Below are 57,083 nucleotides of genomic sequence, written 5' to 3'. Positions count from 1 at the left end.
GCATCGAACCAGGCCTGGCGGTTGGCCAGGTCCACCGCTTGCTCGTTCCAGATCGCCGTGGTGTTGAGCACGGCATCGTTGTAGATATCGCGAATGCCCGGCAGGTCGGCAGGCACAGCATCGCGCAGCAGGTAAGTCATGGCAGGTTCTCGAACAGGGACACGGTGATCGGCTCAGGTTAAATGGTTACCAGGCCGCGCACACCCTCGGCTTCCATATTTTCACCACGCCCGGCCTGGATGATTTCGCCGCGCGACATCACCAGGTACTGGTCGGCAAGTTCGGCGGCAAAGTCGTAGAACTGCTCGACCAGCAGAATCGCCATGTCGCCACGGGCAGCCAGCTTGCCGATCACCGCGCCGATCTCCTTGATCACCGAAGGCTGGATGCCTTCGGTGGGCTCATCGAGGATCAGCAGCCGCGGCTGGCTGGCCAGGGCGCGGCCGATGGCCAGCTGTTGTTGCTGGCCGCCGGAGAGGTCGCCGCCACGGCGCTGTTTCATCTGTAGCAGCACCGGGAACAGCTCGTAGATGAACGTCGGCACGCTTTTGGCCTGGCTGGCGCCGAAGCGCGACAGGCCCATCAGCAGGTTCTCCTCGACGGTCAGGCGCGGGAAGATCTCGCGGCCCTGGGGCACGTAGGCGATGCCGGCGTGCACCCGCTGGTGCGGCTTGAGTGCGGTGATCGCCTGGCCTTCCCAGTGCACGCTGCCTTCGCGGGTGGGCAGCAGGCCCATCAGGCAGCGCAGCAGGGTGGTCTTGCCGACGCCGTTACGCCCGAGCAGGCAGGTGACTTCACCGACCTTGGCCTCGAACGACAGGCCGCGCAGGATGTGGCTGCCGCCGTAGTATTGGTGCAGGGAATCGATTTTCAGCATGTCTGATGTCCTTTTTTGGTCTTATCGCGGAGCCTGTGGGAGCGGGCTTGCCCCGCGATGCTTTCCAGATCACCTTCCGAGATAAACCTCGATCACCCGGTCATCCGCCTGCACCTGTTCCAGCGACCCTTCGGCCAGCACACTGCCCTGGTGCAGCACGGTGACGTGGTCGGCGATGCTGCCGACAAAGCCCATGTCATGCTCGACCACCATCAGCGAATGCTTGCCGGCCAAGCGCTTGAACAGTTCGGCGGTGAATTCGGTTTCGGCATCGGTCATGCCCGCCACCGGTTCATCGAGCAGCAGCAATTGCGGGTCCTGCATCAGCAGCATGCCGATCTCCAGGAACTGCTTCTGGCCGTGGGAGAGCAAACCCGCCTGGCGCTCGGCCGAACCGCTCAGGCGAATGGTCTGCAGGATCTCGTCGATGCGGTCGCGCTGTTCGCCGCTCAGGCGCGCAACCAGGCTGGCCAGCACCGACTTGTCGGCCTTCTGCGCCAGCTCCAGGTTCTCGAACACGCTCAAAGCCTCGAACACTGTCGGCTTCTGGAACTTGCGGCCGATCCCGGCCTGGGCGATCTGCACTTCGCTCATACGGGTCAGGTCCAAGGTGTCACCGAACCAGGCCTTGCCGCTGGTAGGGCGGGTCTTGCCGGTGATCACGTCCATCAGGGTGGTCTTGCCGGCGCCGTTGGGGCCGATGATGCAGCGCAGTTCACCGACGCCGATGTACAGGTTGAGGCTGTTCAGCGCCTTGAAGCCGTCGAAGCTGACGTTGATGTCTTCCAGGGTCAGTACCGTGCCGTGACGTACGTCCAGGCCTTCGCCGCGGCGCTGGCCAAGGCCGATGGCATCGCGGCCGCTGCCGGCGTCGAGGATCGGTTCGAGCATGAATTGCGGGTGCACCGGCGCTAGCGGGATGGCTCTCATTGTTCGCCCCTTTTCTTCAGCAGACCAACCACGCCCCGTGGCAGGTACAGGGTCACCAGGATGAACAGCGCACCGAGGCAGAACAGCCAGTACTCGGGAAAAGCCACGGTGAACCAGCTCTTCATGCCGTTGACCAGCCCGGCGCCCAGCAGCGGCCCGATCAGCGTGCCGCGCCCGCCGAGGGCGACCCACACGGCGGCTTCGATGGAGTTGGTCGGCGACATCTCGCTGGGGTTGATGATGCCCACTTGCGGCACGTACAAGGCCCCGGCCAGGCCGCACAGCACTGCGCTCAAGACCCAGACGAACAGCTTGAAACCGCGTGGGTCGTAGCCGCAGAACATCAGGCGGTTCTCGGCATCGCGCAGGGCGGTCAGGACCCGGCCGAACTTGCTCCGGGCCAGGCGCCAACCCAGGTACAGGCTGGCTACCAACAGGGCGACAGTGAGCAAAAACAGCACCGCACGGGTGCTTTGCGCGGTGATTTCAAAGCCGAGGATGCTACGAAAATGGGTGAAACCGTTGTTGCCGCCAAAGCCGGTCTCGTTGCGAAAGAACAGCAGCATGCCGGCGAAGGTCAGGGCCTGCGTCATGATCGAGAAGTACACGCCCTTGATCCGCGAACGGAAGGCGAAGAAGCCGAACACCAGCGCCAGCAACCCCGGCGCCAGCACCACCAGGCACAGGGCCCAGGCAAAGTGCTGGGTGCCGGCCCAGTACCAGGGCAGTTCGCTCCACGACAGGAAGGTCATGAACGCCGGCAGGCCGTCACCGGCCGCTTCGCGCATCAGGTACATGCCCATGGCATAGCCGCCGAGGGCGAAGAACAGGCCATGGCCCAGCGACAGCAGGCCGGCATAGCCCCAGACCAGGTCCAGGGCCAGGGCGACGATGGCGTAGCAGAGGATCTTGCCGACCAGGGTCAGGGTGTAGGCCGAGACCTGCAGGCTGTGCCCGGCGGGCAGCAGCGACAGCACTGGCAGGGCCAGCAGCACCAGCAGTACCACGGCGCCGATGGCCAGGGTCCAGCGCGGGCCGGCCTTCTGGCTGGCGGTAACAAGCAGAGGCTGGTTCATCAGTCGATTACCCGTCCCTTGAGCGCGAAGAGGCCTTGCGGGCGTTTCTGGATGAACAGGATAATCAGCGCAAGGATGAGGATCTTGCCGAGCACCGCACCGATCTGCGGTTCGAGCAACTTGTTGGCGATGCCCAGGCCAAAGGCCGCCCAGAGACTGCCGGCCAGTTGGCCGACGCCGCCAAGCACCACCACCAGGAACGAGTCGATGATGTAGCTCTGGCCCAGGTCCGGGCCGACGTTGCCGATCTGGCTCAGGGCAACGCCGCCAAGCCCGGCGATACCCGAGCCGAGGCCAAAGGCGAGCATGTCCACACGCCCGGTGGGCACGCCGCAGCAGGCGGCCATGTTGCGGTTCTGAGTGACTGCGCGCACGTTCAGGCCCAGGCGCGTGCGGTTGAGCAGCAGCCAGGTCAGCAGCACCACGAACAGGGCGAAGGCGATGATCACCAGGCGGCTGTAGGGCAGCACCAGGTTGGGCAGCACCTGGATGCCACCGGAGAGCCAGGCCGGGTTGGCCACTTCGACGTTCTGCGCGCCGAACAGCAGGCGGATGGCTTGGATCAGGATCAGGCTGATGCCCCAGGTAGCCAGCAGGGTTTCCAGCGGGCGACCGTACAAGTGGCGGATCACCGTACGCTCCAGGAGCATGCCGACCCCGGCGCTGACGGCGAAGGCCACCGGCAAGGCGATCAGCGGGTAGAACTCGATAGCCCCGGGTGCGTAGCGTTGCACCAGGATCTGCACCACGTAGGTGGCATAGGCACCGAGCATGAGCATCTCACCGTGGGCCATGTTGATCACCCCGAGCAGGCCGAAGGTGATGGCCAGGCCCAGGGCCGCGAGCAACAGGATCGAGCCCAGCGACAGGCCGCTGAAGGCCTGGCCGAGCAGCTCGCCGAACAGCAGCTTGCGCTTGACCTGGGCCAGGCTGGTTTCGGCGGCGGTACGCACGCCAGCGTTGTTTTCGACACCGGGTTGGAGCAGCGCCTCCAGGCGGGTGCGGGCCATGGGGTCGCCGGTTTCGCCGAGCAGGCGCACCGCGGCCAGGCGTACGGCCGGGTCGCTGTCGACCAGTTGCAAGTTGGCCAGCGCCAGGCCGAGGGCGGCATGCACGGCGGCGTCGGACTCTGTGGCAAAGCGCCGGTCGAGGAAGGCGACCTGAGCCGGCTGGGCGCTTTTTTGCAGTTGCTGGGCCGCCGCCAGGCGCACGCTGCTGTCTGCACTGAGCAACTGGTGGCTGGCCAGGGCGTTATCCACCAGCCCGCGCAGGCGGTTGTTCAGGCGCAATTTGCGCCTGTCGCCGGGGGCGATGCGGCCTTGCTGCAGGGAGCTCAGCAATTCAAGGCGGGATGGGTCCGGTTGCGCCGCCCAGTCCTGCAGCAGACGCGCCTGCTCATTGGCCTTGGCGGCGATGAAGTAGTCGGCGTCGGCTGCCTGAGCGGCTAGCGGCAGTAGCAGGAGACTGAGGAAAAGGCACAGGAGAGCCTTGGGCATGACGGTTTCCTTGTGGTGTGCTTTGGGGCCTCATCGCGGGTCAGTTGCCCTTCACCGCATAATCCGGTCGCTTGTCGTTGCCTGGAATGAACGGGCTCCACGGCTGCCCACGCAGCGGTTGCTCGGTTTCCCAGACCACGTTGAACTGGCCGTCATCCTGGATCTCGCCGATCATCACCGGCTTGTGCAGGTGGTGGTTGCTCTTGTCCATGGTCAGGGTGTAACCCGACGGCGCCTTGAAGGTCTGCCCGGCCAGGGCTTCGCGGACTTTGTCGACATCGGTGGACTTGGCCTTTTCCACCGCCTGGGCCCACATGTGGATGCCGACGTAGGTGGCCTCCATTGGGTCGTTGGTCACCGCCTTGTCGGCGCCCGGCAGGTTCTTGGCCTTGGCATAGGCTTTCCAGTCGGCGACGAACTGGCTGTTGACCGGGTTATCCACCGACTCGAAGTAGTTCCACGCGGCCAGGTGCCCCACCAGCGGCTTGGTGTCGATGCCGCGCAGTTCTTCCTCGCCCACCGAGAAGGCCACCACTGGCACGTCGGTGGCTTTCAGGCCCTGGTTGGCCAGCTCCTTGTAGAACGGCACGTTGGAGTCGCCGTTGACCGTGGAGATGACTGCCGTCTTGCCGCCAGCGGAGAACTTCTTGATGTTGGCGACGATGGTCTGGTAATCGCTGTGGCCGAACGGCGTGTAGACCTCTTCGATGTCCTTGTCGGCCACGCCCTTGCTGTGCAAAAAGGCGCGCAGGATCTTGTTGGTGGTGCGCGGGTAGACGTAGTCGGTGCCCAGCAGGAAGTAGCGCTTGGCGGCGCCGCCGTCTTCGCTCATCAGGTACTCCACTGCCGGGATCGCCTGCTGGTTGGGCGCGGCACCGGTGTAGAAAACGTTCGGCGACATCTCTTCGCCCTCATACTGTACCGGGTAGAACAGCAGCCCGTTGAGCTCTTCGAATACCGGCAGTACCGACTTGCGCGACACCGAGGTCCAGCAGCCGAACACCACCGCGACCTTGTCCTGGGTCAGCAGCTGGCGGCCCTTCTCGGCGAACAGCGGCCAGTTCGAGGCCGGGTCGACCACCACCGGCTCCAGCAGCTTGCCGTTGACTCCGCCCTTGGCGTTGATCTGTTCGATGGTCATCAGGGCCATGTCCTTGAGCGAGGTCTCGGAAATCGCCATGGTCCCCGACAGCGAATGCAGGATGCCGACCTTGATGGTCTCGGCGGCCTGGATGCTCCAGCTCAGGCCCATCGCCGCGATGGATGCGCTGAGGGTAAAGGCCTTGATCAGACTGCGACGCTTCATAGTGCTCTCTCCATGGAATCGGATGTTCTGTTGGGCAGATGGCGACTTCGCCCAAGAGCGTTAGCAAGGGCTGTGCCGAGTGGCGCGAGGCTGTCTGGAGCGGGGTTTGCACGGTAATTCAGGGTTGCGGGCAAGCATGTCTGCACCGTGATGGCGCTGTGGCCGGTGCGCGGAAAAGTTCTCTGCACAGCTTTGGTTCGCGCGGGTATCATCGCCGCCTTCAACACCGTTCAGGGACGATGACAGTGAACAGACACGTGCGTGCAGGGATGCTGCTGGCCGGCTTATGGGCTGCAATGGGGCAGGTGCAGGCCAGCGAGCCGTCCTCGCTGTATTTTCGTTGCACCATGACTGCCGCCCAGTACGCCGAGGTCAAGGCCGCGCCGCCGGGCGGGGCGCCCGCCTTCGACGATTGGCAGCAATGGTTCGACAGCCAGGGGATGTATGGTCCGGGCAAGGTCAGGAGCGAAGACCTGCGGCCGCTGGTGGCAGAAAACCTGAGAGAGCTGGTCGGCGTCACTGGCTGGGGCACGTACTCGGAGTACGACGAGAAGGCGGGCGCCTGGCGCTTCGCCCTGTTGCAGTTCAGCGAGAACTACGGCGAGATGATCTCGCTGCTGGCGCCCCTGCGCAGCGTTGCGCCGTACTGCGCCGCCGACTCCGACAGTTTCATGCTGGTCTACTCGTACATCTGGGGCGACGGCGACAACGCCTTCCTGACCCTCAACGGCCGCAGCCAGTTCGCCAAGGCGCCGACCCCAGCGCAACGCGCCGAGGCCGATGCGGTGCTGGCCGAATTGCTCAAGGCAGCAGAAGGCTGAGCCTCTCTGAGCTCGGTTTGATCAATATTCACCCACGGAACAAGGAAAGACCCGATGGAAGCTTCGTCGCTGTACATTCGCTGTAACCTCAACCCCGCTGCCTATCAGGCCGCGATGAGCGCGCCGGTGGCCAACCCGCGGCAGTTCGACGACTGGCAATGCTGGTATGACAGCAAAGACGCGTACGGCCCGGGCGAGCTCCCCGCCGAGGACCTGGACCGTACCGCCTCCTGCAGCCTGGGCGATCTGATCGAAGGCTGGGTTGAGTTTTCTGCGGGCAACAGCAGTCATTACGATGAGCAGGCCGGGGTGTGGACGTTCGCCGTGCTGGAGTTCACCGACAATTATGGCGAGATGCTGCAACTGCTGGCGCCGCTGCGGCAACTGGCGCACTATGCCGAAGTCGACTCGGACAGTTTTCTAGTGATCCTTCCTTACATCTGGGGTGGTGACATCAATGCCTGCCTGAGCCTTGGCCAGGGCCGCAGTGTGTTCATCGACGGCCCGAGCGAGGCGCAACGAGCCGAGGCCGACGCCGCACTGGAACAGCAGTGGGACCGTGCGGCGTCGGCGTACGAACAAGAAGGCTTGAAGTTCGACTGATCAGTTGTCGGCGTTGGCGGTCAGCAGCGCGCGATTACGCCGCACGAACTGGTAGGTCACGGCCAGCAGCACGAACCACAACGGCGTGACGATCAGCGCCTGGCGGGTATCGTGCTCCAGGCTCAGCAGCACCAGGATGAAGGCGAAGAACGCCAGGCACACCCAGCACATCAGGCGCCCGCCAGGCATCTTGTACTTCGAGGCCTGGTGCAGCGCCGCGCGCTGTTTGCGGTAGTTCAGGTACGACAGCAAGATCAGCGACCAGACGAACATGAACAGGATCGCCGACACCGTGGTTACCAGGGTGAAGGCTTCGACCAGGTCCGGAATCACGTACATCAGCAGTGCCCCGGCCAACAGGCAAGTGCAGGAGAACAGCAGACCGCTGGCTGGCACGCTGCGCTTGGACAACTGCTCGAAACGCTTGGGCGCATCACCCTGCTGGGCCAGGCCGAAGAGCATGCGGCTGGTGGAGAACACGCCGCTGTTGGCCGAGGAGGCCGCCGAGGTCAGCACCACGAAGTTGATGATACTGGCCGCTGCCGGCAGGCCGGCGAGCACGAACAGTTCCACGAACGGGCTCTTGCCCGGCACCACGTCACGCCATGGCGTGACCGCCATGATGGTGATCAGCGCGAGCACGTAGAAGACGATGATGCGCACCGGGATCGAGTTGATCGCCCGCGGCAGGTTGCGCTCCGGGTTCTTCGCTTCGGCAGCGGTGGTGCCCACCAGTTCGATGCCGACGAAGGCGAACACGGCAATCTGGAAACCGGCAAAGAAGCCCATCAGGCCATGGGGGAACATGCCTTGGTCGTTCCACAGGTTGGCAAGGTCAGCGGTGCGCCCGGCGGGCGACTGGAAGCCGGCCATGACCATGTACAGGCCGGTACCCACCAGGGCGACGATGGCGACGATCTTGATCATGGCGAACCAGAACTCGATCTCCCCGAACATCTTCACCGTGATCAGGTTCAGCGAAAGCAGCAGGCCGACACAGGCAATTGCCGGCGCCCACTGCGGCAGGTCAGGGAACCAGAACTGCGAATAGGCCGAAATCGCGATGACATCGGCGATGCCGGTGATGATCCAGCAGAACCAGTAGGTCCAGCCGGTGAAGTAGCCGGCCCAGGGCCCGAGCAAGTCGGCGGAGAAATCGATGAACGACTTGTAGTTGAGGTTCGACAGCAGCAGCTCGCCCATGGCGCGCATGACGAAGAACAGCATGAAACCGATGATCATGTAGACGAAGATGATCGACGGGCCGGCCAGGCTGATGGTCTTGCCCGAGCCCATGAACAGCCCGGTACCGATGGCGCCACCGATGGCGATCAGCTGGATATGGCGGTTGGACAGGCTGCGTTGCAGGTGGTCATGGTCATCGGGCGTGGGCTGTTGCGGGGACAGGTTCGCGGTCATAGGCAGGCATTCCGTTGAGGTCAATCTTGTTGTGCGCCGCTAGGCTAACACGCGCCTTCCTGGCGCTAGCGCGACAATACGTCTCAAGGCGCGAGCGGTGTTGACCGTGATCAACGTCGGCGCATCAGGCCAATAAAGAACAGTCCGCCAATGGCGGCGGTGGCGATGCCGATCGGCAAGTCCTCGGGCGAGATCAGCGTGCGCGCGGCAACGTCGACCCAGATCAGGAACAGGCTGCCCAGCAGCAGGCACACCGGCAGCAGCCGGCTGTGCTCGGCACCCACAAGGCGCCGGGCAATGTGCGGCACCATCAGGCCGACAAAGCCGATCGAACCGCTGATCGCCACCAGCACGCCGGTCAACAGCGAGCAGATCAGAAACGCCAGCAAGCGCACCTTGCGCGCATTCAGGCCAAGGGTCACGGCGGTCTGCTCGCCGGCCATCAAGGCGTTCAGCGAGCGGGCCATGCCCAGCAGCAAGGTCAGGCCCAGCAGCACGCTGATGGCCGGGATCGGCAGCAGCTCCCAACGCGCCAGGCCGAGGCCGCCGAGCATCCAGAACATCACTGCCGAGCTTGCCCGGTGATCGCCGAGAAACAGCAGCAGGTTGGCCGCCGCCATCATCACAAAGGCCACCGCCACGCCGCACAGCAGCAGGCGGTCGCTGTCCAGGCGGCCGTGGCGGCTGGCGATGGCCAGCACCAGCAGCATGCTGCACAGCGCGCCGATAAAGGCTGCCAGGGGCAAGGTCAGCACCCCGAGCAACTCGCCGATATGCAGTACTACCAGCACGGCACCCAGGGTCGCTCCGGAGGTGACACCGAGCAGGTGCGGGTCGGCCAGCGGGTTGCGCGTCACCGCCTGCAGCACCGCGCCAATCATCGCCAGACCGCCGCCCACCAGCGCCGCCAGGAGCATGCGTGGCACGCGGATCAGCCAGACGATATGCTCCTGGCCGGTGGTCCACGCCGGTACTTCAGGCGTAATGCCGAACAGCTTGAACAGCAGCACGCGCCAGACCACTTCGACCGGCACCGGCGCCGAGCCGAAGCCCAGGGACACCACGCAGGACACCAGCAGCAGGGCGCACAGGCCGAGCAGCAACAACCGGTGACGGGAGCTTGCCGACCTCATGCGCCGTGCAGGCTCTTGGCGATGGTCTCGATGGCTTCGACGTTCTCAAGGCTGGGGGTGGCCGCCACGTAGGGAATGACCACGAAGCGCTTGTTGCGGATCGCATCCACCGATTGCAGGGCGGGATGCTGTTCGAGGAACGCCTGCTTCTGCGCGGCGCTGACTTCGCCGTAGTCAACGATGACGATGACCTCGGGGTTGCGCTCGACCACGCTCTCCCAGTTGACCCGGGTCCAACTGGCCTCGATGTCATTGAGCACATTGCGCCCGCCGGCTGCGGCGATCAGCGCTTCGGGCATGCCCAGGCGCCCGGAGGTCATGGCCCGGTCTTCGCCGCTGTCGTAGAGGAACACCCGCGGGCGCTGGGCCGGCAACTGCTGCTGGACCACGGCGACGCGGTCTTGCATCTCGCCGATCAACTGCTTGGCACGCGCCTGCACGTCGAAAATCCTGCCCAGGTTGCGCAGGTCGGTGTAGGTGTCCTCCAGGCTGGCTGCCGGGCGCTTCATGACAAAGGCGCAGGATTCGGTCAACTCGTACACCGGGATGCCCAGCGGTGCCAGGCTTTGCGGGGTCAGGTCGCCGCCGACGCGCATGCCGTAGTCCCAGCCGGCGAACAGGAAGTCGACATCGGCATTGAGCAGGGTTTCCACCGACGGATACTTGGCCGCCAGCTCCGGCAGGCCGTCGAGTTGCTTGCGCAGCTGTGGCGTCACTGCCTTCCAGCCGCTGACGCCGCTGTAGCCGACCATGCGCGAACGCAAGCCGAGGGCGAGCATCATCTGGGTCATGTTGATGTCGTGGCTCAGGGCATGCTCCGGGGCCTTGGTGAAGGTCACCTGGCGGTTGCAGCTCTGCACGGTCAATGGGTATTGGGTAGTCTCGGCGAAAGCGCCGGGGCTGGCCAGCAGCAAGGCCAGGCCGAGCAGCAGGGTCGATCGAATCATCGCTGGGTTATCCAGGTAAGGCGTGGGTGGTCAGCCAGAGGGTGGCGGTCGATCAGCGCTTGTACGCCGAACACCTCCTGCAGCAACTCGGTGGTCAGCACCTGTTCAGGCGTGCCGCTGGCGACGATGCGCCCGTGGTCGAGCACGTACAGGCGATCACAGAAGGCCGCGGCCAGGTTCAGGTCATGGATGCTCGCCAGGGTACCGATGCCCAGGCGCCGCACCTGCTGCAGCAGCTCCAGCTGATAACGCGGGTCGAGGTGGTTGGTCGGCTCATCGAGGATCAGTACCTGGGGCTGCTGGACCAGGGCGCGGGCGAGAATCACTCGCTGCTTCTCGCCGCCGGACAGGCTGGCGAAGGTGTGGTCGTCAAAGCCCTGCAGGCCGACTGCCTGCAACGCGTCCTGGACCAACTGGCGATCTTCCTGGCTGTCGCCGTCGAACAGGCCTTTGTGGGGCGTGCGGCCCATGGCGACGACTTCCTCGACATTCAGGCCGAAGGCATCGGGAAACTCTTGCAGCACCACGGCGATGCGCTGGGCGCACCAGCGCGACGACTGCTGCCACAGGTCATGCTCGCCCAGGCGCACCTGGCCGCGTTCCGGCTTGTTGAAACGGTAGGCGCAGCGCAGCAGGCTGGTCTTGCCACTGCCATTGGGGCCGATCAGGCCGACGAATTCGCCGGCGCCGACCTGCAACTCAACGTCGCGCAGTTGGAACTGGTGGTGGCAATGGCCGTGGCCCAGGGGCGACCAATGCAGGTCGCTGATACTCAGGGTGCTCATCAAGGTCCTGCGGGCCTGCGGGCGCTGACGCCGAAAACAGGCCCGTATTGAAAACGGGCGCTCATGTTAGCGGATTTGTCCGGGCCAGCGGTTGTGCATAACGATCCACCAGCCACACCAGCAGCATCGAGCCGCCTACCAGCGGGAACACCGCGCCGAGTACCAGCATGATCGCCGTCGCGGTCTTCCAGCGCGGCAGGTCATGGCGCAGCGGCGGCACACCGAGGCCCCCTGCGGGGCGCCGCTGCCACCACATCACCAGGCCGCTGACCGAGCCGAGCAGAATCATCAGGCAGATCAGCAGGACGATGAGCTGGTTCAGCGCGCCGAACATCTTGCCTTCGTGCAGCATCACTCCGAGCTCGGTGGCGCGGGCAACGTTGCTGTAATCCTGCCAGCGCACGTCGACCAGGACCTGGCCGGTGTACTGGTCGACATGCAAGGTGGCGTCGTTGCGCGGGTCGTCGGCGAACACGGCAATGGTGTACACGCCTTCAGCGCTGGTCGGCAGGGTGATGCTGTAGCCCGGTTCGACGCGGCGGGTGCTGGCCAGTTCTTCGATCTGTTGCAAGCTGACCTGCGGCGCTGCCGGTGCGCTGGAACCCATGCTGTGGCCGGCATGCCCGGCGTGGGCGGCGGATTGCGGCATCGGTGTGTTTTCCATGGCCCAGGGCACGGTCTGGCGGCTGGCGCTGTTGAGTTCGCGGGCCTGCTGGTTGGACTGCGGCACGTCGTTCCACATCGCCGCCGGAAAGCGATTCCACAGGTCGGCGTACTGCTTGCCCCAGAAGCCGGTCCAGGTCATGCCGCTGAGCAGCATCAACAGCAGCAGGGCCGAGCCCCAGAAACCGCAGCAGGGCCGAGCCCCAGAAACCGCAGACTGCATGCAGGTCGCGCCACAGCAGGCGACCCCGGGCGTTCAGGCGTGGCCACAGCACCCCGGCGCTGCGTTTGCCGCGCGGCCACCAGAGGTACAGGCCGGAGACCACCAGCACCACGCCCCAGCCGGCGGCCAGTTCCACCAGGCGGTCACCGCTGGTGCCGATCATCAGTTCGCCGTGCAGGGCGCGGGCGATGGTCTGCAGGTTGTTCTTTGCGTCCTGTTCGCCGAGCAGTTGGCCGCTGTAGGGGTCGACGAACACATTCAGTTCGCGGCCAGCGTTGTGCACCACGAACTGTGCACTGCGATCACTGGCGGCTGCAGGCAGGTACTGGCTGACCTGGCCTTTGGGATAGGCCTGATGCACCTGATGCAGCAGGCTGTCGGCGTTTTGCCGGTGATGCCCGGCCTCCACCACCATCAGGTCGCGGTACAGCAGCGGATCGAGCTGCGGCTTGAACAGGTAGATGATCCCGGTGATCGCCAGCAGGATCATGAACGGCGCGACGAACAACCCGGCGTAAAAGTGCCAGCGCCAGGCCAGGTTGTAGAAGGATACTTGCGGTTTGCTCATGGAGCGCTCCCGTGTTGCCTGGGTAAGGCGCGATCAGTGATCGCGCCCGGGGTGGATCAGAAACTCAGGTCGACCTTGGTCCAGAACGTACGCCCCGGCTCGTTGATCGGCTGCGGGTCAGTGGCCGGGTAGCCAAAGCCGGCGTTACCCGCCAGGTTCAGGTGCTCGGCGTAAGCCTTGTCGAACAGGTTGTCGACCCCGGCACTGAGCTTGAGGTTGTTGCTGACCTTGTAGGCACCATTAAGCGAGAACACACCGAAGCCACCGCTTTTTTCGTAGTCCTTGCCCACTACGTTGCCGGAGTTCTCGGCGATGCGGTTTTGCGCTGCGACCAGGCGCCACAAGGCACCGGCGCTCCACACATCACGGCTGTAGGTCAGGCCCAGGCGGCTTTCCAGCGGTGGCATCTGCGGCAGTGCCTTGCCGTCGCTGCTGTTCTTGCCCCAAGCGTAGGCCAGGGTGGCGTCGGCTTTCCAGTTGCTGGTCAGTTTGTACGCAGCGCCCAGTTCGCCGCCCATGATCCGCGCATCGATGTTCTGCGCCTGGGAGCTTGGCATGCCCATCATCCCCGGCCGGTAGTCGAAGAGGATGTAGTCGCGGATCTGCCCGACATAAGCCGAGGCCCAGGCATCGACGGTATCGGTCTGGTACTGGATGCCGAAGTCGAGCTGTGTGGTTTTCTCCGGCTTGATGCTGTCGAAGGCGTTGACCGAGCCTGCTGGCCCGGACTTGGGCGAGAACAGCTCCCAGTAGTCGGGGAAGCGCTGGGCGTGACCGAGGCCGACGTAGGTGGTGGCGGGGACATCCACCAGGTCATGCTCGTAACGGATAAAACCGCTGGGCAGGGTATCGGCGCGGGTGTTGCCACGGGTGGCGCTGGTGGCCCGGTAATCCTTGGCCGAGGCGCGGTCCAGGCGGGCGCCGGTGATCAGCCGGTCCTGTTCGGCGGCGTACCAGGTCAGTTCGCCGAACACGCCGTAGTTGTGGAAGTCGGCGTCCTTGGTCCAGGCCATGTGCTTGTGCGCATCGACGCCCATACCACCGCGCTGGCGGTGTTCGTTGGTCTGCGCATCGATGCCGCTGATCAATTGCAGATCATCCCAGCGCCAGGTGCCCTTGATGCGTCCGCCGAGGGTGCGGCGGTCGACGTTGCTGACCATCGGCATGCCCATCATGCCCATGCCCGAGGGCGTGCGCAGGCTGTAGTTGTCCATCACGTGGTCAGCGTAGTTGTAGTAGACCTGGGCTTCGAGCTTGTCGAAGACCTCGCCCATGTTGGACTTCTCAAAGCGCAGGCCAAGGCTTTCGCGCTTGAACTGCGAGCCATCCATGCCGCGCCCGGCATAGCGGGCTTCACCGTCGCCCTTGCCGGCGGTCAGTTCCACCAGGGTGTCGGCGTCCGGGGTCCAGCCCAGGGCGACGTCACCGTTCCACTTGTCCCAGCGCGACGGCACGGTGTCGCCATTGCCGTCTTCATAGTCGTCGGAGCGCGACTGGTTGCCGACGAAGCGTGCATAGCCGTAGCGGTTGCCGGCGGCGGCATCCAGCACCTTGTCGAAGCGGCCATTGGAGCCGCCCAGCAGGCTGGCGTTGACCCGGCTGCCAAGCTCGCCGAATTTTTCCGGCTCGCGGTCGAAGAGGATGGTCCCGGCCGATGCGCCCGGGCCCCAGATCACGCTTTGCGGGCCTTTGATCACGGTCAGGCGGTCGTAGGTTTCCGGCGAGATGTACGAGGTCGGGGCGTCCATGCGGTTGGGGCAGGCGCCGAGCATCACGCCGCCGTTGGTGAGGATGTTCAGGCGCGAGCCGAACATGCCGCGCAGTACCGGGTCACCATTGGTGCCACCGGCGCGAATGGCCGAGAAGCCGGGGATGGTTTTCAGGTAATCGGCGCCATCGCTGGCCGGTACCGGCTGGCGTGGGTCCTTGGGGTTGGTGACGATGGTCAGCGGCGAACTGGGGGCCACGGCGGTGATCACCGTCGGGCTCAGTTCGGCCTGGTCGTGAACATGCGCGTCTTTGGCCAGGCTGGCGGCCAGGGCCAGAGGGCTGAGCAGGGTGCCGCAGATCACGGCGATGGTCCCTTGCAGGGACAGACGAAAAACAGCGGTGCAGCCGGACATAATGATTCCAACATCGATCAGTCATAAGGGTGCGCGCAGTCGACGGCAGAGGCCGGACTTGGGGCGCAGGGAGTGGGCTCAGACGACGATGAGGGAGGGCGGCGCGCGGCTGCGGGCGCCGGGGAATACCGTCTGCCGGGCATGGCCCTGGCGCGGGTAGACGATGAGCCGGTTGCTGGCGGGAACGGCTTCGCTGTTGAGCAGGCTCAGGGCCTGGGGCAATGCCGGGCAATGGAAGAGCAGGCTGCAATAGCCGCACTTCTCCCAGATCACCTTCAGCGCCGGGCTGCTGCCGTGATGGCTGTCGGCATGGCAATCGGCGGCGCTGTCCATGGCCATGCTCATGCCTGCCGGCATGGCACGGTGATCCATCGGCATCGACTGGGAAACCAGTGGGCCGATAAAAATCATCAACATGGCGAACAGGCTCAGCCAGCTGCCGCGAAGCGTCCTCGACTCTGGACGCGCGGTGCGGGTGAACCTGCTGCGGGCGATACTCACGCCGGGCAGCTTTCAGCAATCAATGGCTGTGAGCGGCTTCCTCGGGTGCATTTTTCTGCACCGCGACCTCGACGGTGATGTCACCGGCATTCTTGAAGTGCAGGGTCAGCGGGAAGCGCTTGCCGTCAGCCAGCAGGCTGCGGTCCTTGGGCTGCATGAGCATCACATGGTAGGCGCCAGGGGCAAATTTCAGCTCGCCACCGGCAGGCACTTCGACACTCTGTACCTGCTGCATTTTCATCAGGCCATCTTTGTGCACATGCTCGTGTAATTGGGCATCGTCGCTGATCGGGCTGTCGACGCTGAGCAGGGTGTCGGCGCTCTTGCCGTTGTTATGCACGACGAAATAAGCCGCAACGTTGGGCGCGTTCGGCGGCAGTTCCTGCGACCAAGGGTGCGCGATGTGCAACTCGCCTACGGTGTATTCATGGGCATTGGCAAAGGTCGCCGGCAGTATCAGTGCGGCCAGCAGCAGGGCGTTCTTGAACATGGTGATTCTCCAGTCGATTCAGGTTCGCAGCAGTTAGCGTCGTGAACTCAGACCAGAGGGGAGGCGCGGGGATTGAGGGCTGGCCACTGTTGGCGTGGCGTGGGTTGATAGGCCGTCAGCAGCGGTTCGAGCCCGACCGCCAGTGCCAGCGGTTTGCTCAGCTGCGGCGTATGCCCGGGAAGTGCCAGCAACGGCGCTGCGCCGGAACAGCACCAGCAGTGCTGCATGTTCGAATGTTCATCGCCTTGCTGGCCGAGGTCGATCTTGCCCAGGGCCATGATTGCGGGATTGGCCTTGGCCCCGACACTCGAACAGAAGGCGCCCCACAGCAGTTGTTCGGCCGGCCCCTTGGGGGCAGCGGACGCCAACGGCATGGCCAGCAGATTGAACAGCACTGCGAAGCAGGCGATCCAGGCAATGGCGGGCCGATATGGGGACATGGAAAGATCCGGTCAGGAATCAGAGGTGGCTATTGTAACGCCCAGTATAGGGAAATTTACCGGGGGTGCGGTGAAGTGCCGCACACCCGGCACGCATCAGGCCTGCTTGTTGCGGCCCATCAAGCCGCGCACGGTTTCCTGCAGGTCGGCGGGCAGTACCACGACCTTGGCGTTGTCGCTGCTGGCAAGGCTCTCCATGGCGCCGATGTAGCGCTCACCGAGCAGGTACATGGCCGGGGTAATCTCGGTACCGACTGCGTCCCTGACCAGGGTGATCGAACGCGCCGAGGCTTCGGCGAGGTTGATTTGCGCTTCGGCGTCGAGCTTGGCCGCCTGCTGGCGTGCTTCGGCTTCAAGGATTGCGGCTTGCTTGGCGCCTTCGGCGCGGGTGACGTCGGCTTTACGTTCACGCTCGGCGGCGGCCTGGCGCTCCATGGCCGCCTGCATGTTCTGCGACGGCTTGATGTCCTGGATCTCTACCGAGCGCACGGTCACGCCCCAGTCTTCGGTCTGCTCGGACATCGCTTCACGCAGGCGCGCCTTGATCTGCTCGCGGCTCGACAGCGCTTCGTCCAGGTCCATGGCGCCGACGATGGCACGCAACGAGGTCATGGTCAGGCTGGTGACTGCGAAGGAAAAGTCCTGCACGCCGTAGGCGGCTTTTTGCGGGTCGACGACCTTGGCGAAGCACAGGGCGTTGGCGACGATCACGGCGTTGTCACGGGTGATGATTTCCTGCTGCTGCACGTCGAGGATGATGTCCTTGGTTGGCAGGCGGTAGGCGACCACGTCCATGTAAGGGATCAGCAGGTTCAGGCCCGGCTTGAGGGTGCTGTGGTAGCGGCCGAGGCGTTCAACGATCCACTCCTCGCCCTGGGGCACGATGCGCACGCCCTTGAACAGGGTGATGAGGACGAATGCGGCGATTGTGCCGACGACGATAAGGCTGGTCATGAGTCAATGCTTCCTTTTACTGATCAGGCCCGGGTAACCCGGGCGGTATTGCCTTCGATGGCAGTGAGGCGTACGCGCTCGCCCGAGGGAATCTCGGCATCGGCGACGCAGATCCACTCTTCGTTGCCTAGCACGGGCTTCTGAAAGCGCACGCGGCCCTTCTGGAACTCCGAAACCGTGGCGGTGAGCAGGCCCACTTCGCCGATCACGCTGTCAGCGGTCCAGCGGGTGTCGGGCTGCTTTCTGCGAAACACCTTGAACCACAGCAGCGTGGTGATCGACGAGAACACCACCCAGAGCAGCACCTGCATATCGAGTTGCAGGCTTGGCGCCAGAAAGGCGATGAGCGAAACCAGCACGGCGCCGATACCGAACCAGAGGATGAAAAAGGTCGGCAGTATGAGTTCGAGCACAATCAGGCCGAAACCGAATACCAGCCAGATCCACCATTGCATGTCCATATGGGCGAAGTCTTCCGGGGTGAGGAGGGGGCGTATTGTAAGGCCGTAGAGTGGGGTTAAGGCAAACCAACCTAATCAGACATTTCCTAAAGTTTGGTTCGTTTTTATATTCATCCTCCTACAGGAGACCCACTAAGGCAGTTCTGCCAGCAGTTGCGAGGGGCTGAAGAATTCCCTGTCGACTTGCGGCAGCACTGGTCGCTTGAGGATCAACACCGGCACTCGCCGTTGCCTGGCGATTTCAAGTTTGGGCTCGGTCGCCCCGCTGCCACTGTTCTTGCTGATCAGCACATCGATCTGCCGACGCTCGAACAGGACGTGTTCGTCTTCCAGGTGAAACGGCCCGCGTGCGCCGATCACTTCGCAGCGTTCATTGCCCGGGCAGGCTTCAAGGGCGCGCAAGGTCCAGAACTGATGGGCGGGAATCTCCTGCAGGTGCTGCAGCGGCTCACGGCCGAGAGTGAACAGCGGCCGCTGGAACGGGCGCAGGGCGTCGATCAGTTCGGCCCAGTCGGTCACCTCGCGCCAGTCATCGCCGGCCTGAGCTTGCCATGCCGGGCGGCGCAAAGCCCAGCAAGGCACCCCGGTGAGCTGCGCGGCGCGGGCGGCATTGGCGCTGATCTGGGCAGCGTAGGGGTGGGTGGCGTCGATCAGCAGGTCGATGTTGTGCGCAAGCAGGTAAGCGGCCAAACCCTCGGCACCGCCAAATCCACCGACCCGCACCTGACAGTTCAGGTCAGTGGGCACCCGGCCAATCCCGGCCAGGCTGTAGACATGCTGCGGGCCCAGGGTGCGGGCAATGGCCAGGGCCTCGGTGACGCCGCCGAGCAACAGGATGCGTTTCATGCACAGCCCCCCGCATGGCCAACGATGCCACCCTGGCGATCAATGGCGAACACCTCCACCTGCACCTGCGCCGGCACCACGCTGCGGGCAAACGCCAGGGCATGCGCGCAGACCGCATCGCCCAAGGCAACCCCGGCGGCGCTGGCCAGGGCCAGGGCCTGCTGGCTGGTGTTGGCCTGGCGAATAGAGTCTTGCAGCGACAGGTCGGCACCAATGGCCGCAGCCCAGTCGGCCAGTTGCGGCAGGTCGATGCTCGAATGGCGGCTGTGCAGGTCCATGTGCCCGGCGGCCAGCTTGCTGATCTTGCCGAAGCCGCCGCACAGGCTGAGTTTATCCACCGGCACCTTGCGCAGGTGCTTGAGCACCGCGCCGACAAAGTCGCCCATTTCGATCAGGGCGATTTCCGGCAAGTTGTAGACCCGGCGCATGGTGTCTTCGCTGGCGTTGCCGGTGCAGGCGGCGATGTGCTGGTAACCGTTGGTTTTCGCTACGTCGATACCCTGGTGGATCGAGGCGATGTAGGCCGAGCAGGAAAACGGCCGGACGATACCACTGGTGCCGAGGATCGACAGGCCGCCAAGAATGCCCAGGCGCGGGTTCATGGTTTTCAGCGCCAGGCTTTCGCCATCCTGCACGTTTACCGTGACCTCAAAGCCGCCGCTGTAGGCGTGCTCATCGGCCAGGCGCTGCAGGTGTTCGCTCATCATCCGTCGCGGTACCGGGTTGATTGCCGGCTCGCCGACTGCCAGCACCAATCCGGGGCGGGTCACCGTGCCGACACCCTTGCCGGCGACGAAGCGCACTCCGGGCTCTGCGCGCAAGCGCACCTGGCTGTAGAGCAGGGCGCCGTGGGTAACGTCCGGGTCATCGCCGGCATCCTTGAGGGTACCGGCCTCGGCGCCGTCCGCCAGCAGGCGGCAGAACTCCAGGCGCATCTGCACCACCTTGCCCTTGGGCAGGATGATGTGCACGGCGTCATCGCCCTGGCCGGCAAGCAGCAGGCGCGCCGCAGCCAGGCTGGTGGCGGTGGCGCAGCTGCCGGTGGTCAGGCCGCTGCGCAGCGGGGCGGGTTGTTCGCGGGTTTCGTCACGCATCGACAGGCTTGACCGCTTCTAGCAGGGTGATGGGCAGGGCCTGGCGCCAGGTGTCGAACTCGCCCAGGGGCTGGGCCTGGGCGATATGGATGCGGGTCAGCTCGCCGCCGTGCTGCTCGCGCCAGTTGACCAGGGCCAGTTCGCTTTGCAGGGTCACGGCATTGGCCACCAGGCGCCCGCCGGGGCGCAGTTGCTCCCAGCAGTGTTGCAGCACGCCTTCGCGGGTCACGCCGCCACCGATGAAGATCGCATCCGGGCGTTCCAGGCCCTGCAGGGCCATCGGCGCTCGACCGCGGATCAACTGCAGGCCTGGCACGCCGAGGGCATCGCGGTTGTGCTCGATCAACTGCTGGCGGCCTTCATCGGACTCGATGGCCAGTGCCCGGCAACTGGGGTGGGCGCGCATCCACTCGATGCCGATCGAGCCGCTGCCGGCGCCGACATCCCAGAGCAGTTCGCCCGGTTGCGGCGCCAGGCGCGCCAGGGTAATGGCGCGCACATCGCGTTTGGTCAGCTGGCCGTCGTGTTTGAAGGCGCTGTCGGCCAGCCCGGCCAGGGGCGACAGGCGCGGTGTGTCGGGCGCGGCCAGGCATTCGATGGCGACCAGGTTCAAGTCGGCTATTTGCGTGTGCGGCCAGTGTTCGGCAGTGCCGGCAAGGCGACGCTCGGCGCTGCCGCCCAGGTGCTCGAAGACCTGCAGCCGGCTCGGCCCGAAACCGCGTTCACGCAGCAATGCGGCAATGGCTGCCGGGCTTTTGCCATCGTTGCTCAGTACCAACAGGCGCACACCGCTGTACAGATGAGCGTTGAGTGCAGCGATTGGCCGTGCGACCACCGACAGGCTCAGCACCTCCTGCAACGGCCAGCCCAGGCGGGCGGCGGCCAGGGCGCAGGAGGAGGGCATCGGCAGCACGTTCATCTCACTGGCATCGAGTTGCCGCGCCAGGCTCGCGCCCACGCCGTAGAACATCGGGTCGCCGCTGGCCAGTACACACACCGCCTCGCCACGCAGGGCCAGTACCGGTGCCAGGGAAAACGGGCTGGGCCACAGCAGGCGTTCGCCAGTGATGCAATGCGGCAGCAGATCCAGCTGGCGCTGGCCGCCAAACACCCGTGAAGCGCCCAGCAATGCACGCCGGGCATTCTTGCCCAGGCCACTGAAGCCGTCTTCACCGATACCTACGATTGTCAGCCAGGGCGACATGGATTTCCTCAATTCAACGCAATCCGACCGGCAGGCTTTTCATGCCTTCGGACAAAGCAGGCATAATACCGCGCCTTCTACACTGAAGTGCCTTTTCACGATTGCCGGGTGACCTTTTGAACCAGCCTGTATCGGCCCACCAGCCCCAAGCTTCGCTGCGTCCCTCGGCCTGTCCGGGGTTGTGGCGTATCGTCCAGGCACTGGACGGCGGCATCTGCCGGATCAAGCTGGCCGGTGGTGCGCTGACAGCGGATCAGGCCGAGGCCGTTGCCGCTGCGGCCGAGCGTTATGCGGGCGGTGAAATTGAAGTCACCAACCGCGGCAACCTGCAGATTCGCGGTATCGGCTGCGACCACGGTGGGCTGATCGAAGGGCTGCTGGCCGCAGGCCTGGGCCCGCGCGAGGCAGCCGGCGATGATGTGCGTAACCTGATGCTCAGCCCCATGGCCGGCCTTGATCCGCAGATGCTGTTCGATACCCGGCCGTTGGCCCAGCAACTGCTGCAGTCGCTGGAAACCACTGCGCGCTTTCATCAGCTCTCGGCCAAGTTCGCCGTGCAGCTGGATGGCGGCGAAGCGCTGGCGATGCTCGAACACCCTCATGACCTGTGGCTCAGCCCCCTGAACCTGGACGGCGAACTGTGGCTGGCGTTCGGCCTGGCCGGCTGCCCGGGCAAGGATGCGCCGCTGGGTGCCGTGCCCCTGACGCGGGGGCACGAACTGGTGCTGGCGGTGCTCAACCGTTTTCTCGATCTGGCCCGGCCGGAGCAGGCGCGGATGCGCCAGTTGCTGAGCGAACATACGCCAGAGGCGTTTATCGCCGGGTTGGCTTTGCCGGTGCGGGCGGATGCTGCGGTCTGTCTATGGCGCCGCCCGCTGGCAACGGCGAGCCATCTGGGGATTTATCCACAGATGCAATACGGCCTGAGCGCTGTCGGTGCGGCAGCGCCCCTGGGGCGACTGAGCCCTGCGATGCTGCTCGGCGCCGCGCGACTGGCCCGTGAACGGGGCGACGGCAGCCTGCGCATGACACCGTGGCAGGGCCTGTTGCTGCCCACTGTCGCGCAGCAACAGGCCAAGCGAGTCAGCGCCAGCCTGGCCGGGCTGGGGCTGCTGGTCTCGGCGCATGAACAGCTGACGCGCCTGGTCGCCTGCACCGGTTCCGCCGGCTGTGGCAAAGGCCTGGCCGAAACCAAGGGCGATGCCCGCCTGCTGGCCACCCTGCTGGCCCCCGGGGCTCCGGCCAGCGTGCACCTGAGCGGCTGCCCGCGCTCCTGCGCCATGGCCCATGTGGCCCCGGCGACGTTGTTGGCACAAAGCCCCGGCCACTACGACTTGTACCTGCGTGACGCAACCCAGCCGGGCTTCGGCCATCTGCGCGCACGCAACCTCACACTGAAAGAAGCTGGCGCATTGCTAGACGCCAGCTCACGGAGCACCCTTGATGATTGATTACATCCGCGATGGTCAGGAGATCTATCGCAATTCCTTCGCGATCATTCGAGAGGAAGCCCGGCTCGATCGCATCCCGGCCGATCTGGAAAAGCTCGCGGTCCGCGTGATTCACGCCTGCGGCATGGTCGATGCGATCGATGGCCTGCAGTTCTCCCCGGGTGCCGGCAAGGCCGGGCGCGATGCCCTGGCCGCTGGCGCGCCGATCCTCTGCGATGCGCGGATGGTTTCCGAGGGCATTACCCGTGCGCGCCTGCCGGCCAACAACCCGGTGATCTGCACCCTGCGCGATGAGCAGGTGCCGGAGCTGGCCCGCGAACTGGGCAACACCCGCTCGGCGGTGGCCCTGGAGCTGTGGCGGTCGCACCTGGAAGGCAGTGTGGTGGTCATCGGCAACGCCCCGACGGCACTGTTCTACCTGCTGGAAATGCTCGATGCCGGCGCGCCTAAACCCGCACTGATTCTCGGCTTCCCGGTAGGCTTTGTTGGCGCTGCCGAGTCCAAGGCGATGCTCGCTGCTGACAGTCGTGGCGTGCCGTTCGTGATCATGCAGGGGCGCCTGGGCGGCAGCGCCATGGCTGCGGCTGCGGTCAATGCCCTGGCCACGGAGGTCGAATGATGCAGGCTCGTGGACGTTTGCTGGGCCTGGGCGTCGGCCCTGGCGACCCGGAACTGATCACCCTCAAGGCCCTGCGCCTGTTGCGCGAATCGCCGGTGGTGGCCTACTTCGTCGCCAAGGGCAAGCGTGGCAATGCCTTTGGCATCATCGAAAGCCATTTGCAGGAGGCCCAGACCTTGCTGCCGCTGGTGTACCCGGTGACCACCGAAGTGCTGCCGGCGCCATTGTCCTATGAACAGGTCATCAGTGACTTTTACGATGCCGCCAGCCTCGAGGTTGCCGCGCACCTGGATGCCGGCCGCGATGTGGCGGTGATCTGCGAAGGCGATCCGTTCTTCTACGGCTCCTACATGTACCTGCACGACCGCCTCGCCGAGCGCTACGAAGCGCAGGTGATCCCGGGTGTCTGCTCGATGCTCGGCGGCGCCTCGGTGCTCGGTGCGCCGCTGGTCTATCGCAACCAGAGCCTGTCGGTGCTCTCCGGCGTGCTGCCCCACGATGAACTCAAGCGCCGCCTGGCCGATGCCGATGCGGCAGTGATCATGAAACTTGGGCGCAACTTCCCCAAGGTTCGCGATGTGCTGGCTGAACTCGGCCTGGCCGAGCGCGCCCTGTACGTGGAGCGGGCGACCATGGCCAACCAGAAGATCGTCGCCCTGGACGAGGTCGACCCGCAGTCCTCGCCGTACTTCTCGCTGATCATCGTTCCCGGTGAAAGGTGGCAAGGTTGATGACGCGTAAAGCCCCGGCCATCGTCATCCTTGGCAAAGGCAGCCTGGCCACTGCCCGCAAGATCCAGCAGTTGTACCCGGAGGCCCTGATCCATGGCCTCGAAGGCCGGGTCGATGGCGTCGATCGCAGTTACCATGAGTTCGGCGCCACCCTGCGCCAGCTCTATCAGCAAGACACGCCGATCATCGCCCTGTGCGCTGCCGGCATCGTCATCCGTACCCTGGCCGGCCTGTTGCTGGAGAAGGGCGCCGAGCCGCCGGTACTGGCGGTGGCCGAGGATGGCAGCGCCGTGGTGCCGTTGCTCGGCGGCCTGGGCGGGGTCAATGTCATGGCCCGGGAAATCGGCGCCGGCCTGGGTGTGGCGGCGGCGATTACCACCAGCGGCGAGCTGCGTTTCGGCACCTGCCTGCTCAACCCGCCCAGCGGCTATGCCCTGGCGGACCTGGAGCTGGGCAAGCGGTTCGTTTCCGACCTGCTGGCCGGTGAAAGCGTGCGTATCGACGGCGCCGCGCCGTGGCTGGAGCAAGCGCAGCTGCCGCAAAGCGAGCAGGCGCAGCTGGCGATCCATGTCGGTTGTGATGCCCGGGAAGTTTCGGCCAACGAACTGGTGATCTATCCGCGCTGCGTGATGGTTGCGGTCAGTGAAGTGCTGCCAGAGCTGGCCCAGGCCATTCGCGATGCCCTGCAGACGGCGCGGATTGCCGAACCGGCGCTGGCCTGCCTGCTGGCAGCAGAGCAGCACATGGCCAACCCGGCGCTGCACGCGGCTGCGGCTGAACTGGGCGTGGCCCTGCGCTTTGCTCCGGATGCTGGCGATGCCAGTACCCTGGCCATCCAGGTCATGCCGCAGTTGCTGCCACCACAGCCGGTCAGCGCCGGCCTGGCCATTGTGGTCTCGAACCAGCCGATTGACCCGCAGCAGATCGGCCGCGGCCGTGGTCGCCTGGCGGTGATTGGCCTGGGGCCTGGTGCCGCCGACCTGATGGTGCCTGCGGTCAAGGCCGAGCTGGCGCGGGCCAACGATGTGCTTGGCTACGAAACCTATGTGCGCATGGCCGGGCCGTTCCGTGCCGACCAGGTACTGCACTGCACCGACAACCGCGAAGAGATGCAGCGTGCCCGGCATGCGTTCGAGTTGGCGGCGCAAGGGCGTTCGGTGGTGGTGGTGTCCTCGGGCGATCCTGGTGTATTCGCCATGGCCGCTGCCGTGCTTGAAGCGCTGCACGAGTCCAGTGACCCGCAGTGGCACGCCGTGGACCTGCAAGTGCTGCCGGGGGTATCGGCGTCGCTTGCGACCGCAGCCCAGGCGGGGGCTCCGCTGGGCCATGATTTCTGCGTACTGTCGCTATCGGACAACCTCAAGCCCTGGTCGATCATCGAGAAGCGCCTGGACCTGGCCTGTCAGGCCGACCTGGCTTTGGCCTTCTACAACCCGATCTCGCGCTCGCGACCCTGGCAGCTTGGCCGTGCCCTGGAAATCGTACGTCAGCACCGTAGCGGCCAGACCCCCGTGGTGCTCGGGCGTGATGTCGGCAGGCCTGGGCAGACGCTGCGTGTGATCGAGTTGCAGGCGCTCACACCTGAGCATGTGGACATGCGAACCATGGTCCTGATCGGTTCTTCTACCACCGTTGCGTTTGCTCGCCCTGGCCAGCAGCCGTGGGTGTATACACCGCGCTGGTACGGTCAGAAACCCTGAAGCCGTTGCCCCAGGGCAGGATCAAGGGACCAGGTAGCCCTTGATCCCGGTAAAGATGATCTGCGCCGCCAGGGCGCAGACAAACAGGCCCATCAAGCGACTGACGATCTGCAAGCCTTGGTCGCCGAGGATCCGTTCGATACGGTTCGACAGGTACAGCACCAGGCCTACCGTGAAGCTGGCCAGGGCGATGCTGACGATGGCCAGCAGCTTGTCGTCCCAGTGCGGCTGGCCAACCCCCATCACCAGCAGGGCACCGATGGTACCGGGGCCGACGGTCAGGGGGATGGTCAGCGGCACGATGGTCACGTCCTGTTGAACGTTGTCGGTTTGCACCGCCGACTTGCCCTGGGCCATGCCCAGCGCCGAAATGAACAGCACGCTGCCGGCGCCGATGCGAAACGCATCCACCGTAATCCCGAATATGCCGAAGATCACTCTGCCGAACAGGTACAGCAGCACGCTGGCCACCAGCACGGCGATTGCCACGCGCCAGGCCAGTTGCTTGCGCTCTTTGCTGGAGTAGCCGCGGGTCAGGCTGATGAAGCACGAGAGCACGAAGAAAGGGCTGTAGAGCACGAGCATTTTCAGATAGACGCTGAACAACTCATGGAGCATGGTCGAGGCTCGCGGCAAGAGTGAAGTGGAGCAAGTGTATGCGAATTACGGGGTCGGAATCTGGTTCGATTCGGCTTCGCGACGCGCCACCCAATGTTCGATCAATTCGCGCAGTTGCGACAGCTCAACCGGCTTGGACATGTGCCCATCCATACCCGCCAGGCGCGCGCGCTCCTTGTGCTCGGCAAGGATATGCGCGGTCAGGGCCACCACCGGCGTGCGCCGTCGCTGGTTGCTGACTTCCCAGATGCGCAGCTGCTGGGTGGCGGAAAAACCGTCCAGCACCGGCATTTCACAATCCATCAACACCAGGTCGTAGTGGTTGGCCTTCATCGCCTGCAAGGCCTCTTCACCGTTGCTGGCGGTGTCCGGTTCCAGGCTCAGCTTGCCGAGCATGCCGCGGATCACCTTGGTCGAGATGTTGTTGTCTTCGGCCACCAGGATGCGGAAATCGCTGGGCAGGTTCAGCGGCGCTGACAGGCTGGTATGCACCGGGATGCTGGGCTGGCCCTTGCTGCGCTGGGACAGCTCTTCGGCCAGGGTGGTCTTGAGGGTGTAGCCGGCCACCGGTTTGGCCAGGATGCGTTTGACCCCGGCATTGCGGGCGATGACCTTGCTCGGCGCATTGCTGATGCCGGTGAGCATCACCAGCAGAATGTCGTGGTTCAGGCTCGGGTCTTCCTTGATCTTCGCCGCCAGTTGCATGCCGGTCATGCCGGGCATGTTCTGGTCGAGCAGTACCGCGTCGAAGTAGTCGCGCAGGTGCGCCTTGGTGCGCAACAGGGCCAGGGCCTCCTTGCCCGACGGCACGGCGCTGACGTTCATGCCCCAGGCGCTGCACTGCTGCACCAAAACCTTGCGGCAGGTGTCGTTGTCGTCGACCACCAGCACCCGGGCGCCGCGCAGTGGGCCGTCGAGATCGGCAGGCGGTTGCTCGAGACGGTGCGCATCGAGCGGCAGGGTCATCCACAGGGTATTGCCCATGCTGTGGCTGGTCTTGATGCCGAACTCGCCCTGCATCAGGGTGATCAGTTGCTTGGCGATCACCAGCCCCAGGTGGCCGCCGAGCTTGTTGCTGGAAAGGAAATGCTTGCTGTGCAGCTCTGCCTGCAGCAGCGCTTCGCGCTCACCCGGCGGGATCGGTTCGCCGCTGTCCTGCACGGCGATGCGCAGGCGCGGGCTGTCGCCGCGTTGATCAAGGGCAACCACCAGCAGGATCTCGCCCTGGTCGGTTTTCTTCAGGGCGTTTTCCAGCAGGCTGAGCAAGGCCTGGCGCAGGCGTGTCGGGTCGCCACTGATGACCCGCGGCACCTGCGGCTGGGTGAAGCTGATCAGTTCGATGTTCTGCTGCTCGGCCTTGGCCCGGAAGATACTCAGGCAGTCTTCGATCAAGGCATTGAGGTCGAACTGCACGTCATCTAGCTCGATCTGCCCGGATTCGAGCTTGGAGATGTCGAGAATCTCGTTGATCAGGGTCAGCAGCTCGTTGCCGGCGCTGTGGATGGTCTGTACGTAATCACGTTGCTTGACCGACAGCGGGGTGCCGAGCAGCAGCTCGGTCATGCCCAGCACACCGTTCATGGGCGTGCGGATCTCGTGGCTGATCTTGGCCAGGAATTCGGCCTTGGCATTGATCTCGGCATTGCTGGCGGCCAGTTCGCGGCTGGCGCTGAAGCGTTCTTCGCTGATGCGCCGCAGGCGCTCACTGACGGCCAGGTTAAGCAGCAGGCCGCTGAAGCTGGTCAGCCCGAGGAGAATGAACAGTAGCCATTGGGTCGGGGTGCGGGTCAGGCCAAGTAAGGCCGGCAACACCACCAGGCATCCGATATTGAATGCCAGCATGGCCAGGGTGAACAGCCGCGCCGGGGCATAGCCCTTGTACCAGTGGTAGCTGGCCACCAGCAGCATGGTCAGGGTGCTCACGGCCATCAGCGCGTAGGTCATCAGGTTCAGCGGCAGGGTATCGACGAACAACAGCAGCAGGCCGCAGAGCGCGACCACCAGCATCTCCACCTGCAGCAGGCGGCTCAGGCGTGGTTGTTCGCAAGGCGTGAAGAAACGCAGGGTAAAGGTCAGGCCAGCCAGTGATGCCAGCAGGGCAGTCAGGTACGCCGCAGGCGTTTGCGCTGAGTGCCAGAGGCTCCACCAGGGGCCGCTGAGGTTGAGCAGAATCAGCGCGCTGAGCAGCATCAGCGCGTGATAGACGGCCAGGGCCAGGCTGGTGCTGGAGCGCGAATAGGCGAAGCGGATCAGGTTGTGCAGCATCAGCATCAGCAAGCAGCCGAACAACAGGCCGAAGAACAGCGGCTGGCGCTGGTCGGCGGCGGCCTGGGCGGCAGGCTCGAGGCTGATGGCTGGGCGCAGTTGGTGCTCGGACACCAGGCGCAGGTACACGTCCAGCGGTTGCGCGCTGTTGGGCAGGGCCAGGACATGATCGCTGCTGCGCGGGTACGGGTCGCCGTTGTCGCTCTGGCGACCACTGTGGATCTGTTTGATCAGCCGGTCGCCGTCGAGGGCGTAGAGATCCAGGCGCGACAGGTCGGGGGCGAAGACCCGCAGCAGTTTTTCCTGCTGTCCGGGCTCCAGCCGGTAGTGCAGCCACAACGCCTGGTCGGGCGTGGCAGCGTTGAGTTCGTTGAGTTCGAGGGGGCTGAACTGGTTGCGGTAGCGTTCGGAACGTACATCGCTCAGTTGCAGGCTGGCCTGATCGTCGAGCAATACCGCCCATCCACTGCCTTGTTCGGCCGCAGCCGGGAACAGGCAGAGCAGGGTCAGCAAGCTGACGGTGAGTCCAATGGCAATCCTGAGCCAACGCACGACGAAATCCCTTCTTAGCCAAATGCCGGATGGTAACTATGCGCGGCGCGCCAAGCCGAAGGCAAGGCCCATTGCGGGCCCTGTCGACGAGCCGGGGGCAGCACGCGCGCGGCGTAGCTGCCTCCTGGCAGTGGCTTACTGCTGATGTTCACCGCGTTCGCGGGCAATGGCACGGTAGCCGATGTCCTTGCGGTAGAAGCTGCCGTCCCAGTTGATCTCGGCAGCCAGGCGGTAGGCTTGTTGCTGGGCGGACTCGACGCTGCTGCCCAGGGCAGTGGCGCACAGCACGCGGCCGCCAGTGGCAACCACTTGGCCATTCTTGAGTGCGGTACCGGCGTGGAAGACCTTGCCTTCAATCTTCGCAGCAGCGTCCAGGCCGTGGATTGCAGCGCCCTTGCTGTAGTCGCCAGGGTAGCCACCGGCAGCCAGGACCACGCCCAGGCTCGGACGCGGGTCCCACTGTGCTTCGACCTTGTCCAGGGCCTTGGCGAAAGCGGCTTCGATCAGCAGCACCAGGCTCGATTCAAGGCGCAGCATGACCGGCTGGGTTTCCGGGTCGCCGAAGCGGCAGTTGAACTCGATGACTTTCGGGTTGCCGGCTTTGTCGATCATCAGGCCCGCGTAAAGGAAGCCGGTGTAGACGTTGCCTTCTTCGGCCATGCCGCGCACGGTCGGCCAGATCACCAGGTCCATCACGCGCTGGTGTACGTCGGCGGTGACCACTGGCGCTGGCGAGTAAGCGCCCATGCCGCCGGTGTTCGGGCCGCTGTCGCCGTCGCCGACACGTTTGTGGTCCTGGCTGGTGGCCATCGGCAGAACGTTGTGGCCATCGACCATGACGATGAAGCTGGCTTCTTCGCCGTCGAGGAACTCTTCGATCACCACGCGCGAACCTGCGTCACCAAAGGCGTTGCCGGCGAGCATGTCGCGTACGGCGTCTTCGGCTTCGCCCAGGGTCATGGCGACGATCACGCCTTTGCCGGCGGCCAGGCCGTCGGCCTTGATCACGATCGGCGCGCCTTTTTCACGCAGATAGGCCAGGGCTGGCTCGATCTCGGTGAAGTTCTGGTAGTCGGCGGTCGGGATCTTGTGGCGTGCCAGGAAGTCCTTGGTGAAAGCCTTGGAACCTTCCAGCTGGGCCGCGCCCTTGGTTGGGCCAAAGCAGTCCAGGCCGCGGCTGCGGAACAGGTCGACGACACCGGCAACCAGCGGGCCTTCAGGGCCGACGATGGTCAGGGCGACATTCTTCTCGGCGAAATCGGCCAGTTGCTCCAGGGCGCTGACGTCGATGTCGACGTTCTCGCACTTGGCTTCAGTGGCGGTGCCGGCGTTGCCCGGGGCAACGAAGACTTTCTCGACCCGAGGGTCCTGAGCGACTTTCCAGGCCAGGGCGTGTTCACGACCGCCGCTACCGATAATCAAAACTTTCATGTCAAAACCTCGATGAAGCTAATTCGGATAATGCTGGTAGGCGGGACTCTTGTGGGAGCGGGCTTGACCCGCGATGCGCTCTGTCAGTTACAGCGCATCGCGGGTCAAGCCCGCTCCTACAGGTGCCGTTATCAGTGCCGGAAGTGACGCATGCCGGTGAAGACCATGGCGATGCCGGCTTCGTCAGCGGCTGCGATGACTTCGGCATCGCGCATCGAGCCACCGGGCTGGATTACCGCAGTGATGCCCACTTTGGCAGCGTTGTCGATGCCATCACGGAACGGGAAGAACGCATCCGATGCCATGACCGCGCCCTGGACCTGCAGGCCAGCATGCTCGGCCTTGATGGCGGCGATACGGGCGGAGTTGACGCGGCTCATCTGGCCGGCGCCGACGCCGATGGTCTGGCGGTTCTTGGCGTAGACAATGGCGTTGGACTTGACGAACTTGGCCACTTTCCAGGCGAAGATCAGGTCGTGGATCTCTTGCTCGGTCGGTGCACGCTTGGTGACCACTTTCAGGTCGCCCTCGGTGATCATGCCGATGTCGCGGCTCTGCACCAGCAGGCCGCCGGTAACGCGCTTGAAGTCCCAGGCAGCGGCACGTTCAGCCGACCACTCGCCGCAGGACAGCAGGCGTACATTGGCCTTGGCTGCGACGACGGCGCGGGCTTCGTCGCTGACGCTCGGGGCGATGATCACTTCGACGAACTGGCGCTCGACGATGGCTTTTGCGGTTTCGGCGTCCAGCTCGCGGTTGAAGGCGATGATGCCGCCGAACGCCGACTCGGTGTCGGTGGCGTAGGCCAGCTCATAAGCCTGGCGGATGCCGCCTTCGGCGTCCGGGCTGACCGCCACGCCGCACGGGTTGGCGTGCTTGACGATGACGCAGGCCGGCTTGACGAAGCTCTTCACGCATTCCAGCGCGGCGTCGGTGTCGGCCACGTTGTTGTACGAAAGCTCCTTGCCCTGCAGTTGTACGGCGGTGGCGATGCCGGCTTCGGCTGGCTTGGCTTCGACATAGAACGCCGCGCTCTGGTGCGGGTTCTCGCCGTAGCGCATTTCCTGGGCCTTGATGAACTGGCTGTTGAAGGTGCGCGGGAATTCGCTGCGGCCTTCAGTGCTCAGGGTTTCACTGGCCTGGTTCACGGTGCCCATATAGTTGGCGATCATGCCGTCGTAGGCGGCAGTGTGCTCGAACGCCTTGAGCATCAGGTCGAAGCGCTGGGCGTAGGTCAGGCCACCGGCCTTGAGGCTCTCCAGAACCTGGTCGTAGTCGCTGGCGTTAACCACGATGGCGACGTCTTTGTGGTTCTTGGCTGCCGAGCGGACCATGGTCGGGCCACCGATGTCGATGTTCTCGATGGCGGTCGGCAGGTCACAGCCCGGCTTGGAGATGGTGGCTTCGAACGGGTAGAGGTTGACCGCGACCAGATCGATCGGCTTGATCCCGTGCTCGGCCATGATGGCGTCGTCGATACCGCGACGGCCGAGGATGCCGCCGTGGATCTTCGGGTGCAGGGTCTTGACCCGGCCGTCCATCATTTCGGCGAAGCCGGTGTAATCGGCAACTTCCACCGCGGCAACGCCATTGTCCTGGAGCAACTTGAAGGTGCCGCCGGTGGACAGGATCTCGACGCCGAGCTGTTGCAGCTCACGGGCGAATTCAAGGATCCCGGTCTTGTCGGAGACGCTGATCAAGGCGCGGCGGATCGGCAGGCGGGTAGTCTGGTCGGTCATTTCAGATTCCATAACGCGGTGGAGTCAGCAAAAAAGGCGACCTCATCGAATGGGAGCCGCCTTTTCTGGTTTGGATGCTTGCTTACAACAAATCGTACTGCTTGAGTTTCTTGCGCAAGGTGCCGCGGTTGAGCCCGAGCAGCTCGCTGGCCTTGGTCTGGTTGCCCTTGACGTAGTTCATTACGCTTTCGAGCAACGGCGCTTCGACTTCCGAGAGCACCAGGTTGTACACGTCCGTGACGGCCGCGCCCTCAAGATGGGCGAAATAGTTGTGCAGCGCCTTTTCCACACTGCCGCGAAGGGTCTGACCCTCTTCGCTCGGCGTATTCAGGTGCTGTTTCAGGTTGACGTTGTCGCTCACGGGCGTTGTTCCACTCACTAAAGTCTCGGTCATCATCGTCATGCGGCCACCCCTTGTCCGTCCTCTGTCTCAAGGCTCTGTTCACGTTCGCTGAAGAAGCCGCGAACGTTGGCGCACTGCGCTTGCGTGTCTTCCAAACGGTTGAACTGGGCGCGAAACTCCTTGGCGCCCGGTAGCGTTGCCAGGTACCAACCGACGTGCTTGCGGGCGATACGTACGCCCATCACATCGCCATAGAAGGCGTGCAACGCGGTCAGGTGCTCCAGCAGAATTCGTTCCACTTCGTCCAACTGCGGCGCCGGCAGTTTTTCGCCGGTGCGCAGGTAATGCTCGATCTCGCGAAAGATCCATGGCCGCCCCTGGGCAGCCCGGCCAATCAACAGACCGTCGGCACCAGTGGCATCCAGCACCGCCCGGGCCTTTTCTGGCGAAGTGATATCGCCATTGGCGAAAACCGGGATCGACACCGCCTGCTTGATCGCCGCGATGGTGTCGTATTCGGCTTCACCGGTGTAGAGGTCGGCGCGTGTACGTCCATGTACCGCCAGTGCCTGGATACCGGCCTGCTCGGCGATCCTCGCCACAGTCAGGCCGTTCTTGTTGGTCCTGTCCCAGCCGGTGCGAATCTTCAGTGTGACCGGCACGTCCACGGCGGCAACCACCGCGTGGAGGATTTCGCTGACCAAGGCTTCATCTTTCAATAAAGCAGAGCCTGCGGCCTTGTTGCAGACTTTTTTTGCCGGGCAGCCCATGTTGATGTCGATAATCTGCGCGCCGGCCTCGACGTTGGCCCGGGCCGCCGCTGCGAGCATCTGCGCGTCACCACCGGCGATCTGTACCGAGCGCGGCTCGGGATCACCTTCGTGAATCATGCGCAGGCGCGACTTGCGGCTGTTCCACAGGCTCATGTCGCTGCTGACCATCTCCGACACCACCAGGCCTGCACCCATTCGTCGGCACAACTGACGAAAGGGCTGGTCCGTGACCCCGGCCATCGGCGCGAGGATCAGGGCGTTCTGCAGTGTGTATGGGCCGATGCGTACCGCCGACATAGGAGTTCCCTGTTGTGGGGGCCGATCTTAGAGTTCGAAAAAGGGTTGGCATGATACCCGCTCTCGGTGACCGGATAAAGATCGATTTGGATAAAATCTGAACAGTTGGCTTTGAGCCTCAAGCTGCAAGCTTCAAGCTTCAAGTAAAAACGGATCAGCGTATGGGGCTGCTTTTCCTTGTGGCTTGAAGCTTGCAGCTTGCCGCTCGCCTGTTATTCCGGTGACCGGAATGACAGGCTGTAGTTGACCGCCTTTGGGCCCGGGTCGAGGATGTCCAGGGCGATGTGGATCGGCGTCTGACTGGGCATTTCGCCCTTGCCGGCCAACTCACCGCTGAGGTACTCGGTGGGCTTGAAGCGGCGGCTGGCGATCAACTGGCCATTAAGGTCGGCAAAGCGCAGTTCCAGCAGCGGGAACGGCTGGGAGAAGGGCGCACGGTTGTAGATGATCGCGTCGACGATCAAGGCACCGTTGAAGTCCGGGTGGCTGCGCACCACCAGGTTGCTGCTCTTGATCCGGGCGATATCGACCCGCGATGGCACCTGGCAACCGACGCTCGGGCAGATCGTCTGGAACCATGGGCGGTAACGGTCCTGGCGGGCCAGTTCGTCGAACTGGTACCAGATGTACTGGCCGGCCAGCGCCGCGGCAGCCAGCAGAATCAGCAGGATCCACAGCAGGCGCTTGCCCCAGTTGACCTTGGGTTTCTGCCAGCCGAGCTGGATCGGGTCGTCGACCAGATCGAGCAGCGGCTCCTTGCGCGCCGGGCGGCTGCTGACCGGGCCCAGGCCAGGTTCGCGGCGCTCGTCCAGCTCAGGCTCGGGGCTGTCCAGGTCGTCGTCTGGCTCGCGCGCGGACAGGCGCTCGCCTGGCCGTTCGTCATCATCGGCACGCAGCGCAGGGGCGGGAGCAACCGGGGCATCGAGGTCGTCATCGAGTACATCCAGCGACAACGAAGGCTCGGTACGCTCACCCGGCGCTGGCGCCAGGTCCAGGGCTTGCGGCTCGATCAGCGGCGGTTGTGGCTCGTCGAACTCGGCACTGAGCTGCTCGGGTTCTGAAGCCGGGCTGCTGAACAGGCTGCCGGGCCAGTGCTGGTCGTCCTGCTCGGGGCCGTCGCGGTGCGCACTGAGGCTGTCTTCGCGCGGTGCGGCGGCCTTGAACTCGGTGGTCGGCTGGATTTCGCGCTGTTCCAGGCGCGCCAGTTCCTGATCCAGGTCGAGCTGGTCGAGGTCAAGCTCGGCGGCGCTCCACTCATGCTGGCTGGGCGCTTGTACGGGCTCCACCACCGGCTCGACCTGCTTGACCGGCGCCGCAGGCGGGTTCTGCGCCGCGCTTTGCTCCAGCAGTTGCCGGGCGGCGTTGAACACTTGCAGGCAGGCGCCACAACGCACCACACCGCGGGCCACGCTCAACTGATTGTGGCTGACGCGAAAGCTGGTCTGGCAATGCGGGCACTGGGTGACGAAACTGTCGGTCATGCGGCGGTCCGGGTTATGCAGAAGGTTATTCTAGGCGCACTTAGCGGCGGCGACCACTGATGCGTACCCAGCCATCGCGTACGGCGATCGGGTCGAGGTCGAAGTCCTTGGCGTAAGCGGCGGCGACTTCATCACCCTGTTCGGCGAGAATCCCCGACAGCGCCAGCAGGCCGCCTGGACGCACCAGGGTGGACAGTTGCGGGGCCAGCGACACCAGCGGGCCGGCAAGGATGTTGGCGACCAGCACGTCGGCCTGCATGGCCGGCATGTGCTCGGGCAGGTACAGGGCGAATTTCTCCTCGGCGATGCCGTTGCGCCCGGCGTTGTCGCGCGAGGCTTCCAGGGCCTGCACGTCGATGTCGGTACCGACCGCCTCGCGGGCGCCCAGCAGCAGCGCGGCGATGGCGAGGATGCCCGAGCCGCAACCGAAATCGAGCACCTGGGTGTCTTTCAGCTCCTGGCCGTCGAGCCATTCCAGGCACAGTGCGGTGGTCGGGTGGGTGCCAGTGCCGAAGGCCAGGCCCGGGTCGAGCAGCAGGTTGACCGCCTCAGGCTCTGGCGCTGCATGCCAGCTTGGCACGATCCACAGACGCTGGCCGAAACGCATCGGCTGGAAGTTGTCCATCCAGCTGCGTTCCCAGTCCTGGTCTTCGATGACTTCAGCCTGGTGCTCCGGCAGTTCGGCACCGGTCAGCAACTGCAGGTGGGCGAACACCGCGTTGGCGTCGGTATCGGCTTCGAACAGCGCCAGCAGGTGGGTATGCGACCACAGCGGGGTGGTGTTGAGGTCCGGTTCGAAGATCGGCTGATCTTCGGCATCCATGAAGGTGACCGAAACGGCGCCTACTTCGAGCAGGGCATCTTCATAGGTTTCGGCTTGTTCCGGGCTGATGGCCAGACGTACTTGCAGCCAAGGCATGGCGGGCACCTTTGGGAAAATCTACAGGGGCAGCCCGAGGCTGCGAGAAGCCCGCCAGTTTACTTGAGTACGAGGGGTTTGTGGGAACCCTGTAGGAGCGGCCCTAGAGCCTGGTCGGGCTAACAATGATCTTCACATTCTCCTCCTTGTTGTTCACCAGCTCCTCAAAGCCCTGGCCAACTATGGCCTCAAGACCGATGCGCCCGGTCACCAGTGGGCTGATATCCAGCCGGCCATCGGCAATGAAGGCGATCACGTCGGCAAACTCGCCGTTGTAGGCCAGGGCGCCGAGTACCTGCTTCTCGGTCGACACCAGGTCGAAGAAGTTGAACTCGCTGGGCTCCTCGAAAATCCCCACCAGCACGCACTTGCCGGCCTTGCGGATGGTATCGATGGCCAGCTTGGCGGTGTGCTTGTTGCCAATGCATTCAAAGCTGACATCGGCGCCGAGGCCGGCCGTCAGGGCGCGTATCTCGGCCAGCGCATCGCACTGCTTGGGATCGAGCACAGCGCTGGCGCCGACTTCCAAGGCCTTGGCCTTGCGCGCGCTGGACATTTCCAGGGCGATCACCTGCGCCGCACCGGCGGCTTTGGCGCACATGATGGTACACAGGCCGATGGTCCCGGCACCGACCACCACGACGTTCTGGCCCAGCAGGTTGCCGGCCTTTTTCACCGCATGCATGCCGACTGCCAACGGCTCGATCAGCGCCCCGGCTTCGCGCGGGAAGCCCTCGGGCAAGCGGTACAGCAGGTTGGCCGGTACGTTGACCCGCTCGGCGAAGGCGCCGTTGTTCATCAGCCCGGTAAAGGCCAGGCGTTCGCAGATGTTGTACAGGCCATGGGTGCAGTAATAGCAGGTGCCGCAGTGCTGGCAGGCGTCGGCAGCCACCGGGTCGCCCACGGCATAACCCAGCACACCTTCGCCGAGCTTGAGGATTTCGCCGCAAAACTCATGGCCGAGAATGCACTGGCCCTGGATACCGGTGAGCGGGTGTGGCGCTTCCACCGGTATGAACACCGGGCCGGCGACATACTCGTGCAGGTCCGACCCGCAGATACCGCACCAGTCGACCTTGATCTGCACCCAGCCAGGCGGCGGGTCGGCGGGCAAGGGCACGTCTTCGACGCGGATGTCCTGGCGGCCATGCCAGACCGCCGCTCGCATGCTGGCGTTGGAATTGCTCAGATCATTCATTGTTGTTCTCTCCAAGGAAGACCGAAAGCCGGTGGTTGATACGCTCGGCGGCCTCCATCTGCAGCATATGGCCCTGACCCGGCAGGATCTCGACCTCGGCCTGCAGGCCTTCAGCATGGCTGGCCGGGATGATTGCGTCGGCGGCGCCCCAGATCACCAGGCTCGGCTGTTGGCCGACCACTGCGCGCAGGTCGTGGCGCTGCACACTGCCGTCGGCGATGGCTGTGGCGAGCTGGCGCAGGGCACTGTCGACGCCTTCCAGGCGCTTGAACTTGAGCATGTCTTCAAGCATCTGCCGGGTCACCAGGCCGGGGTCGGAAAACAACTGCGTCAGTTGCGGCTTGAGGGCGTTGCGGTTGCTGGCGTTGACGAAGCCTTGCAGGTAATCACCGTTGATTTCCCGCCCGAGGCCGGCGCTGGCGATCAGGGTCAAGCTGCGCACCCGTTGCGGCGCCAGGCGCGCCAGGTTCAGCGCCACCGCACCGCCCATGGAGTGCCCGGCCAGGTGGGCATGCTGGATGTACAGGTGGTCGAGCAAGGCGAGCACGCTCTGGCTCAGTTCATCCAGGTCGCCCCGTTGCAGGGTTTTGCCCGACTCGCCATGTCCGGGCAGGTCGAGAGCGATGACCCGGCGTTCGGCGGCCAGGGCCTGATGGTTGAACAGCCAGTTGTTCAAATCACCGCCAAAACCGTGCACCAGCAGCAGCGGCGTGCCACCCTCGCCGAGGTCGAAGTAGCGAACCGTGCGCCCGCCCAGGTCGATCTTCTGTGGCGCCGGGCCGCTATCCTGCTCGCCGTCGCCGCCGGGGACGAACTCGGCCTGGAAACGCTGCACCACCGCATCGATCTCGGCCTCATCGGCTTCGCCTTCGACCACCACCGCCAGCAGTGCGCCTACCGCCAAGGTCTCGTCCGGCTGGGCGATCAGGCGCCGCAGCACGCCGCTGAACGGCGCCTCGACACTGCTGGAGATCTTGTCGGTCTCGACATCCAGCACTTCGTCGCCCTTGTTGATCTGCTCACCTTCCTGCTTGAGCCAGGTATCGATGCGCCCTTCGGTCATCGACAGGCCCCATTTGGGCATGGTCAGGGTATGGATCTGGCTCATGCGGCAGTCCTCGCGTCGAGCACCTTGTGCACCGCGGCTTCGATCTTCGCTGCGGTGGGGATGTACAGGTCTTCCAGGGCATCGGAGAACGGCACCGGGGTGTGCGGAGCGGTGACCATTTCGATCGGGCCCTTGAGGGATACGAAGGCTTTTTGCGCCACCAGCGCGCTGATGTCGGTGGCCATCGAACAGCGCGGGTTGGCTTCGTCGATCACCACCAGTCGCCCGGTTTTTTCCACGCTTTCAAGGATGCTGTCTGCGTCCAGCGGGCTGGTGGTGCGCAGGTCGAGCACCTCACAGTCGATGCCCTGGCGCGCCAGGTTGGCGGCGGCTTCCATGGCCAGGTGAACCATGCGCCCGTAGGTCACCAGGGTGATGTCATCGCCCTCGCGCAGGTAATTGGCCTCGCCGAAGGGCACGGTGTACAGCTCTTCCGGCACCTCGCCCTGCATGCTGTAGAGCAGTTTGTGCTCGCAGAAGATCACCGGGTCGTTGTCGCGAATCGCCTGGATCAGCAGGCCCTTGGCATCGTACGGCGAGGACGGGCAGACCACTTTCAGGCCGGGGATGTGCGTCCACAGCGAGGTGAGCATCTGCGAATGCTGGGCGGCGGCACGCAGGCCGGCACCGACCATGGTGCGCATCACTAGCGGGGTGACCGCCTTGCCGCCAAACATGTAGCGGAATTTCGCCGCCTGGTTGAGGATCTGGTCCAGGCAGCAGCCGGCGAAGTCGACGAACATCAGTTCGCACACCGGGCGCAGGCCCTGGGTGGCGGCGCCGACCGCCGCGCCGACATAGCCGATCTCGGACAATGGCGCGTCGAGCACGCGGCCGGGGAACTGTTTGTACAGGCCTTTGGTAACGCCGAGTACGCCGCCCCAGGCGTCCTCTTCACCGGGCGCCCCGGCGCCGCCGGCGACGTCTTCACCAATGATGAACACGCTGCTGTCGCGGCGCATTTCCTGGGCCAGGGCTTCGTTGATGGCCTGCTGGTAGCTGATTTTTCTCGCCATGATGCTTCTCCACTTGTTCTTGTTGTCAGGCAGGCTCAGGGGTACGACACGTACACGTCGCTGAGCAGGGCGGCGGGGTCGGGTTTCGGGTCGGATTTGGCCCGGCGTACCGAGCCCTCGATCAGGTCCTCGACCCGGGCGTCGATCTGGTCGAGTTGTTCGGCGCTGAGCAGGCCGGCGCGGGTGCTGCGCTGACGGAACTGCATCAGGCAGTCGCGGGTTTCGCGCAGGTTCTTCACCTCATCGGGTGCGCGGTAGGTTTGCGCATCGCCCTCGAAGTGGCCGTAGTAGCGGGTCAGCTTGACCTCGATCAGCGACGGGCCCTGCCCCGAGCGCGCACGCTCGATGGCCGCGCCTGCTGCTTCATGCACGGCAAAAAAGTCGTAGCCGTCGATGGTCACCCCGGGCATGCCGAAGCCGGCGGCACGGTCGGCGATGTGGTCGCAAGCCACCGACCAGTTCGATGCGGTCGCCTCGGCATAGCCGTTGTTCTCGGCGACGAAGATGCACGGCAGGTTCATGATCGAAGCCAGGTTCATCGCCTCGAACACTGCGCCTTCGTTGGAGCCGCCGTCGCCGAAGAACACCACGGCGACGTCATCGGTGCCTTTGATTTTCGCCGCCAGCGCCGCCCCGGCCACCAATGGCGCACCGGCGCCGACGATGCCGTTGGCGCCGAGCATGCCTTTCTCCAGGTCAGCGATGTGCATCGAGCCGCCCTTGCCGCCACAGACGCCGGTTTTCTTGCCGTAGATCTCAGCCATCATCCCGTAAACATCGACGCCCTTGGCGATGCAGTGGCCGTGGCCACGGTGGTTGGAGGCGATGCAGTCGCTGTCGCGCAGGTGGGCCATGACGCCAGCGGCCGAGGCCTCTTCGCCGGCGTAGAGGTGGACGAAACCGGGGATCTCGCCGGTGGCGAACTCCACGTGCAGGCGTTCTTCGAAGGCGCGAATGGTGCGCATGACTTCATAGGCATGGAGCAATTGCTCGGTAGACAGGTGAGTGGACATCTTGTTGTTCTCCGGGGTTGTCTCAACACGGTTGGTTCGCAGGGTGTTGCGGGTGTTCGCGGCCGACCGCCAGCAGGCGGTGGCGCGCGGCATAGGCCAGCACCGCCTCGACGTCGATGCTCAAGGGGCCGAAGGCGTCGAGGGTGATGCTTGGTCGGTCGCGTTCGCTGAACTCGATTTCGCGTTCGCCATCCAGTGCCAGGGTGCCGCTGGAAAGGCTCAGGGAGTAGGCAGCCCCAGGCATCAACGGCCCTGAGGCGGTCACCCCGCAGCCTTGCAGCAGGCCCGGGGCGAGGGGGGCCAGCAGCGCGTGCTCGGCCTCGGGGTGCAGGCGAATCCAGGCGCCTTCGGGGGCTGCGCGCGACACTGGGCACCACAACCCGCACAGCGCCGAGAGGCCAATGGCATGGGGTTCGGCGAAGGTCGCGAAGACTTCCGCCAGGTCTTCGCCACGGCTGATGGCGCGGGCGCCGATGAAGCGTTGCGGCGACACCGCGACATCTACCAGGGCCCATTCACAAAGGCTCTGTTCCGGCACCCGCACCACCAGGCGCTTGTTGCGGCGCAGGGCAATCGCTGCGGGGATACGGGCGCTGGCGAACAGCCCGCCGGCAAGGCCGGCACTGGTAGCTTCGCGCAGTTCCGGGAAAGCGTTGTTGGTGCCGGTAGACAGGGTCAGCAGCGGGATGTCGCCGACTTCGGCGGCCACCGCCTTGTGCGTACCGTCACCGCCAAGCACGGCGATCAGGGCGACGCCTTGGGCTGCCATCAGGCGCGCGGCATGGCGGGTGTCTTCGACGGTCTGGCGCAACGGCATGTCGAGGATGGTCAGTTGCGGCCAGCGCTGTTGCTCGGCGTGCGGGCCTAGGCTGGCCTTGAGCACGGCGGCGGCGATACCAGTCATGTCCGGCGGCAGCAGCACCTGCTCGACACCGGTGGCGGCAAATGCCGCGAGCAGGCGCTGTACTGCCGAGGCCTTGTCGGTGCTGGAGTAGAGCCCGGCATTGGCAGTCAGTCGGCGCAAGTCGCGGCCGCTGGCCGGATTGGCGATGATCCCCACGGTCAGGGCGGGTTGGCGCATGGCACACCTCTGGTTCTTGTTTGCCAGGGGCAGGAGCAAGGCCGGTGCCAAGTTCTGCAGATGTGCAGTCCAGAGCGGTTGCTGCACTAATGGCCAGGGCTGTGGCAAGACGCTCGGTGTCAGTGTTGCCGGCCTCGGGGCGAGACGCTGAGACGCTGCGTCTCAGCCCGGCAGGAATCCACAGAGTGCTTGTCCGCCCCCGGCATTCGGCGCTTAATGAGGCCCATAACGACAAGAACACGAGAACCGGAGGCCCCATGCTTGCCGCGAACTCCAAAGCCCACGTCGACTGTGTCAGCCGCGTACTGAAGAACGCCGAACGACTGCCACAGGCGCCGGTGCCGCCGCTGATCCTCGACTCCTGGCGCCGCTCGATGGAGCAGCACCGGCTCGACCCCGCGTCCCAGCAGGGGCCGCGCATCCTTTCGCAAAGTCTGCTCGACGAATGCCGTGAGCGTTCCGACCTGTTCCTGCGCATTGCCGGCGATGCCGTGGCGCGCCTGCACGGGCGGGTGCGCGATGCCGACTACTGCGTGCTGCTGACCGATGCCCAGGGGCGGACCATCGACTACCGGGTCGAGTCGGCCATCCGCAACGACTGTCGCAAGGCCGGGTTGTACTTGGGCACCTGTTGGTCGGAGGGCGAGGAGGGCACCTGCGGGGTGGCGGCGGTGCTGACCAGCAAGGCGCCGGCGACTGTGCACAAGCGCGACCATTTTCGCGCCGCCTTCATCGGCTTGACCTGCTCGGCGGCGCCAGTGTTCGACCCGCAGGGCGAGCTGCTTGGCGTCGTCGATGTCTCGGCGCTGCAATCGCCGGATGACCGACGCAGCCAGCACCTGATCCGGCAGATGGTGGTACAGAGCGCACGGGAGATCGAAAACGCATTTTTCATGCACAGTGCCGAGCCGCACTGGGTGTTGCGCGCCCACAGCACGCCGGGCTATGTCGACAGTCAGCCGGATTACCTGCTGGCCTGGGATGCCGATGGCCGTTTGCAGGCCCTCAACAGCCTGGCGCGCAAGGCGCTGCTGGAGCGCTACGGCCAGTTGCCGGAACATATCGGTGAGCTGTTCGACCTTGACGCCCTGCGCGCCGCCACCGATGAATCGTCCCAGCGCCTGCGCTGGCGCGGTGAAAGCGGCGAGCTGCATGTGCGTATCAGCTCGCCGCGGCGCAAGCCTGGGCGCCGAATTGCAGCCATTGCCCGCCAGCCGATTGATGAGCGGGTCGAGCACAGCCTGCGCCTGGCCACCCGGGTCAAGGACTGCAACCTGGCCGTGTTGGTGTTGGGTGAGACGGGTTCTGGGAAGGAGGTATTCGCCCGCCAGTTGCATGCCATGAGCTTGCGTAGCGGCAAGCCGTTCGTGGCGCTGAACTGCGCTGCTATCCCCGAGAACCTGATCGAGAGCGAGCTGTTTGGCTATGTCGCCGGAGCTTTTACCGGTGCTTCGAGCAAGGGCATGCAGGGCCTGTTGCAACAGGCAGATGGCGGAACGTTGTTTCTCGACGAAATCGGCGATATGCCGCTGAACCTGCAAACCCGTTTGCTACGTGTGCTGGCTGAGGGTGAGGTGGCGCCGCTGGGCGCTTCGGCGCGGCAACGGGTGGATATCCAGGTGATCTGCGCCACCCACCGCGACCTCACGGCGATGGTCGCCGCGGGCAGCTTTCGCGAAGACCTGTACTTTCGCCTGGCCAATGCCCGCTTCGAACTGCCGCCCTTGCGCGAGCGCAGTGACCGGCTGGCGCTGATCAACCAGTTGCTGGGCGAAGAGGCCAAGGGCTGTGGTGTTGATGTCGGTTTGAGTGGTGATGCGCTGGAGGCGCTGCTCAATTACCGCTGGCCGGGTAATTTACGCCAGCTACGCCAGGTGCTGCGCTATGCCTGTGCGATCTGTTGCACGAGCACCCTGCAGTTGGATGACTTGCCGTTGGAGATTCGCGCAGGGCAGGTCCAGGTGCAGCTTCAGAGCAGTGTCAGCCCGATGCGTCAGCAGTTGCTCGATGCGCTGATTCGCCATCGCTGGAAACCAGGGGAAACCGCCAAGGCCTTAGGGATTTCGCGGGCGACGCTGTATCGGCGGGTGCATGAGCACAGGATCGAGATGCCGCGGATGAGCAAAAGCTGATTCTCTGTGGGAGCGGGCCAAAAAAAAGACCCCGGTCACAGGACCGGGGTCTTTTTACATCACGACCGAATCACTCCTGGTTAGCCAGTTTGTGTTCCAGGTAGTGAATGTTGACGCCACCTTTGCAGAAACCTTCATCACGCACCAGGTCGCGGTGCAGCGGGATGTTGGTCTTGATGCCGTCGACGACGATCTCGTCCAGGGCATTGCGCATGCGCGCCATGGCTTCGTCGCGGTCCTTGCCGTAGGTGATCAGCTTGCCGATCAGCGAGTCGTAGTTCGGGGGAACCGCGTAACCGCTGTACAGGTGCGAATCGACGCGAACGCCGTTGCCACCCGGGGCGTGGAAATGCTTGACCGTGCCTGGGCTCGGGATGAACTTCTTCGGGTCTTCGGCGTTGATCCGGCACTCCAGGGAGTGACCACGAATCACCACGTCATCCTGGGTGAACGACAGCTTGTTGCCAGCGGCGATGCTGAGCATCTCCTTGACGATGTCGATACCGGTGACCATCTCCGAAACCGGGTGCTCCACCTGAACACGGGTGTTCATTTCGATGAAGTAGAAACTACCGTTCTCGTAGAGGAACTCGAAGGTGCCGGCGCCACGGTAGCCGATCTCGATGCAGGCATCGACACAGCGCTTGAACACTTCCTGGCGGGCTTTCTCATCGATGCCCGGGGCCGGCGCTTCTTCGAGGACCTTCTGGTGGCGGCGCTGCAGCGAGCAGTCGCGGTCACCCAGGTGCACGGCGTTACCCTGGCCGTCGGAGAGGACCTGGACTTCCACGTGACGTGGGTTGGTCAGGAACTTCTCGAGGTAGACCATCGGGTTGCCGAAAGCTGCGCCAGCTTCGGTACGGGTCAGCTTGGCCGAGGCGATCAGGTCCTCTTCCTTGTGCACCACGCGCATGCCGCGACCACCACCGCCACCGGCGGCCTTGATGATCACCGGGTAGCCGACTTCACGGCCGATGCGCAGGGCTTCTTCTTCGTCTTCCGGCAGCGGGCCGTCGGAACCTGGCACGGTCGGAACACCGGTTTTGATCATCGCGTCCTTGGCCGAAACCTTGTCGCCCATCAGGCGAATGGTGTCGGCTTTCGGGCCAATGAAGGCAAAACCGGAGTTCTCGACCTGCTCGGCGAAATCGGCGTTTTCCGCAAGGAAACCGTAGCCTGGGTGAATGGCGGTAGCGCCGGTCACTTCGGCCGCGGCGATGATGGCCGGGATGTGCAGGTAGGACTGGCTGGCCGAAGCAGGACCGATGCAGACCGACTCGTCTGCCAGGCCCAGGTGCATCAGTTCGCGGTCAGCCGTGGAGTGTACGGCGACGGTCTTGATGCCCAGCTCTTTGCAGGCACGCAGGATCCGCAGGGCAATTTCCCCGCGGTTGGCAATCAGGACTTTTTCCAGCTTCGCAGACATCGTTGGCTCTCCGCGGTTCAAACGATGGTGAACAGCGGCTGGTCGAACTCAACCGGCTGACCGTCTTCTACCAGGATGGATTCGATCACACCGCTGGTTTCAGCTTCGATGTGGTTCATCATCTTCATGGCTTCGACGATGCACAGGGTGTCGCCTTTCTTCACGGTCTGGCCGACTTCAACGAAGGCTGGCGAGGCAGGCGAGGCTTTGCGGTAGAAGGTACCGACCATTGGCGAGCGGGCAACGGTGCCGTTCAGTTTTGGCGCGGCAGCTTCGGCTGGAGCGGCGGCAGCGGCAGGGGCGGCTGGTGCGGCAACAGGAGCGGCGACTGGAGCCGGAGCGTAGTACTGCTGGGCTGGAGTCTTGCTGTGGCGGCTGATCCGAACGGACTCTTCGCCTTCCTTGATCTCCAGCTCGTCGATGCCAGATTCTTCCAGCAGTTCGATCAGTTTCTTGACTTTACGGATATCCATTAATCATCAACTCCCAAGGTTCGGTCAGGGGCGTAAATATAAAAACGTGTTAGCAAACGTTTCTTGTGAGCCCCGGCCCATAGGCCAGGTTCTCGTCATCAGGGCTTTGCGTTAGCAGCCAGGTGTTCCAGGGCAGACTCCAGGGCCAGGCGATAGCCAGTGGCACCCAGGCCGCAAATCACTCCTACGGCGACATCAGAGAAGTAGGAGTGATGGCGAAAAGGTTCGCGCTTGTGCACGTTGGACAAATGCACTTCGATGAATGGGATGCTCACCGCCAGCAACGCGTCACGTAATGCGACACTTGTATGTGTGAAAGCCGCCGGATTGATCAGGATGAAGTCCACGCCTTCGCCGCGCGCAGCGTGGATGCGGTCGATCAATTCGTACTCGGCATTGCTTTGCAGGTACTGCAGGTGATGGCCGGCGGCGCGGGCGCGCTGCTCCAGGTCCTGGTTGATCTGGGCCAGGGTCACGGCGCCATAGACGCCCGGTTCGCGGGTGCCGAGCAGGTTCAGGTTGGGGCCGTGCAGCACCAGTAGCGTTGCCATCTGTGGTTCCTTTTTATCGTTAGGAAACTTTGCGCGGCGACTATGCCGTAAACCGGCGGGCACTGTCCAGTTACCGGCAATAGCCAGCACGATGACCGATATTCACGCTAAATATGTGACTAATTTATTAATTTCGGTCATCGAAACCGGCTTTATTAGCGGCCAGAGGAAGTTATAGACCCAGATCGGCGCGAATGCGCGTCAGATGCTCGGCAAATTCGCCGGCGTTTATCTCGCCAACCACACGATCGGCGGTGATTTCGCTGCCGTTCGCGGCAAAGAACAACAGCGCTGGTGGACCGAACAGCTGGTAGCGGTCGAGCAGGGCACGCTGTTCGGCGTTGCTTTCGGTGATATCGAAGCGCAGCAGCGTGTAATCCTTGAGCTGCGCTTGCACTGCCGGGGCATTGAGCACCTCGTGCTCGATCACTTTGCAACTGATGCACCAGTCGGCGTACCAATCCAGCAGCACCGGCTGGCCGGCGGCCTTGGCTGCGGCCAGGGCGCTGTCCAGCGCCGCCGGGGTGGTGATGGTCTGCCAGGCGCTGGCGCTGCTGGCCTGGGTACTGGCAGCGGTGCTGGCAATACCGGCCTGAGGCAGCGGGCGCAGCGGGTCGGTCTGCCCGCTCAAGGCACCGTACCAGCAGGCCAGGGCATAGAACAGCAGGGCCAGGCCGAGCAGTTGCGCCAAGCGCTGGCGGGTGGTTTTCACGGTGAACTCCAGGGCACCGAGGAACACCGCCGTGCCAGCGGCCAGCAGGCCAACCAGCAGCAGCGTGACCTGGCCCGGCAGTACGCGGCTGAGCAGGCCGATGGCCAGGCCCAGCAACAGCACGCCGATGGCGTTTTTTACGGTTACCAGCCACGGCCCGCTTTTTGGCAGCCAGGCCGCGCCGCCAGTGGCGATCAGCAGCAGTGGCGCACCCATGCCCAGGCCCAGGGCAAACAGTTTCAACGCACCGCCCAGGGCGTCGCCGCTGGCGCTGATGTACAACAGCGCGCCGGCCAGTGGCGCCGATACGCACGGCGACACTAGCAGGCTGGAAAACACCCCGAGAACCGCCGCACCGATCAGCGAACCACCCTTGGTCTGGCCGACCAGGCGCTCCAGGCGGCTGCTGATGGCATGGGGCAGCTTGAGCTCGAACAGGCCGAACATGGCCAGGGCGAACAGCACGAAGAACAGCGAAAACGGCACCAGCACCCAGGCCGACTGCAAGCGCGCCTGCAGGTTGAGGCCCGCGCCGAACAGGCCCATCAGCGCACCGAGCAGGGCAAAGCAGGCGGCCATCGGCAGGACATAGGCCAGCGACAGGGCAAACCCGCGCAAGCCGCCGACCTGGCCGCGCAGTACCACGCCCGAGAGGATCGGCAGCATCGGTAACACACAGGGGGTGAAGGTCAGGCCGACACCGGCGAGGAAGAACAGCAGCAGGCTTTTCCAGTCCCAACCGGCGTTGTTGACGCTGGCAGTGGCGGGCGGTGCGCTGTCAGCGGCACCATCGACGCTCAGGCGAGCGGTTTCCGGCGGGTAGCACAGGCCTTTGTCGGCGCAGCCCTGGTAGCCCACCAGCAGGGTGAAGGGGCGGTGCTCGTTGGCCGGGCGGGGGATTTCGATGTCGAGGATGCCGTGGTAGACCTCGACGTCGCCGAAGAACTCGTCGTGCTTGGCTTCACCGGGCGGGATCTGCGCCGTGCCCAGGGCGATGTCGGCAGGTTCGCTGCGGAACTGGAAGCGGTGGCGGTACAGGTAGTAACCGTCGGCGGCGACAAAGCGCAGCTTCAGGGTTTGCCCTTCATCCTGGACCATGCTCAGCTTGAAGGCTTCGTGTACCGGCAAAAAGTCGCCGCTGTTGTTCAGCGACGCGGCGCCCAGGGTGGCGCTGGGGCGATTGTCGAGCAGGCCGGCGCCGACGGCGGGCAAGGCCAGGAGCAGAAACAGGAGGCAAAGCAGGCGGCGCATGGCGGTCTCGCAGTCCAAAAGTGCCTGCATGATAACGGACTTTGCAGCCCTGTTGCCCTCATCGCGGTGCGACGACTCGACTTGACTTGCGATGGCCGCGACACATTCTCACAGGCGAAACGCCCGCACCGCCGTGTTCAGCTCGCCCCCCAGTCGAAGCAACTGTTCACCCTGCTCACGCCCCTCGCCAATTCGTTGCAAGTTGTCTTCACCCAACCCATGAATGCGCTCGCTGTGATCGCGAATCTCGCTCACCGCGCCACTCTGCTGGGCAGTGACATCGGCAATCCGCACCGCCGTGGCCGAGATGGTCTGGATCGCCGCGACAATCTCATCCAGCGCGCCATCCGCCGCCTGGGCCTGGTCGGCAGTGATTTGGGCATGTTCGAGCTGGACGCGCATGCCTTCAACCGATTCCCGAGCAGCCTGCTGCAAGCGACCGATCAAGGTCTGAATTTCACCGGTAGCCCCGGTGGTGCGCTGCGCCAGGGAGCGCACTTCTTCAGCGACCACGGCAAAGCCACGGCCCATTTCCCCGGCCCGCGCCGCCTCGATCGCGGCGTTCAGAGCCAGCAGGTTGGTCTGCTCGGCGATCGAGCGGATCACCGTCAGCACACCGCCGATGGTGGCCGATTCCTCGGCCAGCTGTTCGATCATCTGTGCGTTGCCCTGCACTTCATCGACCAGCGCCCGCAGCCCGGTCAGGCTCTGGCCGATCACCGCCTGGCCTTGCTCGACCGCACGCCCGGCATCGTGGCTGGCGTCGGCAGCCTGGCTGGCATCGCCGGCGACCTGGAGGATGGTCGCTTCCAGCTCGCCCAGGGCATCGCGGATCTGCGCGGTGTCGCCGGCCTGGCGTTCGGCGCCATCGTGCAAGGCGCTGCTCATGCCGGCCAGGGCATGGCTGCTGCCGGCGACCTGCTCGGCGTTGTGGCGAAGGGTGCCGACCAGCTCGACCAGATAGACTCGCAGGCGGTTGAGCGAGTCCTGGATGTCGTGCATTTCGCGGTTGCTCCTGCCCAGGGCGATGGCCTGGCTGAAGTCGCCCTCGGCCCAGCGCGACAGTGCCGGCGCCAGGTTGGTCAGCACCCGCGCCAGGCGACGTTGCAGGGTGTCGATGAGCAGGGCGATCAGCAGGATCAGGCCGATCATCAGGCCCTGGATCAGCCGTACCTCGCCCTGAATGGCGGCATGCTGGCTGCGCACGCTGGGTTCGAGCTCGGCGATGGCCTGCTGTACGGCGGCGATGCGTTCGAAGGTGCTGCTGGCCAATACGCTGCGTTGCTGGATCTGTTCGCGGGTACGCTGCAGCTCGCCCGGGTAGCGCTTGATCAGGCTGTTGAGCTCGCGCTTGAGCGCTACGCCGGTGTCCTCGGCTGCGCTGCTGGCCTGGGTTTCCAGGCCCATCAGGGCGGCAAAATCATCGGCGCTCGAGGCGTTGCTGGCGGTCACACCCAGCAGCGGCAATTGCTCAAGCAGTTGGGCCTGGGCGGCAATCTGCTGCAGTTCGCGTTCGACTTCTTCGGTCAGTTCGCTACGGCCACTGCTGACCAGTTTGTCCCGGGCCAGGGACAACCGCGACAGGTGCAGCGAGGCCTTGAACAGCAGCGGCGGATAGCGTCCGGCATCGCTGCCGGTGCTGCTCTGGGCGTAGTTGGCCAGTTGTTCAAGGCTGGCGCCCAGCTCGCGTTCGGCCTGTAGCAGCAGGGCCTGCGGATCGCCGGCCAGCTTGCCGGCACTCAGCAGTTCGTTGGCGGTGAAGCGCTGCAGGTTGTCCAGGCTCGGGCTCAGGCGTGCCGAAAGGTCTGTCGGCAATTGCTCGAGTTCGCCCTGCAGGGCGGCGGTGGCCTGCAGCGCGGTGGCGTGGCGCAGGGCATCGCCGCTGCTCAGGTAGTCCTGGATGTTGCGTGCCGCCTGGTTCTGGAACTGCTGCGACAGCGACAGGTAGCGCTCCATCAATAGGTAGGGGCGCTCCAGCGCGCGCTGTGACCACCACAGGGTCGCGCCCAGGGCGATGCACACAGTAACCAGCAACAGGGTGTTGAAATTGGTGATCAGCTTCAGGCGCATGTTCGGTGTCTACCAACGGCCGAATGGTAAGCGCCTGAAGTTATTGCGTTTTTATGACCGGGTTATGACGAAGCGGGCAGCTTGGTGAAAAAAATGGCACTTTGCCTTTATGCTTCCACCCGCTGCACGCAGTTGCGCCCGGCACCCTTGGCCCGGTACAGCGCCTCATCGGCGGCGGTGGCCATGCTCAGGGCATCCAGGCCGTCGCTCAATTGCACCACGCCGGCGCTGAAAGTGCAGGACAGGTCGCGAGGCTGGGCCGGGTAGTGGATCTCGGCAAAGCGCCGGCGGATCTCGTCGAGCACCTTGTGCGCCGAGCCCAGGTCGGTGTTGGGCATGACGATGGCGAACTCTTCACCGCCGTAGCGGCCGATGAAGTCGGTCTTGCGCAGGCGCTGTTTGAGAAACAGCGCCAGGCTCTTGATCACCCGGTCGCCCATGGGGTGGCCGTGGCTGTCATTGACCTTCTTGAAGTGGTCGATGTCGAGCATGGCAAAACTCAGCGGCTGCTCTTCGCGGCGCGCACGGAAGCTGCAGTCTTCGAGCAATTGCAGGATATGGGTGTGGTTGTACAGCCCGGTGAGGCTGTCGCGAACCATCCGCGCCTTGAGGTTGCGCGCGCGGGCAGCGCGATTGCGCACGGTGGTGATCAGGTGCCGGGAGCGGATCGGCTTGGTCAGAAAATCATCACCGCCCTCGCTCATGGCATCGAGCTGTTTATCCAGGTCGTCTTCGGCCGACAGATAGATGATCGGCACGCTGACGTAACGGTCGTTGTGGCGGATCACCTTGGCCAGCTCCGTGCCGTTGCAGGCGGGCATGTACATGTCGAGGATGATCAGGTCGGGCTGGAAGTCGGCAAGCTCGGCCATGGTCTGGATTGGGTCGATCAGGGTACGGGTGACGATCCCGGCACTGTTGAGCAGGCGCTCGGTGTGCAGGGCCTGGGCCCGCGAGTCGTCGATGATCAGCACTTTGAAGGGTTCGTACTGGGTGACGCTGGTCAGCAACTCGACTTTTTCCAGCAGGCTTGAGGCTTCCAAGGTGCCGGTGAGGAACTCCTGGCCACCGGCGCGTACCGCTGCCAGGCGAGTCGGCGTGTCAGTTTCGTGCAGGCTGAAGAACAGCAACGGCACCCGCTGCTCCAGGCCCTGCTGGGCTTGGTCCGCCAGTTGCAGGCCGACACCCGGCCCGGTGAAGTCGACGTCCATGACGATCGCCGAGGGCAGCCGTTCACTCATGGTCGCCTGAAACGCAGCGGCGCTGTACAAGGCTTGTACACCCAGGCCGAAGAACTCCAGCTGTTGCGCCAGGCGCTCAGCGCGGTCGTGGTCCTGGAGCATGATGTAGACCGGCTTGCGCAGCGGCGGCAGCGGCACTTGCTCAAGCTGGTCGCCCTGGCGCAGGCCGGTGCGCGACAGGCGCTGCATCAACCGGTTGAGCTCGCTGATCAGATGGCTGCTCAGGCGCGCACTATTGGCCTCGACCGCCTCCAGGGCATGACCGATGGCCTCGGCCAACTGGCTGTGTTCGGGCTGCTCGAAGCGCTCGGCATAGCGTTGCAGGCGCAGGTTGGCTTCGCACAGCTCACCCAGGTCGCCAGTCGACCACTCGCTGCGCTGCAGGCGCTGCCAGATCTCGAGGATTTGCCGGGCCTGATGAATGACCCGCTGGGCAAAGTGTTGCTTGAGGCGCTCACGACTGGGGTCTTCTGGCTCGGTCATGTCCTGACTACTTATAAGGGGTGAGGCTGAGTTCGAGTGATGGCTCTATGCTAGCACCACTTTCCCGGCAATCGAGTGCCTTGTATCAATTAACTGTACAAGTCCGTTTATTCATTTGCTGACCCAATAGTCGCTTATGCGAACCGCCGTGCTTGATTTATAGTGCAGCGATACTTGCCGACCCCGGCAGGTGGCGCGCGGCACAAAAAGCCCTTCGCGCTGGCACGAAGCCCGGGGGTTGCGGTCGAACCCCTTGAACCGACGTGACTGAAAGGACAACGCCATGCTGGACTGGAAAAACCGTACAGGCAAAGCCGAGGCCCGTGAGCGGGTCGAACCGCGCACTGCCGCCACTCGCAGCTATTTCGGCGGGTTGTTCTTCAGCCGCGCCCTGGGCTCGCTGATCGGTCTGTACCTGTTGGTGTGCGTGGGCCTGGGCTGGTACTGGAGCGCCGAGCCCGACCTGTTCCCGGTGCAACAGAACGCCCAGGCCGCCGCTGAAAAGACCGGCAAGCAGATGGTCGTCGGCTATACCACCATCGAAACCCTCAAGACCGTTGCCGGCACCCTGCTGAACAAGCCCGGTGGCTACATTTCCAACGACCGCTTCCCGCCAGGCCTGTGGATGGACAACATGCCCAGCTGGGAGTACGGCGTGCTGGTCCAGGTGCGTGACCTGAGCCGCGCCCTGCGCAAGGACTTTGCCCGCTCGCAGTCGCAGTCCACCGAAGACGCCGACCTGGCCAAGGCCGAGCCGCGCTTCAACTTCGACAACAAGAGCTGGATCCTGCCGTCGAGTGAGTCCGAGTTCCAGGAAGGCATCAACTCGCTGACCCGCTACCAGAACCGCCTGGCCTCGCCTGACCAACAAGGCGCGCTGTTCTATACCCGTGCCGATAACCTCAACAACTGGCTGGGCGACGTCGCCACCCGCCTGGGTTCGCTGTCGCAGCGGCTGTCGGCCAGTGTCGGCCGAGTCAAGCTCAACAGCACCCTGAAGACCGAATCGGTGGTTGCGGGCCAGGCCCCGCAGCTTGACGAGGAAGTCGTAGAAACCCCATGGCTGCAGATCGACAACGTGTTCTACGAAGCCCGTGGCCAGGCCTGGGCGCTGTCGCACCTGCTGCGCGCCATCGAGGTCGACTTCGCCGATGTGCTGGCGAAGAAGAACGCCACGGTCAGCGTGCGCCAGATCATCCGTGAGCTGGAAGCCTCGCAGGAGCCACTGTGGAGCCCGATGGTGCTCAATGGCAGCGGCTTCGGCATGTGGGCCAACCACTCGCTGGTCATGGCCAACTACATCTCGCGGGCCAACGCCGCGGTCATCGACCTGCGTCAACTGCTGACCCAGGGCTGATCCGGTGTCGATCTCCAAGCAGGAGGCGGCGCACCGCGCCGCCTCCGACCTCGAACTGATTGCCTGGGTCGACGAACACGACCAGTTGCTCGGCGCCTTGCCTCGTGCCGAGCTGCGCAAGCGCGGGCTGATCGGGCGCGGTACTTACATCCTGCTGTTCAACTCCGCCGGAGAGCTGTGCGTACACCGGCGCACCGAAAGCAAGGCGATCTACCCGGGTTACTGGGATGTCGCCGCCGGTGGCATGGTCCAGGCCGATGAAAGCTTTGCCGAATCGGCGGCCCGCGAACTGGAAGAGGAGCTCGGGGTGGGTGGAGTCGAACTCAGCGCCCATGAGTGTTTTTTCTTCGACCAGCCCGGCAACCGGCTCTGGTGTGCGGTGTTTTCGGCGGTCTGGGACGGGCCTTTGCGCCTGCAGCCGGAAGAAGTCAGCGAGGCGCGTTTCATCGCCGTCGAGCAGGCCCTGGCCGACAGCCGGCAACAACTGTACTGCCCCGATTCACTGGCCGCTTTGCAGCGCTATATCGACCGTCAAGCCTGACGTCGCGAATCACATGCAAAATGGCGCAGTTTTGTACTTAGCATTCGCGACATTTATCGTTACACTGCGCGGCCTTTAAGGCTGCCGCACGCTTCATGCGGCAGTTGCGCTGCCCCTGCCAGAGTGGGGCTTCGCGGTCGGTACCCCGTCGGGGCGTCGACCAGTTTTTATCCTCACCGTAGAGGATCAAAAGTGGCCAAGAAAGCCGCATCATTCGCCGCCCTCGGTGGCCTGGTGTTCTCCACTGATGCAGGTCGGCATTGCCCGGACTGCAGCAAACCCATAGATGCCTGCATCTGCAATCAGACGCTCATCCCTGAAGGCGATGGCATTGCTCGCGTGCGTCGCGAAAGCAAGGGCCGTGGCGGCAAGACGGTGACGACCATCAGCGGCGTGCCGCTGCCCCTGGAGCAGCTCAAGGATCTGGCCAGCACGCTCAAGCGTCGCTGCGGAACCGGCGGCGCGTTGAAAGACGGGGTCATCGAAATCCAGGGCGATCATGTCGAGCTGCTACTGGCCGAGCTGATCAAACAGGGCTTCAAAGCGAAAAAGTCCGGCGGCTGAAGACTGCATCGCGATTTTTTGCAATTCGCTTTCTAAACTCGTTCCCGTAGGAAGGGTCTATCCCTGAACACGGATAATCGTCACTTTCAGGTTTTACACTGCGCCCGCCCCATGCCGGCCGGTGTTTTTCGACTTTCTATATAGGGGACTTCAATGTCCGTACGACGCACACGCAAAGACGATGGCAGCCAATGGACAGTTGCGGACAGCCGCAGTGTTTACGGCATTCGCCATTGGGGGGCCGGTTACTTCGCAATCAACGAGGCCGGGCGCGTCGAAGTCCGCCCGAACGGGCCAGGCAGTGCGCCGATCGACCTGTACGAACAGGTCGACGAGCTGCGCAAGAGCGGCCTGTCGCTGCCACTGCTGGTACGTTTCCCGGACATTCTCCAGGACCGCGTACGTCAGCTGACCGGCGCTTTTGACGCCAACATCGCGCGCCTGGAATACCAGAGCCAGTACACCGCGTTGTACCCGATCAAGGTCAACCAGCAGGAAGCGGTGGTGGAAAACATCATCGCCACCCAGAACGTCTCCATTGGTCTGGAAGCCGGCTCCAAGCCCGAGCTGCTGGCCGTGCTGGCGCTGGCGCCGAAAGGCGGCACCATCGTCTGCAACGGTTACAAGGACCGCGAGTTCATCCGCCTGGCACTGATGGGCCAGAAGCTTGGCCATAACGTCTTCATCGTCATCGAGAAAGAGTCGGAAGTGGCTCTGGTGATCGAAGAAGCCGCCGAACTCAAGGTCAAGCCGCAGGTCGGCCTGCGCGTGCGCCTGTCGTCGCTGGCTTCGAGCAAGTGGGCCGATACCGGTGGCGAGAAGTCCAAGTTCGGTCTTTCGGCGGCGCAACTGATCTCGGTAGTGCAGCGCTTTCGCGATGCCGGCCTGGACCAGGGCATCCGCCTGCTGCACTTCCACATGGGCTCGCAGATCGCCAACCTGGCCGACTACCAGCACGGTTTCAAGGAAGCCATCCGTTACTACGGCGAGCTGCGCGCGCTGAACCTGCCGGTCGATCACATCGACGTCGGCGGCGGCCTGGGTGTGGACTACGACGGCACCCACTCGCGCAACGCCAGCTCGATCAACTACGACATGGATGACTACGCCGGTGTCGTGGTCGGCATGCTCAAGGAGTTCTGCGATGCTCAGGGCCTGCCGCATCCGCACATCTTCTCGGAAAGCGGCCGCTCGCTGACCGCCCACCACGCCATGCTGGTGGTGCAGGTGACCGACGTCGAGAAGCACAACGACGACGTGCCGCAGATCGAGAACAAGGACAGCCTGCCGCAGACCGTGCAGTGGCTGGCCGACCTGCTCGGCCCGACCGATATCGAGATGGTCACCGAGACCTACTGGCGCGCCACTCACTACATGAGCGACGTCGCCGCCCAGTACGCCGACGGCAAGATCACCCTGGCTGAGAAAGCCCTGGCCGAGCAGTGCTACTTTGCCGTGTGCCGACGCCTGCACAACTCGCTCAAGGCCCGTCAGCGCTCGCATCGCCAGGTGCTCGATGAGCTCAACGACAAGCTGGCCGACAAGTACATCTGCAACTTCTCGGTGTTCCAGAGCCTGCCGGACACCTGGGCCATCGGCCAGGTCCTGCCGATCCTGCCGCTGCATCGCCTGGATGAAGAGCCGCTGCGCCGCGCCGTGCTGCAAGACCTGACCTGCGACTCGGATGGCAAGATCAACCAGTACGTCGACGAGCAGAGCATCGAGACCAGCCTGCCGGTGCACGCGATCAACGAAGGTGAAGACTACCTGCTGGGTATCTTCCTGGTCGGTGCCTACCAGGAAATCCTCGGTGACATGCACAACCTGTTCGGTGACACCGACTCGGTGAACATCTACCAGAACCCGAACGGCAGCGTGTACCACGCTGGTATCGAGACCCACGACACCATCGAAGACATGCTGCGCTACGTGCACCTGTCGCCGGAGGAGTTGATGACCCACTACCGCGACAAGTGCGCCAGCGCCAAGATCACCGCCCGTGAGAAGACCCAGTTCCTCGACGCTCTGCGTCTGGGGCTGACCCGCTCGTCTTACCTGTCGAGCTGATGCGATCACGGGTCAAGCCCGCTCCCACAGCTGTTGTGGGAGTGGGCTTGACCCGCGATGCTTCTGACTACCGACGCACAAACCACCCATCCCGCCGCTGCAACCGCCAGCCGATCACCCCCAGCGTTACCCCGCGCAAAGCCATGAACAGCAGAAACCCCAGCCACAAGCCATGGTTGCCCAGGTCTCGAGCAACATAAGCAACAGGCAAGGCCATCAGTACGCTGAGCAGCATGCCGTTGCGCATCTCCCGCGCCCGTGTGGCGCCGATGAACAAGCCATCGAGCAGATAACTCCACACCGCAATCAATGGCAGCAAGGCCAGGTACGGCAAGTACTGGTAGGCGGTTTCGCGCACGTTGGCGATGTCGGTCTGCATATTGATGAACAGATGCCCACCCAGCAGGAACAGCACGGCAAAGCCGCTGCTGGCCAGCAGCGACCAGCCGCAGGCGACGGTCAACGAACGCCGCAGCGCCTGGCGATCACCGGCGCCGATGGCATGCCCGCACAGCGCCTCGACCGCATGGGCCAGGCCATCGAGGGCATAGGCGCTGAGCAGCAGGCCATTGAGCAACAGGGCGTTGGCCGCTACCGTCGCTTCACCCAACCGCGCGCCTTGCACGGTAATCAGGAAGAACACCGCCTGCAGCGCCAGGCTGCGGATGAAGATGTCGCGGTTGACGCTGAGCAGCGGCCGCCAGCTCTGCCAGCGCGCCAGCAGCGCCCAGGCGATCTGCCCGGGGTAGGTGCGCAGGGCCGGGCGGGTCAGGGCCAGGCCGAGCAGAGCGGCGCTCCATTCGGCAATCACCGAGGCGCGGGCCGAGCCGATCACGCCCCAGTCCAGGCCGAGTACGAACCACAGGTTGAGGGCGATGTTGAGCAGGTTGGTGGTCAGCAGGATCGCCAGCGGCGCCTTG

The 57,083-nt window shown here is 64.3% G+C and carries 50 protein-coding genes and 1 pseudogene (2 of these 51 cut by a window edge); 11 read left to right on the top strand and 40 right to left on the bottom strand.

The annotated features are described in order from the left end of the window. From F8N82_RS22160 to urtA, 6 genes are all read right to left on the bottom strand, one after another. On the bottom strand, positions 1–140 hold the 5' end (the start) of the coding sequence (locus tag F8N82_RS22160) for a GNAT family N-acetyltransferase (protein WP_038997407.1). The gene continues 388 nt to the left of window position 1, outside the view; 140 of the gene's 528 nt are visible here — the first part of the coding sequence; the start codon lies at positions 138–140; the stop codon falls past the left edge of the window. Positions 141–178: 38 nt separating this feature from the next. Then, positions 179–877, bottom strand: a complete 699-nt coding sequence (gene urtE / locus F8N82_RS22155) for an urea ABC transporter ATP-binding subunit UrtE (protein WP_038997406.1) — start codon at positions 875–877, stop codon at positions 179–181. Between the two features lie 69 nt (positions 878–946). Next, entirely contained in the window at positions 947–1,807 is an 861-nt protein-coding gene (urtD, locus tag F8N82_RS22150; RefSeq protein ID WP_038997405.1) for an urea ABC transporter ATP-binding protein UrtD, read from the bottom strand. Beyond that, a complete protein-coding gene (gene urtC / locus F8N82_RS22145) occupies positions 1,804–2,883 on the bottom strand; it encodes an urea ABC transporter permease subunit UrtC (RefSeq protein ID WP_038997404.1) in 1,080 nt (359 codons plus the stop codon). The genes urtD and urtC overlap by 4 nt, the downstream gene beginning before the upstream one ends. Continuing rightward, positions 2,883–4,379, bottom strand: a complete 1,497-nt coding sequence (gene urtB / locus F8N82_RS22140; protein WP_038997403.1) for an urea ABC transporter permease subunit UrtB — start codon at positions 4,377–4,379, stop codon at positions 2,883–2,885. The genes urtC and urtB overlap by 1 nt, the downstream gene beginning before the upstream one ends. A gap of 40 nt (positions 4,380–4,419) precedes the next feature. Next, on the bottom strand, positions 4,420–5,685 hold the full coding sequence (urtA, locus tag F8N82_RS22135; RefSeq protein WP_038997402.1) for an urea ABC transporter substrate-binding protein: 1,266 nt from the start codon (positions 5,683–5,685) through the stop codon (positions 4,420–4,422). Between the two features lie 245 nt (positions 5,686–5,930). Between urtA and F8N82_RS22130 the strand changes: the two genes are divergently transcribed. Then, the gene (locus tag F8N82_RS22130; RefSeq protein WP_224793688.1) at positions 5,931–6,506 is read left to right on the top strand and encodes a hypothetical protein; all 576 of its coding nucleotides are present in this window, start codon (positions 5,931–5,933) and stop codon (positions 6,504–6,506) included. Positions 6,507–6,560: 54 nt separating this feature from the next. Continuing rightward, a complete protein-coding gene (locus F8N82_RS22125; protein WP_038997400.1) occupies positions 6,561–7,109 on the top strand; it encodes a hypothetical protein in 549 nt (182 codons plus the stop codon). Here the strand turns inward: F8N82_RS22125 and cycA are convergent, their stop codons facing one another. The 14 genes and pseudogenes from cycA to F8N82_RS22055 all read right to left on the bottom strand — a co-directional run bounded on the left by cycA (position 7,110) and on the right by F8N82_RS22055 (position 20,960). Further along, the gene (gene cycA / locus F8N82_RS22120; RefSeq protein WP_095162055.1) at positions 7,110–8,528 is read right to left on the bottom strand and encodes a D-serine/D-alanine/glycine transporter; all 1,419 of its coding nucleotides are present in this window, start codon (positions 8,526–8,528) and stop codon (positions 7,110–7,112) included. A 110-nt stretch (positions 8,529–8,638) separates the two neighbouring features. Next, positions 8,639–9,661, bottom strand: coding sequence for a FecCD family ABC transporter permease (locus F8N82_RS22115; RefSeq protein ID WP_038997399.1), 1,023 nt, complete (start codon positions 9,659–9,661; stop codon positions 8,639–8,641). After that, positions 9,658–10,608 (bottom strand): ABC transporter substrate-binding protein, encoded by a 951-nt coding sequence (locus F8N82_RS22110; protein WP_038997398.1) that lies wholly within the window; start codon positions 10,606–10,608, stop codon positions 9,658–9,660. The genes F8N82_RS22115 and F8N82_RS22110 overlap by 4 nt, the downstream gene beginning before the upstream one ends. Further along, on the bottom strand, positions 10,605–11,393 hold the full coding sequence (locus F8N82_RS22105; RefSeq protein ID WP_038997397.1) for an ABC transporter ATP-binding protein: 789 nt from the start codon (positions 11,391–11,393) through the stop codon (positions 10,605–10,607). Before F8N82_RS22105 ends, F8N82_RS22110 begins: the two co-directional genes overlap by 4 nt. Before the next feature lie 61 nt (positions 11,394–11,454). Continuing rightward, a pseudogene (locus F8N82_RS22100) lies at positions 11,455–12,847 on the bottom strand (PepSY-associated TM helix domain-containing protein). Between the two features lie 56 nt (positions 12,848–12,903). Beyond that, entirely contained in the window at positions 12,904–14,970 is a 2,067-nt protein-coding gene (locus F8N82_RS22095; protein WP_038997395.1) for a TonB-dependent copper receptor, read from the bottom strand. Positions 14,971–15,048: 78 nt separating this feature from the next. Continuing rightward, a complete protein-coding gene (locus F8N82_RS22090; RefSeq protein WP_038997394.1) occupies positions 15,049–15,471 on the bottom strand; it encodes a DUF2946 domain-containing protein in 423 nt (140 codons plus the stop codon). A 19-nt stretch (positions 15,472–15,490) separates the two neighbouring features. Continuing rightward, a complete protein-coding gene (locus F8N82_RS22085; RefSeq protein WP_038997393.1) occupies positions 15,491–15,961 on the bottom strand; it encodes a copper chaperone PCu(A)C in 471 nt (156 codons plus the stop codon). A gap of 47 nt (positions 15,962–16,008) precedes the next feature. Continuing rightward, positions 16,009–16,401, bottom strand: a complete 393-nt coding sequence (locus F8N82_RS22080) for a DUF2946 domain-containing protein (protein WP_038997392.1) — start codon at positions 16,399–16,401, stop codon at positions 16,009–16,011. A 96-nt stretch (positions 16,402–16,497) separates the two neighbouring features. Then, positions 16,498–17,355, bottom strand: coding sequence for an SPFH domain-containing protein (locus tag F8N82_RS22075; protein ID WP_038997391.1), 858 nt, complete (start codon positions 17,353–17,355; stop codon positions 16,498–16,500). Positions 17,356–17,378: 23 nt separating this feature from the next. Next, positions 17,379–17,816: an NfeD family protein gene (locus F8N82_RS22070; protein WP_038997390.1), complete on the bottom strand. Its 438-nt coding sequence runs from the start codon at positions 17,814–17,816 to the stop codon at positions 17,379–17,381. Between the two features lie 132 nt (positions 17,817–17,948). Beyond that, the gene (locus F8N82_RS22065) at positions 17,949–18,662 is read right to left on the bottom strand and encodes a cobalt-precorrin-6A reductase (protein ID WP_038997389.1); all 714 of its coding nucleotides are present in this window, start codon (positions 18,660–18,662) and stop codon (positions 17,949–17,951) included. Further along, on the bottom strand, positions 18,659–19,756 hold the full coding sequence (locus F8N82_RS22060) for a cobalt-precorrin-5B (C(1))-methyltransferase (RefSeq protein ID WP_038997388.1): 1,098 nt from the start codon (positions 19,754–19,756) through the stop codon (positions 18,659–18,661). The genes F8N82_RS22065 and F8N82_RS22060 overlap by 4 nt, the downstream gene beginning before the upstream one ends. After that, on the bottom strand, positions 19,749–20,960 hold the full coding sequence (locus F8N82_RS22055; protein WP_038997387.1) for a bifunctional cobalt-precorrin-7 (C(5))-methyltransferase/cobalt-precorrin-6B (C(15))-methyltransferase: 1,212 nt from the start codon (positions 20,958–20,960) through the stop codon (positions 19,749–19,751). Before F8N82_RS22055 ends, F8N82_RS22060 begins: the two co-directional genes overlap by 8 nt. Before the next feature lie 116 nt (positions 20,961–21,076). Here F8N82_RS22055 and cobG point away from each other — a divergent pair, with 116 nt between their 5' ends. The 4 genes from cobG to cobJ are packed head-to-tail and all read left to right on the top strand — an operon-like array spanning position 21,077 to position 25,461. After that, positions 21,077–22,411, top strand: coding sequence for a precorrin-3B synthase (gene cobG / locus F8N82_RS22050; protein WP_038997386.1), 1,335 nt, complete (start codon positions 21,077–21,079; stop codon positions 22,409–22,411). Further along, entirely contained in the window at positions 22,404–23,030 is a 627-nt protein-coding gene (locus F8N82_RS22045) for a precorrin-8X methylmutase (RefSeq protein ID WP_038997385.1), read from the top strand. The genes cobG and F8N82_RS22045 overlap by 8 nt, the downstream gene beginning before the upstream one ends. After that, positions 23,027–23,761, top strand: coding sequence for a precorrin-2 C(20)-methyltransferase (locus tag F8N82_RS22040; RefSeq protein ID WP_371857244.1), 735 nt, complete (start codon positions 23,027–23,029; stop codon positions 23,759–23,761). The genes F8N82_RS22045 and F8N82_RS22040 overlap by 4 nt, the downstream gene beginning before the upstream one ends. Continuing rightward, positions 23,761–25,461: a precorrin-3B C(17)-methyltransferase gene (gene cobJ, locus F8N82_RS22035; RefSeq protein WP_038997384.1), complete on the top strand. Its 1,701-nt coding sequence runs from the start codon at positions 23,761–23,763 to the stop codon at positions 25,459–25,461. Before F8N82_RS22040 ends, cobJ begins: the two co-directional genes overlap by 1 nt. Before the next feature lie 21 nt (positions 25,462–25,482). Here the strand turns inward: cobJ and F8N82_RS22030 are convergent, their stop codons facing one another. The 13 genes from F8N82_RS22030 to F8N82_RS21970 all read right to left on the bottom strand — a co-directional run bounded on the left by F8N82_RS22030 (position 25,483) and on the right by F8N82_RS21970 (position 41,295). Next, positions 25,483–26,079 (bottom strand): MarC family protein, encoded by a 597-nt coding sequence (locus tag F8N82_RS22030; protein WP_038997383.1) that lies wholly within the window; start codon positions 26,077–26,079, stop codon positions 25,483–25,485. 45 nt (positions 26,080–26,124) lie between these two features. Next, the gene (locus F8N82_RS22025) at positions 26,125–28,896 is read right to left on the bottom strand and encodes a hybrid sensor histidine kinase/response regulator (RefSeq protein ID WP_038997382.1); all 2,772 of its coding nucleotides are present in this window, start codon (positions 28,894–28,896) and stop codon (positions 26,125–26,127) included. Positions 28,897–29,031: 135 nt separating this feature from the next. Then, positions 29,032–30,327, bottom strand: coding sequence for a phosphoribosylamine--glycine ligase (gene purD, locus F8N82_RS22020; protein WP_038997381.1), 1,296 nt, complete (start codon positions 30,325–30,327; stop codon positions 29,032–29,034). Between the two features lie 131 nt (positions 30,328–30,458). Further along, positions 30,459–32,066: a bifunctional phosphoribosylaminoimidazolecarboxamide formyltransferase/IMP cyclohydrolase gene (purH, locus tag F8N82_RS22015; protein ID WP_038997380.1), complete on the bottom strand. Its 1,608-nt coding sequence runs from the start codon at positions 32,064–32,066 to the stop codon at positions 30,459–30,461. Between the two features lie 82 nt (positions 32,067–32,148). Beyond that, a complete protein-coding gene (gene fis / locus F8N82_RS22010) occupies positions 32,149–32,469 on the bottom strand; it encodes a DNA-binding transcriptional regulator Fis (RefSeq protein WP_003186237.1) in 321 nt (106 codons plus the stop codon). Further along, positions 32,466–33,479: a tRNA dihydrouridine synthase DusB gene (dusB, locus tag F8N82_RS22005; RefSeq protein WP_038997379.1), complete on the bottom strand. Its 1,014-nt coding sequence runs from the start codon at positions 33,477–33,479 to the stop codon at positions 32,466–32,468. The genes fis and dusB overlap by 4 nt, the downstream gene beginning before the upstream one ends. A 212-nt stretch (positions 33,480–33,691) precedes the next feature. Further along, positions 33,692–34,960 carry a DUF3426 domain-containing protein gene (locus F8N82_RS22000; RefSeq protein WP_038997378.1) on the bottom strand — a complete coding sequence of 423 codons (1,269 nt, stop codon included), beginning with the start codon at positions 34,958–34,960 and terminating at the stop codon, positions 33,692–33,694. A 40-nt stretch (positions 34,961–35,000) separates the two neighbouring features. Beyond that, entirely contained in the window at positions 35,001–35,879 is an 879-nt protein-coding gene (gene prmA / locus F8N82_RS21995; RefSeq protein ID WP_038997377.1) for a 50S ribosomal protein L11 methyltransferase, read from the bottom strand. Positions 35,880–35,982: 103 nt separating this feature from the next. Continuing rightward, positions 35,983–37,047 carry a 2,3-butanediol dehydrogenase gene (locus F8N82_RS21990; protein WP_224793690.1) on the bottom strand — a complete coding sequence of 355 codons (1,065 nt, stop codon included), beginning with the start codon at positions 37,045–37,047 and terminating at the stop codon, positions 35,983–35,985. A 22-nt stretch (positions 37,048–37,069) separates the two neighbouring features. Next, positions 37,070–38,185 (bottom strand): acetoin dehydrogenase dihydrolipoyllysine-residue acetyltransferase subunit, encoded by a 1,116-nt coding sequence (locus F8N82_RS21985; RefSeq protein ID WP_038997375.1) that lies wholly within the window; start codon positions 38,183–38,185, stop codon positions 37,070–37,072. Next, positions 38,182–39,201, bottom strand: coding sequence for an alpha-ketoacid dehydrogenase subunit beta (locus tag F8N82_RS21980; protein ID WP_038997374.1), 1,020 nt, complete (start codon positions 39,199–39,201; stop codon positions 38,182–38,184). The genes F8N82_RS21985 and F8N82_RS21980 overlap by 4 nt, the downstream gene beginning before the upstream one ends. A gap of 35 nt (positions 39,202–39,236) precedes the next feature. Then, positions 39,237–40,214 (bottom strand): thiamine pyrophosphate-dependent dehydrogenase E1 component subunit alpha, encoded by a 978-nt coding sequence (locus tag F8N82_RS21975; RefSeq protein WP_038999642.1) that lies wholly within the window; start codon positions 40,212–40,214, stop codon positions 39,237–39,239. Between the two features lie 22 nt (positions 40,215–40,236). Then, positions 40,237–41,295 (bottom strand): ATP-NAD kinase family protein, encoded by a 1,059-nt coding sequence (locus F8N82_RS21970; RefSeq protein ID WP_038997373.1) that lies wholly within the window; start codon positions 41,293–41,295, stop codon positions 40,237–40,239. A gap of 257 nt (positions 41,296–41,552) precedes the next feature. Between F8N82_RS21970 and F8N82_RS21965 the strand changes: the two genes are divergently transcribed. Continuing rightward, positions 41,553–43,427, top strand: a complete 1,875-nt coding sequence (locus F8N82_RS21965) for a sigma-54-dependent Fis family transcriptional regulator (protein ID WP_038997372.1) — start codon at positions 41,553–41,555, stop codon at positions 43,425–43,427. Between the two features lie 70 nt (positions 43,428–43,497). Here F8N82_RS21965 and accC read toward each other — a convergent pair whose 3' ends face one another. From accC to F8N82_RS21935, 6 genes are all read right to left on the bottom strand, one after another. Beyond that, a complete protein-coding gene (gene accC / locus F8N82_RS21960) occupies positions 43,498–44,853 on the bottom strand; it encodes an acetyl-CoA carboxylase biotin carboxylase subunit (RefSeq protein WP_038997371.1) in 1,356 nt (451 codons plus the stop codon). A gap of 17 nt (positions 44,854–44,870) precedes the next feature. Next, positions 44,871–45,326, bottom strand: coding sequence for an acetyl-CoA carboxylase biotin carboxyl carrier protein (gene accB / locus F8N82_RS21955; protein WP_038997370.1), 456 nt, complete (start codon positions 45,324–45,326; stop codon positions 44,871–44,873). A 98-nt stretch (positions 45,327–45,424) separates the two neighbouring features. Next, a complete protein-coding gene (gene aroQ, locus F8N82_RS21950; RefSeq protein WP_010221695.1) occupies positions 45,425–45,877 on the bottom strand; it encodes a type II 3-dehydroquinate dehydratase in 453 nt (150 codons plus the stop codon). Between the two features lie 172 nt (positions 45,878–46,049). Beyond that, on the bottom strand, positions 46,050–47,840 hold the full coding sequence (locus F8N82_RS21945; protein WP_038999641.1) for a protein-disulfide reductase DsbD: 1,791 nt from the start codon (positions 47,838–47,840) through the stop codon (positions 46,050–46,052). Positions 47,841–47,948: 108 nt separating this feature from the next. After that, positions 47,949–49,796, bottom strand: a complete 1,848-nt coding sequence (locus tag F8N82_RS21940) for a methyl-accepting chemotaxis protein (RefSeq protein ID WP_371857249.1) — start codon at positions 49,794–49,796, stop codon at positions 47,949–47,951. 221 nt (positions 49,797–50,017) lie between these two features. Beyond that, positions 50,018–51,634 carry a response regulator gene (locus tag F8N82_RS21935; protein ID WP_038997368.1) on the bottom strand — a complete coding sequence of 539 codons (1,617 nt, stop codon included), beginning with the start codon at positions 51,632–51,634 and terminating at the stop codon, positions 50,018–50,020. A gap of 283 nt (positions 51,635–51,917) precedes the next feature. Between F8N82_RS21935 and F8N82_RS21930 the strand changes: the two genes are divergently transcribed. The 4 genes from F8N82_RS21930 (at position 51,918) to speA (ending at position 56,163) form a co-directional block, all read left to right on the top strand. Next, a complete protein-coding gene (locus F8N82_RS21930; protein WP_038997367.1) occupies positions 51,918–52,991 on the top strand; it encodes a DUF2333 family protein in 1,074 nt (357 codons plus the stop codon). Positions 52,992–52,995: 4 nt separating this feature from the next. After that, positions 52,996–53,532 carry an NUDIX hydrolase gene (locus F8N82_RS21925; RefSeq protein WP_038997366.1) on the top strand — a complete coding sequence of 179 codons (537 nt, stop codon included), beginning with the start codon at positions 52,996–52,998 and terminating at the stop codon, positions 53,530–53,532. Between the two features lie 192 nt (positions 53,533–53,724). Further along, positions 53,725–54,096, top strand: a complete 372-nt coding sequence (locus F8N82_RS21920) for a translation initiation factor Sui1 (RefSeq protein ID WP_038997365.1) — start codon at positions 53,725–53,727, stop codon at positions 54,094–54,096. A 153-nt stretch (positions 54,097–54,249) separates the two neighbouring features. Beyond that, positions 54,250–56,163: an arginine decarboxylase gene (speA, locus tag F8N82_RS21915; RefSeq protein ID WP_038997364.1), complete on the top strand. Its 1,914-nt coding sequence runs from the start codon at positions 54,250–54,252 to the stop codon at positions 56,161–56,163. Between the two features lie 67 nt (positions 56,164–56,230). Here speA and F8N82_RS21910 read toward each other — a convergent pair whose 3' ends face one another. Continuing rightward, positions 56,231–57,083 carry the 3' portion of an MATE family efflux transporter gene (locus F8N82_RS21910; protein WP_038997363.1) on the bottom strand. Its footprint extends 491 nt past the window's final position, so the window shows 853 of its 1,344 coding nt (coding positions 492–1,344); its start codon lies beyond the right edge, outside the window; its stop codon occupies positions 56,231–56,233.

This window comes from Pseudomonas fluorescens (assembly GCF_902497775.2).
GTDB classification, from domain to species: domain Bacteria; phylum Pseudomonadota; class Gammaproteobacteria; order Pseudomonadales; family Pseudomonadaceae; genus Aquipseudomonas; species Aquipseudomonas putida_F.
This window is presented reverse-complemented; position numbering and strand designations above follow the sequence as displayed.

Coding starts and splice junctions, on each gene's coding strand:
- accB (WP_038997370.1), bottom strand. CDS start 45,326: ATGGATATCCGTAAAGTCAAGAAACTGATCGAACTGCTGGAAGAATCT.
- urtC (WP_038997404.1), bottom strand. CDS start 2,883: ATGAACCAGCCTCTGCTTGTTACCGCCAGCCAGAAGGCCGGCCCGCGC.
- F8N82_RS21990 (WP_224793690.1), bottom strand. CDS start 37,047: ATGCGAGCGGCGGTCTGGCATGGCCGCCAGGACATCCGCGTCGAAGAC.
- urtB (WP_038997403.1), bottom strand. CDS start 4,379: ATGCCCAAGGCTCTCCTGTGCCTTTTCCTCAGTCTCCTGCTACTGCCG.
- F8N82_RS22030 (WP_038997383.1), bottom strand. CDS start 26,079: ATGCTCCATGAGTTGTTCAGCGTCTATCTGAAAATGCTCGTGCTCTAC.
- purD (WP_038997381.1), bottom strand. CDS start 30,327: ATGAAAGTTTTGATTATCGGTAGCGGCGGTCGTGAACACGCCCTGGCC.
- F8N82_RS22110 (WP_038997398.1), bottom strand. CDS start 10,608: ATGATTCGATCGACCCTGCTGCTCGGCCTGGCCTTGCTGCTGGCCAGC.
- F8N82_RS21985 (WP_038997375.1), bottom strand. CDS start 38,185: ATGAGCCAGATCCATACCCTGACCATGCCCAAATGGGGCCTGTCGATG.
- F8N82_RS22055 (WP_038997387.1), bottom strand. CDS start 20,960: ATGTCGCCCTGGCTGACAATCGTAGGTATCGGTGAAGACGGCTTCAGT.
- F8N82_RS21940 (WP_371857249.1), bottom strand. CDS start 49,796: ATGGAGCGCTACCTGTCGCTGTCGCAGCAGTTCCAGAACCAGGCGGCA.
- F8N82_RS21930 (WP_038997367.1), top strand. CDS start 51,918: ATGCTGGACTGGAAAAACCGTACAGGCAAAGCCGAGGCCCGTGAGCGG.
- F8N82_RS21980 (WP_038997374.1), bottom strand. CDS start 39,201: ATGGCGAGAAAAATCAGCTACCAGCAGGCCATCAACGAAGCCCTGGCC.
- purH (WP_038997380.1), bottom strand. CDS start 32,066: ATGACCGACCAGACTACCCGCCTGCCGATCCGCCGCGCCTTGATCAGC.
- F8N82_RS22080 (WP_038997392.1), bottom strand. CDS start 16,401: ATGTCCCCATATCGGCCCGCCATTGCCTGGATCGCCTGCTTCGCAGTG.
- F8N82_RS21965 (WP_038997372.1), top strand. CDS start 41,553: ATGCTTGCCGCGAACTCCAAAGCCCACGTCGACTGTGTCAGCCGCGTA.
- dusB (WP_038997379.1), bottom strand. CDS start 33,479: ATGTCGGCGGTACGCATCGGCCCATACACACTGCAGAACGCCCTGATC.
- urtE (WP_038997406.1), bottom strand. CDS start 877: ATGCTGAAAATCGATTCCCTGCACCAATACTACGGCGGCAGCCACATC.
- F8N82_RS22065 (WP_038997389.1), bottom strand. CDS start 18,662: ATGAAACGCATCCTGTTGCTCGGCGGCGTCACCGAGGCCCTGGCCATT.
- accC (WP_038997371.1), bottom strand. CDS start 44,853: ATGTCTGCGAAGCTGGAAAAAGTCCTGATTGCCAACCGCGGGGAAATT.
- prmA (WP_038997377.1), bottom strand. CDS start 35,879: ATGCCTTGGCTGCAAGTACGTCTGGCCATCAGCCCGGAACAAGCCGAA.
- F8N82_RS22070 (WP_038997390.1), bottom strand. CDS start 17,816: ATGGACATGCAATGGTGGATCTGGCTGGTATTCGGTTTCGGCCTGATT.
- speA (WP_038997364.1), top strand. CDS start 54,250: ATGTCCGTACGACGCACACGCAAAGACGATGGCAGCCAATGGACAGTT.
- aroQ (WP_010221695.1), bottom strand. CDS start 45,877: ATGGCAACGCTACTGGTGCTGCACGGCCCCAACCTGAACCTGCTCGGC.
- cobJ (WP_038997384.1), top strand. CDS start 23,761: ATGACGCGTAAAGCCCCGGCCATCGTCATCCTTGGCAAAGGCAGCCTG.
- F8N82_RS22060 (WP_038997388.1), bottom strand. CDS start 19,756: ATGCGTGACGAAACCCGCGAACAACCCGCCCCGCTGCGCAGCGGCCTG.
- F8N82_RS22040 (WP_371857244.1), top strand. CDS start 23,027: ATGATGCAGGCTCGTGGACGTTTGCTGGGCCTGGGCGTCGGCCCTGGC.
- cycA (WP_095162055.1), bottom strand. CDS start 8,528: ATGACCGCGAACCTGTCCCCGCAACAGCCCACGCCCGATGACCATGAC.
- urtD (WP_038997405.1), bottom strand. CDS start 1,807: ATGAGAGCCATCCCGCTAGCGCCGGTGCACCCGCAATTCATGCTCGAA.
- F8N82_RS21975 (WP_038999642.1), bottom strand. CDS start 40,214: ATGTCCACTCACCTGTCTACCGAGCAATTGCTCCATGCCTATGAAGTC.
- fis (WP_003186237.1), bottom strand. CDS start 32,469: ATGACGATGATGACCGAGACTTTAGTGAGTGGAACAACGCCCGTGAGC.
- urtA (WP_038997402.1), bottom strand. CDS start 5,685: ATGAAGCGTCGCAGTCTGATCAAGGCCTTTACCCTCAGCGCATCCATC.
- F8N82_RS22000 (WP_038997378.1), bottom strand. CDS start 34,960: ATGACCGACAGTTTCGTCACCCAGTGCCCGCATTGCCAGACCAGCTTT.
- F8N82_RS21935 (WP_038997368.1), bottom strand. CDS start 51,634: ATGACCGAGCCAGAAGACCCCAGTCGTGAGCGCCTCAAGCAACACTTT.
- F8N82_RS22085 (WP_038997393.1), bottom strand. CDS start 15,961: ATGTTCAAGAACGCCCTGCTGCTGGCCGCACTGATACTGCCGGCGACC.
- F8N82_RS21945 (WP_038999641.1), bottom strand. CDS start 47,840: ATGCGCCGCCTGCTTTGCCTCCTGTTTCTGCTCCTGGCCTTGCCCGCC.
- F8N82_RS22045 (WP_038997385.1), top strand. CDS start 22,404: ATGATTGATTACATCCGCGATGGTCAGGAGATCTATCGCAATTCCTTC.
- F8N82_RS22115 (WP_038997399.1), bottom strand. CDS start 9,661: ATGAGGTCGGCAAGCTCCCGTCACCGGTTGTTGCTGCTCGGCCTGTGC.
- F8N82_RS22075 (WP_038997391.1), bottom strand. CDS start 17,355: ATGACCAGCCTTATCGTCGTCGGCACAATCGCCGCATTCGTCCTCATC.
- F8N82_RS22125 (WP_038997400.1), top strand. CDS start 6,561: ATGGAAGCTTCGTCGCTGTACATTCGCTGTAACCTCAACCCCGCTGCC.
- F8N82_RS22095 (WP_038997395.1), bottom strand. CDS start 14,970: ATGTCCGGCTGCACCGCTGTTTTTCGTCTGTCCCTGCAAGGGACCATC.
- F8N82_RS22105 (WP_038997397.1), bottom strand. CDS start 11,393: ATGAGCACCCTGAGTATCAGCGACCTGCATTGGTCGCCCCTGGGCCAC.
- F8N82_RS21970 (WP_038997373.1), bottom strand. CDS start 41,295: ATGCGCCAACCCGCCCTGACCGTGGGGATCATCGCCAATCCGGCCAGC.